Consider the following 57,671-nt stretch of genomic DNA (forward strand, 5'->3'; position numbering starts at 1 on the left):
CAACGCGATCGCGCGATCGCGTTGACCGCGCATCATATCGTTGATGTCGTGGGCGCGCTTCGATGCCATCGTGCATAGAAGGAAACGGTCGTTGTCAGCGTCTTCCAAAAGCACGTCAATGGGCGGCTCGATAATACTCATGCTCTTCTGCCTCAATCCTTCTCAGCTGATCGGTTGACATATGCTGCAAGCTCAGCAGCCGCAACATCCAAGTCGTCATTCACAAGCACTAAATCATACCCCACTTTACGCGAAAGCTCCACCTCTGCCGTGCGCATGCGACTTGCGATGGAGGCCTCCGTGTTGGTCCCGCGCCCGCGCAGGCGCGCTTCGAGCACTTCGAGCGAAGGCGGAGCGATGAACACCAGCTTGCACGCGGGCATGCGTTCGCGCACCTGATCGGCCCCTTGCACCTCGATCTCTAAGATCACCTGTTCGCCTGCATCCACATGCTGGCGCACCGATGCTAGCGGCGTGCCGTAAAGATTGCCGTCATATTCGGCCCACTCCAAAAAGCCACCCTCGGCGATGCGCTGCTCGAACTCTTCGCGCGTGAGGAAGAAATACTCCCTGCCGTCCACCTCGCCTGCGCGTGGTGCGCGCGTGGTGGCCGACACCGATGCCCACGTATCGGGAACCTCAGCGAGCAATCGGCGTACCAGCGTGCCCTTGCCCGCACCTGACGGACCCGATATGACGAACAAGTTTCCCTTGCGTCCCATCGGTCAGCCCTGCTCAAGTTCGGCCGCGATCGCTCGGAACGCTGCGACCGGATCATCGGCTTCGGTGATGGGACGCCCGACCACGATATGCGAAGCGCCCGCAGCGAACGCAGCAGCAGGCGTGGCAACACGACTTTGATCTCCGAGCGCCGCCCCCGCTGGGCGCACGCCAGGACAGACGATATAGGCATCAGGGCCCATTTGGGCGCGCAGGGCCGCTGCTTCTTGAGGCGAGGCCACCACGCCGGATATGCCCGCTTCAGTCGTCAAGCTCGCGAGGCTTAAGACCTGATCCTGCATGGGACGATCGATGCCGCACTGGTGCAGCGTCGTCTCATCCATGGAAGTGAGCACCGTGATGCCAAGGGTCACCGGTGTCTCGGCGCCATGCGCCGCAGCGCCCTCAATCGCGCCTTCTTGCGCCGCTCGCATCATCGGTACGCCGCCCATCGTATGCATGGTCACCATATCGGCACCCGACTCCGCCGCCGAGCGCGCCGCACCGCGCACCTGATGGGGAATGTCGAAGAACTTCAGATCGAGGAACACCTTGTACCCGCGCTTCTTCAACATCTTGACCAGATCGGTGCCATACGCGTAATACAGCGTCATGCCGATCTTGACCCACGCAGCTTCTCCTGCCAATTCATAGGCGATGGCAATGGCTTTGTCAGCCTCGCAATCCAGCGCAACAATGACCCTCTCGCGCAGACGTTCCTCCTGAAACGACGTCAGCACAGCAGACCTCCTACTAGCTCGTTGACATCCTCTACCCCGTGCTCGCGACAATAGCGCTCGATGCCGCGGACAACATGAATGCTCGCATGTGGATTGGTGAAGTTCGCCGTGCCCACGGCCACCGCCGTCGCACCAGCCAACATGAACTCCACCGCATCCTCGGCAGTGGCGATACCGCCCATGCCAAGGATCGGCACCGAGGTGACCTTGTAGCACTCCCACACCATGCGCAACGCCACCGGCTTGATCGCAGGGCCCGACAAGCCTCCCACGACGCGCGCCAACTTCGGACGGCGGGTGTGGGCATCGATAGCCATGCCGAGCAACGTGTTGATCAGCGAGAGCGCATCCGCGCCCGCCGCTACCGCTGCCTTCGCTATCTCGGTGATATCGGTTACGTTCGGCGTGAGCTTCACGATCAGCGGCTTCAAGGTAGCCTGCCGACAGGTCTCCACCACTTTCGACACCAGAGCAGGGTCGCATCCCATCGTCATGCCGCCCGCATCCACGTTCGGACATGACACGTTCACCTCGTACGCATCGGCTGGCGTATCCTCGAGCGCATAGATGACCTCGCGATATTCCTCGATGCTGTGCCCCGACACGTTCACGATGATGCGGGCCCCCTGTTCGGCAAGCCACGGAAGCTCAACATCTTTCAGGTGCGCCACGCCGGGGTTTTGAAGGCCGATGGAATTCAGCATGCCGCTCGCGGTCTCGGCGATGCGCGGAGCGTCGTTTCCCTCCCAGCCGTGTAACGAGACGCCTTTGGTGGTGACCGCCCCTAAATCGCCCACGTTGACGAAATCGGCGAACTCCATTCCCGCCGCGAAGGTGCCCGATGCGGTGGTCACGGGGTTCTTCATGAACAGCCCGCCCAGATTCACGTTCATGTTCACCATGGCAGCTCCCTGATATCGAATACCGGCCCGTCAACACAGGCGCGCTTCTTGCCTTCAACCGTATCGACCACACAGCTCAGGCATGCGCCTATGCCACATGCCATACGGCGCTCAAGCGATACCTCGCATGGGATGCCGTAGAGCTTCGCCAAGCCTGTAGCGATGCGCATCATAGGCTCAGGACCGCAGGCTGCCACATAATCGTAGCGCTTGCCCGTACGCGCAGCCAGCGCCAAGGCGTCCTCGGCAAGCTCGGTGCAAAAGCCCTGCGCACCCGCGCTGCCATCATCGGTGGTATGCAGCACGCGCAGACCCGGTTTGCGCAGATCGAAGTAGCGGTCAAGGCACACCAGGCAATCGGCGGTGGCCGCTCCGAGCACCACGTCAACATCGGCGCCTTTATCGAGCAGCTGGTTGCACAGCATATACAGCGGCGCCGCTCCCACACCGCCTCCTATCAGCAGCGCGCGACGCGCGTTGTAGGGTGGGCTCCATCCGCGACCCACCGGTGCCACCACGGCCGTTCGCGTGCCTGCCTGCCATTTCGTCATCTCGAAGGTGCCGCTGCCCACCACCTGGTACAGCACGTCGATCAGCTCGGTGCGAGCATCGACCGCATACACCGAGAACGGACGCCGCAGCACATGGGCCGGATTCGTGGAGATCATCATGTGCACGAATTGACCGGGCTGAATCTCGAGCGCGCAGCGGGGCGCCTTGAGCGTCATCAGGTACAGACCCGGCCCCAGCTTCTGATTCGCCGTTACGGTCGCTATCTCATCGAAGAGCATCCTGATCCTCCTTCCAATGCGGCATATCTTGCAAGCAGACGGCCTCGAGCGACCCCGCGCGAAGCGCCTCCATGCCCGCCACCATGGCCTGCGCTGCCGCGATGGTGGTCACGCAGGTGACTCCGTGCCGGATCGCGGCCGCACGCAGCTCGTAGCCGTCATCGCGCGTCGCTGAGCCCATGGGCGTGTTCACCAGCAAGGTTATCTCACCGCATGCGATGCGATTCGTAACAGCATCTGACCCTTCGTATATCTTACCCACCTCTTCGCAAACGATGCCGCCCGCGCGCAGCGCACGAGCCGTGCCGCTCGTTGCCACTAAAGAGAAGCCCGATCGCTTGAGGTCGCGCGCGATGGGAAGCACGCTGCGCTTGTCACGGTCGTTCACCGATATGAAGGCACAGCCCCCATCAGGCACCGCGTAATCGATGGCCATCTGGGTCTTCATGTAGGCAGTCGGGAAATCCCGTGCGATGCCCATCACTTCCCCGGTGGACTTCATCTCAGGGCCGAGCACCACATCCGCTCCCGGGAAGCGACCCCACGGCATGACGGCTTCCTTCACGAAGAAATAGCCCTGATCGTGCATCTCGTCGGGCAAGCCCATGTCCGCGAGCTTCTCTCCTGCCATCACGCGCGCCGCTATCTTGGCCAGAGGCACGCCCGTTGCCTTCGACACGAACGGCACCGTGCGACTCGCCCGTGGGTTCGCTTCGATCACATATACGACCCCATCTTTGATGGCGAACTGAATGTTGAGCAACCCTACCACGCCAAGCTCCAGCGCTAGCATACGTGCGATATCGCGCAGACGCTGCTGGATAGCCTCGGGCAGCGCGAACGGCGGGATGCAGCAGGCCGAGTCGCCCGAATGGATGCCCGCCATCTCGATATGCTCGAGGATGCCGCCGATATAGACCGTCTCCCCATCGCAGAGCGCATCGAGGTCAAGCTCCACCGCGCCTTCCAAGAACCGATCGAGATACACCGGATGATGGGGTGATATGCGCGCTGCCTCGCCCATGAAGCGCTCGAGCTGGACGCTGTCGTAGACGATGGCCATGCCGCGTCCGCCCAGCACGTAGCTTGGGCGCACGAGCAATGGAAACCCGATGCGGTCGGCTACCTGCAACGCCTCTTGGTAGGTCTCTGCCATACCCGCAGGCGGATACGAGATAGCGAGCCGGTCGAGCATCGCCGCGAAGCGGTCGCGATCCTCCGCCAAGTCGATCGCCTCAGGTGCGGTGCCCATGATGGGCACCCCGGCTGCCTGCAAGCGTCCCGCAAGCTTCAAAGGCGTCTGGCCACCCAGCGTCACGATGACGCCGCACGGCTGCTCCGCATCAACGATATCCATGACATCTTCGAACGTCAGCGGCTCGAAGTAGAGCTTATCGGAGGTGTCGTAGTCGGTGGAGACCGTCTCAGGGTTACAGTTCACCATGATGGTCTCGAAACCACGCTGGCTGAGCGCATAGCTGGCATGCACGCAGCAATAATCGAACTCGATGCCCTGACCGATGCGGTTAGGCCCAGCGCCCAAGATCATCACACGCGGCGAATCGCTCCGGGTGACCTCGGTGGTGTCAGCATCGTAGGTCTTGTAGAGATAATCGGTATGGCTGGCAAACTCCGCTGCGCAGGTGTCAACGGTCTTGAAGGCCGGGATGACCCCGAGCGCTTTGCGCCGTGCCCGCACCTCAGCTTCCATAGCCCTCGTTGCGCGTGCGATCTCAGCATCGGAGATACCGAAGCGCTTGAGGGTCGCCATCGCATCCACATCCACCTCATCGATGCGCATGCGGGAAAGCGCACTGCCCACCGCTGCCATATCCGCCATCCGAGCAACGAAGAACGGATCGATACCGGTAAGAGCGCATACCTCGTCTTGGCTCAAACCGCATGCGAGCGCCTCCATCACCGCGAATATGCGCTCGGGCGTGGGGCGCGCGATAGCCTGCTTCAGCTCATCGAGCGTAGGTGCCGCTTCCCTCTCTTCTGGCAGTGCGCCAGCACGGCCATCCTCAAGCGAACGGAGCGCCTTGCCAAACGCCTCTTCAAACGTGCGCCCGATCGCCATCACTTCGCCCACCGCCTTCATGCGCGTGGACAAGGTGTCATCAGCACCCTGGAACTTCTCAAACGCGAAGCGCGGCACCTTCACCACGCAGTAATCGATAGCGGGCTCGAAGCAGGCTGGTGTCGCTTGGGTGATGTCATTGGTGATCTCGTCAAGGGTATAACCGACGGCCAGTTTCGCCGCCACCTTCGCAATGGGGAATCCGGTCGCCTTCGATGCCAGCGCCGATGAGCGCGACACGCGCGGGTTCATCTCGATGACGATCATGCGCCCGCTTCTCGGATCGACCGCGAACTGCACATTGGAACCACCGGTCTCAACGCCAATGCGCTCCAAGATGGCAAGAGAGGCCACGCGCATGCGCTGGTACTCGATATCGGAGAGCGTCTGCGCCGGCGCCACCGTGATGGAGTCTCCGGTATGGACGCCCATAGGATCGAGATTTTCGATGGAGCACACGATGATGCCGTTTCCGGCGCTGTCGCGCATCACCTCCATCTCGTATTCCTTCCACCCTTCGATGGACTCTTCCACCAACACCTCGCCTACCGGGGAAAGCTCGATGCCTTGAGCGACGATACGGCGCAGTTCGTCTTCGTCGTGAGCGATGCCACCGCCAGCGCCGCCAAGCGTGAACGAAGGCCGCAGCACCACCGGAAAACCGATCTTACGGGCAAGGGACTCAGCATCAGCCACCGAATAGGCATAGCCGCCACGCGCCGTTTCGATCCCCAGCTCTTCCATGCACTCGTTGAAAGCCTTGCGATCCTCGCCACGCTGGATAGCCGCCAGATCGCAGCCGATCATCTGCACCCCGAAGCGCGCGAGCACGCCCGATTCCGCCAGCTCCACCGCCGCATTGAGCGCCGTTTGCCCTCCGAGCGTGGGCAGAAGCGCATCCGGACGCTCCCGCTCGATCACCCGCGTGATGGATTCGGCCGTAATGGGCTCGATATAGGTACGCGCCGCCAGATTGGGGTCGGTCATGATGGTGGCTGGATTAGAATTCACCAGCACCACACGATATCCATCCTGCGCAAGCGCCTTGCACGCCTGTGCGCCTGAATAATCGAACTCGCACGCCTGTCCGATCACGATCGGACCGCTGCCGATCACCAGGATGGTCTCGATATCATTGCGTCTCGGCATGGACCCTCACCTCTGCTCCGCGAAACGCCAGCCAGCCAAGCGGTCGCAGGCGATATCAATGTTCAAATAGTCCCGATCCCCTGCCATCAGACGCATGAACGCGCTGAACAGATAATGCGCATCCGTCGGCCCGGGCGCTGCCTCAGGATGGTATTGCACGCTGAACGCGGGCACATCCAGAAACGCCATGCCCTCCGGCGTACCATCGTTGAGATTCACATGGGTCAGCTGGATGCGGCCGAAGCGCTCGTTGGCAACGACCGGTGCCACACCGCGGCGCACCCATGCGCGCAGATCGTCCTCATGGGCCGACACGCCACCCGATTCCTCAGCGATCAGCGGCCCCAAGCTTGAGAAAACCGGGCCGAAGCCATGGTTTTGCGCCGTTACCTCCACACGCCCGCTCAGCAGATTCATCACAGGATGATTGCCGCCGCGATGTCCGTATTTCAGCTTCTCGATGCGCGCACCAGCAGCTTTCGAGAGCATCTGGTGCCCGAGACAGATGCCGAAAAGCGGCACGTGCCCGAGCAACTTCTCAGCCTGCGCGGCAGTCTCTGACACCGCATCGGGGTCCCCCGGGCCATTGGAGAGGAACACCCCATCGGGACGACGCGCGAGCACCTCGTCTGCCGAGGTATCCCATGGCACCGTGACCACCTCGCAGCCGCACCGCACCAGATTCTGCAAAATAGCGTCCTTCACACCACAGTCATAGGCAACCACCGTGTGCTTCGACGGCATCGCATCAGCAAGCGCGAAGGCATGACTTTTCGGCAGGTGCCCATGCTGCTTCGACGCCTCGCTCGATACCGTCCGCACTAGATTCGCGCCCACGAGCGCCTCGGCAGCGCACACCTTCGCGAGCAAGCTCGTTTCATCTGTGTCGAGGGTCGAAAGACCCGCGCGCATGGCCCCCGCCTCGCGGATGTGCCGCACGAGGCTTCGAGTGTCCACGCCTTCGATGGCAACGACGCCCGCAGTGCGCAGAAACTCAGACAGGCTCAGCTCGCTGCGCCAGTGGGAAGGGGTCGCGCACAGATCGCGCACCACCAGCCCCCGAAGCGCAGGCGACTCGTGCTGCACATCGTCAAGACACACCCCATAGTTGCCCACTTGCGGATAGGTAAGGGTGACGATCTGCCCTGCGTAGGACGGATCGGTGATGACCTCGAGATATCCTTCCAGAGACGTGTTGAAGCATACCTCGCCGAACACCTCACCTGGTGCCCCGCACGCAAATCCACGAAACACCATGCCATCCTCGAGCGCCAAAAGCGCTGGTGCGCGCTGTGCCTTCGAGGTGCCCGCAAGAAGCGCCTCGCTCGCGCTACTCAACGATCACACCATCCTTGAGCGTCGCGTAGCCTCCCACGTAGACCTCAGTCGCTCTGCCGACAAGCTCGGCACCGATGAAGCCAGAATTGCCAGCCTTGGATAGGAAATCCGCACGTGCGACCGTCCAAGCGGCATCCGGATCGATGACGGTAAGATCAGCGATGCTACCCGCCTCAAGACGCACGGGCTCTTCGCGCAGGATAGCGCGCGGGCGCACCGCCATCAGGTCGACCATGCGGCCGTAATCGATAACGCCCGGCTTCACCAGATTGGTCAGCACCAGCGAAAGCGCGGTCTCCAGCCCGATCATGCCGAAGGGCGCCAGCTCGAATTCGCGATCCTTCTCCCAGTCGGTATGAGGCGCATGGTCGGTGACGATGGCATCGACCGTGCCGTCGGCCACCCCTTCGATCAAGGCGCGCGCATCGGCAGCGGTGCGCAGCGGCGGGTTGACCTTGAGCGCTGTTGGGTAGGTGTCGTCGATGTCGTCCTCGGTCAAGAACAGATGATGCGGTGTGACCTCGCAGGTCACGGGCAGTCCTTCAGCCTTCGCATCCCGCACCAGCTGAAGCCCGCGCGCGGTCGTGATGTGCTGGATATGAAGCGGACAGCCCGTCAGGCGGCACAGCGCAATATCGCGCATGATCTCAAGCTCTTCGCCTTCCGCTGGCCATCCGAACATGCCGAGGCGGGTGGAGCACGTACCCTCATTGACCTGACCCTCGCCCACCAGCGAATCATCCTGGCAGTGCGGCATCACCACGCAGTCGAACTGCGAAGCGTACTCCATCACGCGACGCATCATGCCCGCATCCTGCACGCCGTGGCCATCGTCGGTGAACGCCTTGACGCCATGCGCGTGCATATCACCCATCTCAGCCAGGATCTCGCCTTCGAGCCCCTTGGTGCAAGCACCCGAGACGATGACTCGGCACTTGCCCACCTGAGCCGCGCGGGCCTTCACGTATTCCACACCAACCGCGTTATCGATCACCGGTGCAGTGTTCGGCATCGCGCACACTGCCGTGAAGCCGCCATGCGCCGCCGCACGCGTGCCGCTCGCGATATCTTCCTTCTGCTCATAGCCGGGCTCGCGCAGATGCACATGCATATCCACCAGCCCTGGCACGAGCACCTTGCCCGTCAGATCAACGGTCTCGCCCTTCTCCATGGCAAGATCTTGCCCAACCTCCACGATGCGTCCATCGCGCACCAGCACATCGCACACCGTATCGAGTTCCACCTGCGGGTCGATCACCCGCGCGTTCTTAAGCAGTAATGCCATCTTCAGAACCTCCCAACAGCAGATAGAGCGCAGCCATGCGCACGAGAATGCCAGCATAGACCTGGTCTAGGATGACCGAACGGTCCGGATGATCGGCCATGAAGCTATCGAGCTCCACACCGCGGTTGATCGGGCCCGGATGGCAGATGATCGCGTCTGGCTTCATCAGACGATCGCGCTGCTGGGTCAGACCGAACATCATGTTGTACTCGCGCAGGCTGGGAAAGGGAGCACCTTCCATCCGCTCACGCTGCACGCGCAGCATGTAGACCGCATCAAGATCGGGCAACACGCTGTCGAAGTCGCTCGTCACGCTATCGGCGCCGAGCACCTCCACATTCGCCGGGATGAGCGTCGGCGGCGCGATGACGCAAACGTTGGCGCCCATGATCTTGAGCGCTGGAATGAGCGAGCCGCACACGCGCGAATGGCTGATATCCCCCACAACGCCAACGTTCAATCCTTCAAAGGAACCCTTGTGCTCCCAAATGGAATACAGGTCGAGAAGCGCTTGGGTGGGATGCTGGTGCTTGCCGTCACCCGCGTCGATCACATGCACGCCGGAAAGGTCGGCGATCTTGCGCGGCACGCCCGCATGCTTGTCGCGCACGATGATCATGTCGATCTTGTAGGAGCACAAGGTCTCTACCGTGTCGGAGAGGCTCTCGCCTTTCACGCTCGACGTGCTCGAACCGCCGAAGTTCAGACTATTGGCCGACAGGCGCTTCTCGGCGATCTCGAAGCTCGAGCGCGTGCGCGTGGAAGGCTCGTTGAACATGTTGACGATCGTCGCGCCCTTGAGCGTGGGCACCTGCTTGATGCGCCGCTCATTCACTTCCTTGAAGCTCTCGGCGGTCTTCAGCAACTGCATGATCTCGTCTGCCGAATACTCGCTGATGTCAATGAGATGCTTGTGTGGGAATCCCATCTAGGCCACCCCTTCCTTCGCGCCCAGCGGAGCCGCTCCCGCGCGCTGGCCGGGGTCCATGTCCAGAATCTCAACGGCCGACGCGCCGTCAACGTCCTTCAAAAACAGCCGCACGCTCTCATCGGAGGCGGATGGCACGTTCTTGCCCACATAATCAGCACGAATGGGCAGCTCACGGTGACCGCGATCGACGAGCACTGCGAGCTGCACGGACGCCGGACGCCCGATATCCATCAGCGCATCGAGCGCCGCGCGGATGGTGCGGCCCGTATAGAGCACGTCATCAACGAGCACCACCGTCATGCCGTCGATGTCGAAGGGGATGTCGGTGCCGAGCACCTCAGGCGCGAAATGCGTCATGAAATCGTCGCGATAGAAGCTGATGTCGAGCTTGCCGAGCGGCAGCCGCACGCCCTCTATCTGCTCGATCTTGTCTTGAAGGCGCTTCGCTAGGATATCGCCGCGGGTCACGATGCCCACGAGCGCCAAGCCCTGCGCGCCATGGTTCGCTTCGAGGATCTGATGAGCCATACGCGTGAGCGCACGGTCAATATCCTCTTCATTCATGCAGGTGGTTTTGACGAGAGGTCCGCTCATACACACTCCTTACCGGGTAGTGCGCACAGATGGACCGAGATAAGGTGCTGCAAGCAGCTCGCGTACCTTGTCGGTCTCTCTGTACCGCTTTTAAAGGTCGCTTAGCAGTATGACATGAACCTCTCGTCTACGTAACCCCCTAGATTGGTAAATCTGAGATCGCTTCGTCTTCGCGCGTCCGACGCAGCCACCTGATCGCCGCCGTGCTCGCTGCCGCAGCAGCCATGAGCGCCACGATGCTCATGACCATCACGATGCTCACGTCGTCGTTGGTCTGGGAAAGCTGTCGCCTCGACACGTCAGTGCGAGCACCCTGCGAAGGGCTGCCGCTCTCGATGGTGCGTGACAATGCTTTCATCTGCGTGATGGGCGTTGCGGCAGGGCTGTTCGGCCCAACGACAGGCTTGGTGGGCTTCTGCGCGCCCGCGTCATTCGGATCATCGGATGCATCCGGATCCCGCGAATCGTCAGGGTTTGTTGGTTGTTGCGGATCATCGGGATCCGTTGGCTCGTGCGAATCGTCCGGGGTGTCCGGTTTGTGAGAATCGTCCGGTGTCGGGGTGGTTGTGTCACCCGGTCCGGTGGGCACATCGGGATTCTCAGGCTCATCGGGATTCGTCGGATCCTTCGGGTCGTCCGGCACATCTGGGTTTTCAGTATCACCCGGATCGGTTCCCGGCAATGGCGCGCGCGGCGAGAACGCCATCAGAAGCGTGGTACGGAACACCTCTGGCTCTTGATCGGCGTACTCGAACGAGAACAGGTCATCCTCCATCTCTTTGATGTGGAAGGTGTCGCTCATGCTACCGGTGTTCTCGTTTTTCACGAAGTATTCGAACGTCTCTGCTACCGGCACCTCTTCGAAGGTTGCAAACCCCTCGGATGCTGTTCGGCGTTCGGAGAGTCCTTCGTCGATATAGAGACCGTAATCGTCTTCGTCGGGCACCTCGATCTGGATGTTCACCGTCGGCTCGGTCGGCTCAGGGTCGTCATCGTCAGCACCTGGACCCGACGGCTGATCGGGATCGACCGGATCGGTGGGGTCGGTCGGGTCAGTCGGATCGGTCGGGTCAGTGTCATCACCGTCGTCACCATCTCCACCGCTGATGCCTGGCGGCAGCGGAGAGAGCGGCGGCCAGTCGTCGTCGATGTCGATATCACCGTCACCATCCGGGTAGACCGTCATGCTGTAGTTCGCAACGCCACTGCGACCGAACGGCACCTTATGGAACTCCCCGTTGCCCTGGATGACCTGGTCAGCCACGATCAGCGCGGGTGATGAGCTATCCGGATTGAACGTGCCATGAGGCACCAGGAACGTGCCTTTGATCGTGCGCGAGGTGGCCACGGCGCCTTGGTAGGGCTCCCCGTGCTCATCGACGAAGTTCCAAAGCACTTTGCTCGCGAAGCGATCCCATGTTTGCCCATCGCTGAGATTATGCGAACCGAGCATCAGCGTATCGGGGCTGATCGTGAACCGCGAGGTTGATGCGGGCACGGTCACATTGAGTATCGCGTTGTCGCGGTCGTCATAGTCAATGGAGAGGCGCTTGCCGCCCGCAAGATCGTCAGCGCTCAGATGATAGACCGCATATCCATTACCAGAAGCCGCCTGAGCGAGCCGCTTCGAGAGGCGCGCGGCGTTATCGAGCATCCAATCGATGTCGATGATCTCGTCGAACTCGTCTTCGGTGACCGTCTCCAGCGTCAAGCTGCGGCCAGGATAGGTATCCTCGGTGGTCACGATATGATCGCTGATGGGATTCTTCCCGTTCAGCATCGTACAGGTGATGTGCTTGGCGTAATTGACGTTCTCGGTCGCCATGATAGCTCCAGGCTCCACCCCCAGATCGGGCGTGATGATCTCCGCATCCTCGCCAGCGGTGGAGATGCGATACACATCCGCCGAAGTGAACGCGGTCTTGCTGATCCGGAACACGTATTCCGCACACCCCCACGCATCAGCTTCAAGCTCCACGTGCTCGACCACCTCGCCGGTGTGAGCGTTAGAGAGCGTGAGCATGATAGGGGTGCCTTCTTCCTTATCGGACTCAACGTAGACTTGAATCCCCATCTCGCTGACCGCCTCGGTCACCGCTGAGGTGATGCCGATCTCGCCGTGGCCCGAGAGGTGCTTGGTCGCGATGTTGCCCTCCATGTCTCCTTTAATCTGCAAGGAGTTCGCCACGACCGCGAAATGCGTGGAATCGCCGAGCAGATCAAGAACCTCACCGGTGCCCAAAGGAGCGCTTCCCACAGGTGCGAGCTCAGCGCGATAGCGATCGGCGCCCTGATCGGTCACCATGAAGCGATGCTGGAACCCATAGACGCTGCCCGGCGCTTTTGGCTCGAACCAGTTCTGATCGAAACGGCCTGGATTGTTCTGATGTTCGCTGAGCCCGTTATTCTTGTAGGCGAGCAAGAAGAGATGATATCCGGAAAGGTCCTCGATCGCCTCTCCCGTGGAAAAGACCGTCTTCGGAATGCTGAGGCAGCCACGACCATGCGCATCGCCCACCGCATCGAAAACGGCGGTTGCCGTGTGTCCCTCCATGAACGGTTCCCACGCTGAGGGCTTTGCGAAGACCATCGGCACCGTGGCGCCTGCAAACGATGGCCCGAGATCGTAATCGATCACGATCTCGCTGGCGTCCGTCTCACCGAGCGGATCGGGTGTCTCGGACTCATTGGCTGGAGCGACCCCTGAAGACGCCTCGGTCGATCCTGTCGTCGGAGGGGTATCGACTGGCTCTGTCGCCACAGGTGCGGTCGTAGACGTGTCGGTCGATACGGTAGCCGAAGATGTACTGGTCGATTCGGCGGCCGACGATGCATCCGTCGATGCAGCAGCCGAAGACGTATCGGTCGATACGGCCGTTGAAGACGTACCGGCAGATACAGCAGTTGATAATGCGTGTGCAGGTGTCATCGAAAGCGCCAGAGCGCATGCGAGCACCACTGAGATACCTGTAACGATAGCAGGATGCATCGTCACCCGTTGCTTATTCCTCATAGTATTCATTTGTTCGTCCCGTCTTGTAGGGCAAGGTCTATCCCTATTCATCCTTGCCCAGGTCTGTAAGGCGCAATTTCCCGAAAGCTCGCATCCGGCAAGCTCCCTTGCGCATGCTCGGCACTATCTGAGTGCGAGCGTGTAATAGGTGCTACGTCCACCTCCTTCAGTGGTGATCAGCCCATCGGAGACAAGCGTGGCCACGATGGATTTCGCTTTGGTCGATCCGATCCCTAAGATGCTTTCCACATCAGCGCGGCGAATGCGGCGCTGGGAGCGGAACAGTTCGAGCACTGATCGGCAATCCTCGTCGGCAGCACGCGCAATGGCGGCATCGATCGCCCCGTCATCTTCTCCAAGCTGTCCACGCGGAGCAGCAGCATGATGCGCGCTCTGCGCAGTGACATGTACATCCCTATCCTCACCGCCCAGCGTGGCCGCAAAGAGGCTCACGCTCTGCGGAGTTGGGGTGAGCTCCGACCGATCAACCCGATCGGTATCCGTGAGATGCGCAGGCGCTCCCGCTATCGATGGCGGACTCTCGCCTGAGACATACAGAGACGCATTCGCATGCTCGCGCTGTCCGTCAGATGCGCTCCGTCCTCTTCCCGCGCTCACCGGCGCGCCGTCCCAAAGCGCGCGGCTTGCAGCAAGAGAAACGGTGAGCACTGTCCGATCGGGTTCGCTCTGTTGCGAGATGATCGGCTCAGGGAGGCCCATCTGCACTAGGGTGCGCTTTATGAGCGGAAGCCCCGTACCGGCTGCCTTGCAAACACCGATGAGCGCGAACATCTTCATGAGCGTTGGGTTGCGCGGATCGGCAATGCCGCCGTCAAAGGCAGTCCCGCTTCGTATGCGAAGGCGCCCAGGATTCGCGTACTCGATGCGATCGGAGCGCTGCGTGACGACCACATGCCGTCGACCGGCGTAGTCAGCATGCGCTAACGCGTTCGCCAGCCCTTCGCGCACCGCATCGCCCAAAGCGCAATTCGCGTTCGCTGGAGCGCGGCCCAAGGGCGGCCCGACCCCGTCAGCGTTTGCGACAATTCGATCGGACACGCGCGACCAGAAATCGAATACGCAACCGCTCCACCGTCCATCGTTCGACACGATGCGCGTTTCGGTCTCGCCCGTATCCGTTTCTTTGCGATAATCGAGCACATACCCTGGGAACACCATCGCTATTTCATGTTCATAACCAAACATGAGCAGTCCCGCTCTTGTCGGGTGCAACCGTCCTGTCCCCGGTGACCGAGAGGCGGCGTTCAGTCGGACAAGGAAGTCTTCCTGCGACAAAGCAAGCCAAGGATGGTCCACATTGTGCGCCGCAAACTCATCTCGATAGGCAGCAAGAGCGCTACCGCAGAGCGCATCTAACGAGAGCGCCTCTACAGGAAGAGCATCGCCGAGCATAGGAAGACGAGCTGTTGCAGGTCCGGGGGGACCAGCCGGAGGGCCGGTCGGTGCGCCTCGGTACCGATCGTCTATGACGACCATTTCCATCACCTCTTGTATTCGGCGAACAGGGACAGCCCCTGTTCGCACTGATTGATGGTAAAGACGGTATCACATATCGGTCGTATTCAGTCGCAGAGAATGTAGTATTCAGTCTTAATCGGTCAATAATTCATAGTATTCGGACATTTTCAGTCGTATTCGCGACACTATTCGGTCTTAATCGGTCTATTTCCTTCCCTATTCAGTCCTATTCGGACGCATTATAAATTCCTCATTCGATGCGTTATTTCATTGCAACCATTTCAGGTACCATGAGTTGCACCAACGTACGAACAGGAATACCTATGCAGAATTTCTACACCGCAGATGATTTCGACATCGATGCGCACGTATCAGCAGATGAGGCTTTGGTGCAGCTGCGCACAGGCAACCGCATCTATGTGGAGGCGCTCGACCATAAGCGCGATCTTTCACCTGAGCGCATACGGGAGCTCTTCGAGCGCGGTCAAAAGCCCTTCGCTACGGTGATCACGTGCTCAGATTCGCGGGTAGTGCCCGAACATATCTTCATGGCGGGTCTTGGCGAACTATTCGTGATCCGTGTGGCGGGCAACGTGATCGGCGACCTTGAAGCCGCGAGCGCAGTGTATGCGTGCAAGCACCTGCATACACGCCTGCTCTTGGTGCTCGGTCATACCCATTGTGGCGCGATCAGGGCAGCACTCGATGGCGAAGGAGGCTCGGTCGCTTCCCTCACCGAACGCATCCGTGATGCTATCGGCGCTGTTACCGATCCGTACGAAGCAAGCGTTCTGAACACCCGTACAGCCATGCGAGAGCTCTCTGAACAGCCCGACTTAGCTACGCTATCCGCAAAGGGCGCTCTGACCATCGCGGGTGCCATCTACCACACGCACTGCGGCGTGGTAGATTTCCTCGAGCGCTAGAGACCCCCCAGGGTCAACTGTTGCCCCGGATACGTTTCTGGCAGCACTTCCAAGCGAACCGACGAACGGTCGGCAAGGTTCTGAAAATCGGGGCCGAACCACAGACGTACCTCATTCGGTCGCACAATAAGCGGCATGCGATGATGTATGGGTGCCATATCTACATTCGGTTCGGTCGTTATCATGCTGAATCGGTCGTTCTGCCAAATGCCACCGATCAGCATGCTACCGCCGTCCGAAAGAGTGAACTCATAGTGCTGTTTGATCGGTCGACCGGTTTTCGGACTTGAAACGGTTTCGGTATCGGACGTCTCGAAGAATGACCGGCACGGAATGAGGCAGCGCCGATGAAGCATCGAGTCGCACCAGAGCGGTTTTGTAGCACCATCGAGGCGCGTGTTGAATACGAGTTGCCTCGGTGCCCAAGGAGCCTCGTAGCCCCAGATGAGCTCACGCGCTTCGAGCGAACCTTCGCCTATGCGCTCCGGGCACGCCGTATCAAAACGCGCGGTGATGATGGGGGCTGTGACCCCAGGATGTGCACTGATCGGTCGCGCGGGCCACTCTGGCAACAGATGGTCATGAGGCCCCGCTTCGATCCGATGCACGATATCCAGCACTTCATCGTACATGCATATGATGAACGTTCCACACATAGCAACGATGATACGCCAAACCACACGTAAAGAAGCAGATGCGAACAAGACGGCAAGATACATCCAGATCAACGAGTTGATTTCTGCACTATCGTATCCTGCCAGCGAGCTCAAATTGCTCCACCGATATCTTTAAGGTCGCCAATAAAGGCCTAACGCTTTTGTCGTTCATACAGCGGCAGAATACCCTTTTCAAAGCGCTGCTGGATGAGTCGCTTATGAGATGCTCGAACAGGATCGCTCATAAGAATATGTCCATAGGCTTCTTCCGGAATATCATCAATGATCGCGTTGATCGTTTCCAAGTCCATGGCTTCCGCGATACGGGTTATCGCCGCGGCAAGATCGGGATTATTGGTCGATGCCATGTAATCGAACGAGTTGATAGCATGAGCGCCACCTTCACTATCGATCAGGCGATAGCACGAAACATTGGTACCAAATGCATCCTGCGTTTGAAGTTCGCCATCATCTAAACGCTCAGCGGTCACCGAAGAAGCTCTCTTGCTAAAAAGCGAGCTGCCTAAATCGTACACGGGCGCAAGTTCATACGTCATAGGAGCTGTCATCAAGAAGCCCCAATTCCCGTTGTTGCGATCCGGATTCTTGATGAGAGCGTCAACAACGAACATATCCCAAAACCGCTCTTTAGCATCATTGATACCGAGCATAAAAGGTATCAATTCCACTGTCGCTAAGACATCGCTGAGCAGTATAACCTCTCCGTCAGAGGGAGCCGAAGAAAACCCTTCATCCTCATCGGAAAGAGCATTCTTGATCTCCTTGAACTCGAATAGCCGCTTATCGGGATACGTGAAATCTTTGCAAGCACACACGATCTTGCCGTTGCGATAGCCTAATTGCGTTTCATGAGCAGGAATACCGAGCGACGCATATATGCGCGATCCAATATGCTCCGAGATGGGGCTTGAAGTGTACGAGGGAAGATGGCGTCCTTGAAGATCGCGTGTCGTGCGAGGATACTTGGCGATCCATGGCTCTCCTTCAATAAGAATGCCCTCTTTCTGGCCCGCCCGGCCACCATAGAACAAGCCACTCAAGGGGCAACTCTGCAAATCAATGACCTTATTCATCTTGTATCCCTCCCTCCAAGTAATAGAAATCAAATTCTATCACGGACCTCAAATCAAGCTCGCATACTCCACCGCTACGCTGACAAGCGTTACACTTGTTGAAATGCCTGAAACAGGATAGGAGTACGCCATGAGCAAGAAGATCCTTGTTGTTCATTGCAGCCCACGCACGAATGGGAATTCCAGCATGCTCGCGGATGAATTCATCAAAGGCGCCGCACAGGCGGGCAACCAAGTTGAATGTATCGACGTCGGATGTGCTCACATCGCCGGCTGCATGGCATGTGAATACTGTTTCAAACACGACGGCCGATGCGTACAGCAAGATGACATGCAGCAGTTCTACCCACTGCTACGCGAATACGACGTGCTGGTATGGGCCACCCCTCTGTACTTCTACAACTTCCCGGCGCAGCTGCGCGCATTTCAAGACCGCATGTTCTGCCAGATCGGCAAGCCGTTCACCATCAAGCAAACTGCACTTTTGCTGTGTTTTGAAGATAGTGATATGGCACGCGCTGAGCCTACGGTTGCCAGTTATCGCGTCTGTGCTGACTACTGCAAATTGGAGAACCTCGGTGAGGTACTGGTGAACAACGTATACGAGAAGGGCGCGATCGAAGGCAATCCAGGACTTCAAGCCGCGTTTGATCTTGGTGCAAGCATCTCTTAAGACGTATCGAATAAAAGTCTTTCAATAGCCAGATATGGCTTCATGGCTGACGATACGCCATTGAAGTCTCGCGTGAGTCCCATTCATGGGATACGCAAGAATGCAAATTGCGCTATTCGACTAAAGCGAAAGACGAATAGCGCTCGGATCGTGCTGTACCGCCGCGAAGAGCGCTTCCTCTGGGATTTCTGCGGGCATTTCCGCCTGCCCTGACCGCTCAGCAGGCACAGCAGGCGAACTCGGCGCATCGCTCGGCTCAGAGATGAACCCGCGCAAATCATCATGCAGCAAAAAATCAAGTTCAGGGCTCTCGGGCGAATCAGCGCGCACGAACAAGAATCCATAGCTGCCGATCTTGTTCACATCGAAACGATGGAACCCGCGTACATCGCTGAAGCGTGCTGCGAACCCGTCATAGTCGAACTTTTCCGTACCGTCGGTGCCCACAGGCGGGTTCAACAGCGACATGGTGTACACCGCATCCGTCCCATCCCCCTCATACGCATGCGCATCCGGCAGATCATCTTCAAGATACGCCTGATATGTCTTGAAGCCGAACGCATACTGCGATACATCCGTACCACCAAGCCCCGCGAAGCGAAGCGGATTGAACTCGATAGGACTTACGTGATCCCCATCTACGCGCACCTCCACATGCACCGGGAAATCACGCACCCCGATGATCTCGTTCACCTGGTCAAGCCACGCCTGAAACACCGGTGCCATCGCATGATAGATGGCAGGCCCGCACGTGTACAGACGATCGCTCGTATCTTCTGGCCCCGCAAAATCGTGTTTCAACACGTTCAGCACCTGCGCGTGCCCCTCCGCGTCGAAGAACGCATCGATTGCGTATTCCTGCCCCTCGATATAACCTTCTATGATGAAACGCTGCGCATCCACCACGCTGTCCGGATACATCCGCTGCCATCGCGTGGCATCCTGCGCGATGTCGGCCAGTGCTGCATCCCACTCGGCGCGGCTACCGATCACATAGACCCCCATGCTGCAAAAGCCCACCGTAGGCTTCAACACCACTCGCTCAGGCAGCTCATCGAAATCCACTGCTGCCAGATCGTCGGCGCTCAGCTCACGGAAGAACACGTCTTCATCAAGCGCCGCCAACATGCGCCGCATTTCCAGCTTGTCCTTGAACAGCTCGATGCCGCGTTTCAGCCCCTCAGCCTGCGTGTTATCGGTAAGCCATGCCAGCGCATTCTCGGAGTTCGTGTACACACGTTGGCCGCCATCGACCAGCGCTCGCGCCTCCGCATCATCCACCAGATTCAACGCACGCCCCTCCAGGCTTCGCGCAAAATCGTTCGCCAACACGGGATGCTGCGATTCCTCCAACCACTCAAGCAGCATGTCAGATGCATACGGCGCGTCTACGATGACCATCTTCTACCTCCGCTTTCGTTGTCTCGCGCTCAAGCAAAACCTTGCGATACATACTCTCATGCGGCATCATAAGATGTGCATGCAACATGAAGAACCTGGCACAACTATACGACGCCTCACCGTTCTAGCTGGCGTTGAATCCAAGAGAAGCAGGGCTTAGTAATTCGTCGCACGAATCTCGAAGTGCCCTTGCGGGTGCGCGCATACCGGACACACCTCGGGTGCCTCAGTGCCGATGTGCAGATGCCCGCATACGGTGCAATACCATACCTGTACCTCTTTGCGCCTGAACACCGCACCGTTATTGATGCGATCCATCAATACCTGGAAGCGCTCGCCATGGCTCTTCTCGATAGCTGCAAGCCCCTCGAAAAGATCGGCCACCTCATCAAAACCCTCGTCGCGCGCTACCTTGGCATATGCTGGATAATTGCCATCCCACTCTTCCAGTTCAGACGCAAAGGCGGCTTTCAGATTTTCAAGCGTAGGCGGCACGCCGCCATCATGCAGACGCTTGAACAGCAGTTTGCCATGGTGCAACTCGTTCGCGGCTGTCTCATTGAATATCTCACTAATCTGCGTGTAGCCATCCTTGGCAGCCTGTTGACCGTAATAAGTGTACTCAACATAGGCCAACGCTTCTTGATTGAGCGCCGCTTCCATGTTCTGCCACGTTTGGGATTCCTTGATGTTCATAAGAGGCCTCCTTGTGCGTCTCGCATACAATGGCACGAGTATAGAAAAGGTTTCAGTCTCGAAGAGCAGCAGCACCCATCGGTTGCGCACGTGTTACCCGTACGACCTGCACGAAGGCAGCGAACTATCGGTGCGATACAAGAACTGCCCTTCGCCGCCAAGAATTCCACAGACAAACGCTACACGCTCGCAAGCCGCTGCTGCGCCTTCGCCACCAGCGCGAGCCTGTTTCCATGATCCACCACAAACGCAAGCGAACGACGCTCAGCAGCCGCATCACCCAGCTGATAATAAGCACGCGCCTCAGCCCAGGCCGCCTCCACGCGAATGCGCATCGGATACGCATCGCTCGCGCGAATCGCCTCATCGAGCCGAGCCGCATCCTCAGCATGACCGCTTTCGCGCACCCGCATGATCTTCTCCTGGCTTTCCAGGAATGCCCTCAGCTCAACCGCAACCGGCCCCGCATCTCCAGATACCAACGCCAACCCCTGTCCAACGAGCGCCAACGCCTCTTCGGTGCCGTCCAGCTTATCCGCGAGCGGAATGAGGTTCACCAAAATTCCCGCTTTCTGCTGTGGTTTTTTCACTGCCTGAATGCTTTGGCGCAGCCCCTGCTCGATGAGGCGCGCTTGGTCTACCTTGCCCTCCTCGAGCAGCGCTTGCGCATAGTAAGCCATATACCACGCGCCCGCCGCACGACACGGAAAGGACACCGCTTCGGCCACCTCCTTGCCCTGAGCGATCAGCGCCTCAGGGTCGCACGCGTCGTTATAGAGCGCCAAAAGACCGTTCGTGCGCGTCTCGGCCACCCGCTCCATGATGTTGAAACCCAACACCATGGACACCATGAAAAGCGCGAGCAAAACCGCCAGGCCACCGAGCGTGGACGCCATGATAGAACCCGTTACCATCGGATAGACGGTCGATACCACCACCGAGGGCAACACGCCAATGATGCATGCGATGATCGAGTACTTCTTGAAATACGGCAGCATGGCTCACGCTCCTTGATCTGGGCCACTGCATCGGCGCTCAGCGGGGCCCCTGTCTTGATTCGGAAAGAACCTCACACCACATGCGCTAGTCAACGACCCCGTCGTTGGTACGTATCAGCTTACGCTTGATCTTGCCGCCGATGGTCTTGGGCAGCTCATCTGTGAACTCGACGATACGCGGATACTTGTAGGGTGCCGTGGTGCGCTTCACGTGCTCCTGCAGCTCGCGCACCAACTCATCAGAGGGCTCATATCCTTTCGCCAGCACGATGGTGGCCTTCACCACCTTGCCGCGGATGGGATCGGGCGCCGCCGTGACCGCGCACTCCACCACCGCCGGGTGCTCCACCAGCGCGCTTTCCACCTCGAAGGGCCCGATGCGATAGCCTGAGCACTTGATCACGTCATCATTGCGCCCCACGAAGAAGCAGTAGCCGTCAGAGTCGCGCCACGCCATATCGTGCAGGTTGTAATGGTCGCCGCCGACAGCTTCCTCCGTAGCCTCGTCGTTGCCGTAATAGCCCACGAACAAGCCCGGCGGGTACGCCTCGCGCAAACCTGTCACGCAGATAGCACCCTCTTCGCCTTCAGGCACCTCAGCACCCTCATCATCCAGCAGTTTCACGTTCAGGAGCGGCGATGGCTTGCCCATGCTGCCCGGACGCGGCTCGATCCACGGGAACGTGGCCAAAAGCACCGGACCTTCGGTCTGCCCGAAGCCCTCGCGGATCTTCTTGCCCGTTAGACGCTCCCACGCCAGCGTCACCTCAGCGTTCAACGGCTCGCCCGCTGTGGCGAAGTTCTCGATGCTCGACAGGTCATAGGCCGCTACATCCTCTTGCAGCATGAACCGGTACATCGTGGGCGGTGCGCAGAACGTGGTCAGCGCATGATCCTGCATCACCTGCAACAGCTTCGCGGGTACGAACTTGTCCATGTCGTAGGTGAAGATGCTGGCACCTGCGAGCCACTGGCCGTATATCTTGCCCCAGCCGAACTTGGCCCAACCCGAATCGGTCACGCTCATGTGCAGCTTGTCCTCGCGGACCTGCTGCCAATACTTCGCGGTGATGATGTGCCCGAGCGGATGCGCGAAATTGTGCATGACCGCTTTAGGGTTGCCCGTAGTGCCGCTCGTGAAATAGATGAGCATGATATCGTCGCTCTTCACACCATCCTCACCGGTCGGTCGCGCGAATTCATCGGATTCGCCCGCGATCAGCTCGTCAAACGGCAGCCATCCATCGCGCTCGCCCGCCACGATGATCGTATCCTTGATGGAGGGCGCATCGGGTAGCGCTTCTTCCACCTGGCCGAGAACGTACTCGTCAGCTACGCACACCATTGCCTTCACATCGGCGCTGTTGGCGCGATACACGATGTCCTTCTTAGTGAGCTGCAGCGATGCCGGGATGATGGTCGCACCCAGCTTCGCCAGCGCCACCGCCACCACCCAGTACTCCCAGCGGCGGCGCAGGATGCACATGACCACATCCCCCTTGCCGATGCCCAAACGCCGCAGCGCGTTCGCTGTCTGATTCGAGAGCTTCGCAATGTCTGTGAAGGTGAACGTGCGCTCTTCGCCCGCATCGTCGATCCAGAGCATCGCGCGTTTTCCCGGCTCCACGCGCGCCCACTCGTCCACCACGTCAAATCCGAAGTTGAACGCCTCGGGCACGTCGATTCGGAAGTTATCGCGAAAATCCTCGTACGAGTCGAATTCGATGCGAGGAAGGTACTTCTTCAGAATATGGTCCATCGTTGTTCGCTCTTATCCCTATTCAGCTATGATCGTTATGAATTTCGCGGTCGCATCGCCATGACAGCGCTGTCCGTGCGGTATCTCCGGGTTGAAGTAGATGCTGTCCCATTGGTTGAGCACGAACTCCTTATCGCCCACGGTGATCGCCACCGACCCCTCGATGACGAAGTTGAACTCCTGACCCTTATGGCTGATCAGCTCTACCGTCTCATCGCCCGGCTCAAGGATCACCACCAGCGGCTGCATCATCTTGTTGCGATAGCGCCAAGCCATATCCTCGAAGTGGTACCCCGGGTGGCGGTCGACCACCTTGCCCTCGCCACGCCGCACCACATGATACGTATCAAGCTTGGCGGACGTACCAGTCAGCACCTCGCTCATATCCACACCGAAGCGATGCGCCATGTGATAGATCGCCGAAATGGGAACATCATCGGCTACCGTCTCCCACTGCTCGTAGGTCTCCACCGGCACGCCCAGGTCGCTCGCCATGTCCTCGACCGATACATCGCACGCCTCCCGCAAGCCCCTGATGCGCTCGGCAAGCTCTTTCAGATCGGTATCTGCCATCGTACCTGTCATACCATCGCTCATGCGCTCATTCCCATCTCTAGCGCTTGTTTATTGCTCTCTACCAGGTGCGGCTTCGTGGGCGGCACGCATTTGCGAATGGCCTCGTCGAGCGTAGCGCGCTCGCAAAAGCCGGTCTTATCCCACAGCTTCCCCAAAAGCACGATATTGGCCAGTTTGCCCAATTCGGCATCTTGGGCGATCTTCGATGCGGGGATGCCCACCTTCTCAAGGTCTGCGCGCCCATCGGTCGGCGCGATCAGGTCGCTGTCGTAGACGATGACCGCTCCCGGACGCGCCTCCATGACGAAGCGGTCATACGAGGGTTGGTTCATGGCGATCACTGCCGTGGGATCGGTCACCAGTGGACTGCCGATCGGCTCATCTGACACGGTCACCGAACAGTTCGCCGTGCCGCCGCGCATCTCTGGACCATACGAGGGAAACCACGACACCTCCCGGTCCTCCAGAAGCCCCGCATACGCGATCACCTTGCCCGCGAAAAGCGTGCCCTGACCGCCAAAGCCAGCGAGCACCGCCTGTATCTCCTTCTGCATGCGCTATGCCTCCTCTGCGTAGCCAGACACCATCGGGCACGCCGCCGCTCGCGCCGCAGCTGCCTCGGCCACATTCGCGAATCCGTCAGCCTGCACATCCTTGTACACGCCCAGCGGATAATAGGGCAGCATGTTCTCGCGCATCCACGCGAACGACTCCTCGGGCGTCATGCCCCAGTTGGTCGGACACGTGCTCACCACCTCGATCAGCGAATAGCCCACCTTATCCACCTGATTCTGGAAGCCGCGCTTGATGGCCTTCTTCGCCTTGCGCACGTTCTTCGGTGAATCCACCGTCACGCGCTCGAGGTAGGCCACGCCATCAAGCGAGCTCAGAAGCTCGCACACGCGGATGGGATAGCCCGCATACGCAGGGTTGCGCCCGTACGGCGAGGTCTGCGTCACCTGATGCGGCAGGCTGGTCGGCGCCATCTGGCCGCCGGTCATGCCGTAGATGGCGTTGTTGATGAAGATGACCGTGATGTTCTCACCGCGCGTGGCCGCATGGATGGTTTCGGCCATGCCGATGGAGGCCAAGTCCCCATCGCCCTGGTAGGCGAATACCAGATAGTCCGGGAAGACGCGCTTCACCGCAGTGGCCACCGCCGGTGCGCGACCATGCGCCGCCTCTATCATATCGCAACCAAAGAAATCATAGGCCATGACCGAGCAACCCACGGGCACCACGCCCACGGTCTCACCCTCCCGGTCGAACTCGTCGATGCACTCTGCCACCAAGCGCTCCACGATGCCATGGGTGCAACCAGGGCAGTAGTTCGTCACTACGGGCAGCAGCGACTTCGGTCGCTCGAACACGCATTCCATCTCCGCCATGCTAGTCCCCCAACCTCTCGTTCAGCGCCTCTATCTGGGCAAGCACCTCATCGGGACGCGGAATGACCCCGCCAGCGCGCCCGAAGAACTCCACCGGCGCCGCACCGTTCACCGCCAGCTGCACATCCTCGACCATCTGGCCCATGTTCATCTCCACCACCAAGAACGCCTGCGCGTTGCATGCAGCGATGGCTTCCTTGGGATAAGGCCACAAGGTGATGGGGCGAATGAGGCCCACCTTGATGCCCTTGGCCCGCGCATCGTTTATCGCGCTGCGGGCGATGCGCGCCGCCGCACCGAACGCCACCACGACGATATCCGCATCGTCAACGAGGTATTCCTCCACGCGCACCTCGTTGCGCTCGATCTGCGCATAGCGCTCGAAGCGCTCTCTGTTCTTCGCATTGAGCGCGTCGGCATCCAAGAACAGCGAGTTCACCACATTATGCGGACGCTTGCCATGCGTACCGTCGGTCGCCCACGACTTTGCGGGCAGGTCGTCCAACGCGCGCTCGGCAGGCATCACCACCGGCTCCATCATCTGACCCAGCATGCCGTCAGCCAAGATGACCACCGGCGTGCGATACGTATCGGCCACGTCAAACGCCGCATAGGCCAGATCGGCCATCTCTTGCACGGTCGAAGGCGCATACACCGGCAAGAAGAAGTCACCGTGCCCCATGGCGCGCGTGGCCTGCCAGTAATCGCTCTGCGAAGGCTGGATGCTGCCCAAGCCCGGACCACCGCGTTGCACGTTGATGATGACAGCGGGCAGATCGGCGCCCGCCAGATACGAGATGCCCTCGGTCTTGAGCGAGATGCCCGGGCTTGAAGACGAGGTCATCGTGCGCTTGCCGCACGCAGCAGCGCCGTAGACCATGTTGATGGCCGCCACTTCGCTCTCGGCTTGCAGATAGACGCCCTCGCGCTTCGGCATATGCTTGCTCATGTACGCCGCCAGCTCGGTCTGCGGCGTGATGGGGTATCCGAAGAAGAAGCGGCAGCCCGCGAGCATGGCAGCTTCCGCCAGCGCTTCGTTGCCCTTCATCAATACTTTCTCGCTCATGCGCGCACCTCCCGGTACACCGTAATGGCCACATCAGGGCACATCAGGGCGCAGGTCGCGCAGCCCGTGCATGCATCCTCGTCAATGCATGTTGCCGGATGGTACCCCTTTGGCGTGATCGTATCCATATCGAGCTTCAGAATAGACTGCGGGCACACCCCTACGCAGATGCCGCACCCCTTGCAGAAGCCCTCGTCTATGACAACTCTTCCTTGCATAGATGAACCTCTCATCTTAATGAAAGCGAGCCGCGCATCCTTGCTGCGGCCCGCTCATGCTGGCTTGCTTCTGTCCCGATTATACCAACCCCTCCGGGACCACTTGCTGTTTATCGGCCTCCCGAATGGCAACGCGTCGTATCTTGCCGTTGACGGTGCGAGGAAGCTCGTCAACATATTCCACGATGCGCGGATACTTGTAGGGTGCCGTTTGATCCTTCACCCACGCCTGCAACTCGCGCGTCAACTCGTCGGAGCCTGCGAACCCATCCGCGAGCACCACGGTAGCCTTCACCGCCATGCCGCGCAGCTCATCGGGCACCCCCGTCACCGCCACCTCGCGCACCGCCGGGTGCTCCAGCATCACGCTCTCGATCTCGAACGGCCCGATGCGATATCCGCTCGACTTGATCACATCGTCGTTGCGGCCCACATACCAGTAATAGCCATCCTCATCTTCCCAAGCGGTATCTCCGGTGTGATACCACCCATCATGCATGGTGGCCGCTGTCTTTTCAGGGTCGCGGTAGTATTCCATCATGATGCCGGCCGGATGCGGATCGATATGGATGCACACCTCGCCGGTCTCGCCGGTCGCGCACGCGGTGCCGTCCTCGCGCAAAATGGCTACGGTATACAGCGGCACTGGCTTGCCCATCGAGCCGGGACGCGGAGTGGAATTCGTCAGGTTCCCGATCGTCAGTGGCGTCTCCGTCTGGCCGAATCCCTCGAAGATGGTCAGTCCTGTGTTCTCCTTCCAAAAATCGAACAGATCGGGGTTGAGCGCTTCGCCAGCCGTGGTGGAATATTCAAGACTTGACAGGTCATAGGCGCCCAAGTCCTCCTGCATCATCATGCGATACATCGTCGGGGGCGCGCAGAACGTGGTCACCCCATAGCGGCCGATCAGGTCGAGTATCTCGCTGGCATGAAAGCGGTCGAAATCATACGTGAGCACCGCGGCCTCCATGAGCCACTGTCCGTAGAACTTGCCCCACACCGCTTTGCCCCATCCGGTATCGGCAATGGTGAAATGCAACCCATCGGGGCGCACGTTGTGCCAATGCTTGGCGGTGATCAGATGCCCGAGCGAATAGAGGCTGTTATGGAGGACCATCTTGGGATTGCCCGAGGTGCCCGACGAGAAGTACAGCAGCATAGGTTCATCGGCCAGCGTTTCGCGGCGCTCGAAGACCTCTGATGCGGCGCGCACCTCGGTGTTGAAATCAATCCAACCAGCACGCTCGGCTGGCAACGCGCAGATGCCCGCCTCACCCGACAGCGCAGACCCGAAACCGCGCCCACCGTCAAGGAGCGCGCCATGCTCATCGCGCTCGGTCAGCCCAGCGCCCGCCGGGTTCACCAAGATCAGCTTCTCCACGCTCGGGCATTCCTTGACGACCGCATCGACAACATCAGCTACCTCGCCAGCGCTCGTAGCGATAACAGCCTTGATGCCCGCCCCATTCAAGCGATAGGTCATATCGTGCTCTTTGAGCATGAACGTAGCAGGCACCATGACGGCACCCAGCTTCGCCAGCGCCAGCGCCACGAACCAGAACTGGTAATGGCGTCTGAGCACGACGAGCACCTTGTCACCGCGCCCGATGCCTTGATCGGCCAGGAAATTCGCGGTCTTGTCCGACCACCGCTTCATATCTGCGAACGTGAAGACATGCTCTTCGCCTTCCGGGTTGCACCACACCATGGCGCGACGATTGGCATCGTGCATCGCGATATCATCCACCACGTCGTAGGCGAAGTTGTACTGCGGCTCGTTATGTAACTCGAACTTCGTCAGAAGCCCATTCTCGTCGTATTCCTCATTCACATACCGTAGATGTATGTTCCTCATCTCAAAAACCTCCATCAACTCAGAATCAACCGGCAACTCAGGTTTTAGGTGCAACGCTCGCTGCGGAACGCGCACCTACCTAATGCAGTGATCCTGCGGTTTCAAGACGACGGCCAGGAAGGTGCACGGCTCGCCTTCGATGGCGATCATGCCATGACCGCGGCCCGAATCGTACATGAGCAGATCGCCCGGACCAACCTCTTCGATGTGATCCTCATACGCGAAGCGAAGGTGCCCCGAGATAACGAAATCGATCTCTTGCCCTTCGTGGTACGACAGGTGAATGGGCTCATCTTGTGCATCGGCAAGATAGGGCGCGGTCACCAGGAACGGCTCGGCCAGCTTATGGCGAAAATGCGGCGCCTTGTGCAGGTATTCGAAGCCCGCGCGACGCTTGATGACCAGCCCCTCGCGTTCTGGCATGAGCGAATAGCCGGTCAAGTGCGGGTTTTCGCCGGTCAGAAGCTCGATCACATCCACGCCCAGCTTGTCTGCGCATTTATATAAGAACGTGAACGAGAGATCCTGCGTGCCGGATTCCTGCGCAGCGTATTCCTCTGCGCTCCGCCCGGTTGCTGCGGCCATCTCTTCAACGGTGTAGCCCATATCCTCACGAAGCGCCCGTATGCGATTCGCGACCTCTTTGATGTTCGGTTCCATGATCATCTGCTCCTCAGTCGCTGGAACGTCTGATTGTAGAACAACAGGCGCTCTCTTGCTCAGACCCGTTTCGTCATTACGGCGCAAAAATGCGCGTCGCATCCGCCAGAGGTCAACGGCGGCGCGAAGAGGGACGCACCGGCAATCGGTTGCAACTGATAAGAAGCGCCGCATCTTGAGGCGAGGAACTGCTCGATCGCGCAGACATTCTCAGCGGGTGCGATGGTGCAGGTGGCATAGACAAGCGTTCCACCTGGCGCCACCTGAGCGGCAGCGCTTTCGAGCAAACGGCTGTCCAGCTCGGCTGCCGCTTCGAGTTCGTCCGGTGTGATGCGCCAGCGGATCTCAGGATGGCGACGTAGCGTGCCGAGCCCGGTACAGGGCGCATCAACGAGCACCGTGTCGAATAGCTCATCGCCCAACGAGGCGGAAAGGTCGGTCGCGTCTCCTATAAGCACGGCACTGATATGCGCACCGCATGCTCGTGCGTGGTCTTCGAGCGGTGCCTGCTTGGATGCGACCGCATCGAGCGTGCAGAGGTGCTCCACTTGACGGCCACACCTGCGCATCGCATCGCTTTGGATGAGCAACGCCTTTGTGCCACGCCCCGCGCACGCATCTAACAGGGAGGTCTGCGCATGATCGGCCGCAAGAGCGGCGACGGCCTGCGCTGCCGCATCTGCCACGATCACCGCGCCCGATGCGATCAGTTCGGTGAACGCAGGGTGTGCGACCGCGGCCGCATCCTCTAATCTGATGCATCCAGGCGTCGGGACAAAGCCGTCACCATCTGTGGAAACGAAGTCTGCGCCGCGCTCGCCGAACGGATGCGAGACCAAGACCCGACGGTCTTCTTCGGCGTCTTCCGACCCCGCTCGAGGCAGGACTATCCCCTCAAGGCGCGCAAAGCCAATGCCAGCGGCCTCAAGCGCCACGACCACGTCCCTCTCAGCTGCACGCAGCGCATTGATGGAGGCGAACACCGGAGGTTGCTCGTTGCTGACCTCCATGAATCGACGCGCCTGCGCTGGCCCACGCCACATCTCCAGACGCTGCGCGAGCCAAACGGGAAACCCATGCGCCCGCGCTGCCGCTGCGATATCCGACCGCGGATCGCCGAACGGAAAATCCTCAGCAAGACGCGCGACCTTGCGCAGCACCGCGTTGGCAAGCCCGCGCGCCTTCGGCGCTACCCAGCCTGCGAGCTCAACACCCTGATCGACGGCCGCATAGTGGTCCTTGTCCAAGAAGAGCATCTCGTAGGTGCTCACCCGCAAGGCATCCCGCACGCGAGGTTTCGCATCGCGCGGGGTGCGCATCGCGCGATCGAGCATCTCATCAAGCGTTCCTTGCGTCTGGACGCATCCGATGGCCAGACGCGTCGCGAAGGCACGATCGCTCTCGCTGAGGTGGTAGCGTGCCAGCACGCGCGGCAGAACATCGCGCACGAACGCCGCACGCGTTCGCACGAGCATCAGCGCTTCATACGCCGCCCTCCGGGCAGCGCTCGCCTTCGTCATGCGTCCCAGCGCGCGTGCCCCGCGCGCACCTCGGCGTTACCTGCTGCGAAATCGCGCGCTGCCATGCGTCGCTTCCCATCAGGGCGCAACTCGACAACCTCGAGCGCTCCCCCGGCGCATCCCAAAAAGAGCGCTTTCCGATCGAAGAGCACTTCACCCGGCGCAACCGCAACCATGTCCTTGGCTGGAACAGCAGCCATCACGCGCACGCCCTTTCTCTCTATCGTGCAACGCGCCGGATGCGCATCATCGGAGGCTAGCACGCGCCGTGCGTTCTTCACCGCGTCAACATGGGGATCGAGCGCAAGCTCGGCCTTTTCGATCTTATCCGCATACGTGACGAGCGATTCATCCTGCTCAACCCAGGCCACGCTTCCGGCCTGTACCTGCTCGAGCGCTGTCAAGAGCGCACGGGCGCCCAGATCGGCCAGCTCCGCCGTCAGCGCATCAGCATTCATGCCGCAAATGGGAATGCGACGCGAAACGCAGTACGCGCCGGTATCGAGCCCTTCTTCCATGCGCATGATGCAAACGCCCGCTTCCTCATCTCCTGCAAGGATCGCGCGCTGAATGGGTGCGGCACCGCGCCAGCGCGGCAACAGCGACGCATGCACGTTAAGACAGCCCTCAGGTGGGATATCCAGCACCTCTTTTGGCAGAATGGCGCCATAAGCCGCAACGCAGATCACATCGGGGCGCAACTCCGCCAAGGCGCGCTGCGCATCCGCATCGCGCAGCGTCCGAGGCGTGCGCACCTCAATGCCCAGCTTCTCGGCGCGCTCTTTTACCGGAGAGGGCACCAGATCGCGCCCGCGTTTGCGCACCGCATCGGGACGCGTATACACGCAAACCACGTGATGGGCCTGCGCGAGCTCTTCAAGAATGGTGGCGGCAAGCATCGGTGTGCCCATGAAGACGATGCGCATCTATGCTTCCACTTCGATCATGGATTGCCCTGGCTGCGCACCTAGCTCCCGCGCACGCTCGTAGGCCTGAATGGCCTTGATGCGCACGTTCGGCTCGCACGCTTCAAACAGCGTCCTGCCATTCAGATGATCCAGCTCATGCTGGAGGCAGCGGCCGAGCAGCTCATCCCCTTCGATCTCCCACTCTTCGCCATCCAGATCGAAGTAGCCCACGCGCGCCCATGGCTGACGGCTTATCGGCACGCTGATGCCCGGGCACGACAGACACGCCTCCATATCGGTCACTGGATCGCCCTTGAGCTCTTTGATCTCGGGATTCACTAGAAAGATGGGGTTGCGCGTGCTCTTGTCCTCGCCATCCCAATCAACATCTATCACCACGAGGCGAATGTTTCTTCCCACTTGCGGCGCGGCAATGCCGCACCCGTTGTTCTCATACATCATCTTGGCCATTTGCCGCGCCAGCTTCAACAGTTCCTTATCGCCAGGCGTGCACGGCTCGCACACCTCGCGCAGCCCCGGATCGGGCGCTTGAACGATCTTCAAACCCATGGATGCTCCTATCGTCTCTTTGGTGCACATGGTATTCACAAGGGCCGTCGTGCACGGCGCAACTCGGTTAATCTGCGCTGCATCTCCACAAGCTCACCGAAAGCATCATCGCTTTGGGCAGCATCACCTGCCGCCATGCGCGCTTTCAGCTCGGACACTGCATCTTCTGCATCTCCGATCGCAAGTTCGCGCGCCAGATACGTCAGCGTGTCCTCAGGCGAGCGCTCGGCATGAGAGGACGCCGCGGTCAGAATGGAAGCCGCATGCCGACTGACGCCACCCGCCTTCGACACCAGATCGGCCGCGCTCATGGCAGGGTCTTCCATCAACGCGGCCAGAAGCGCATCGGCGATGACGCCATGCTCATGATCGTGCCAGCGCGTTTTGGCCATGGTATCAGCAACGGTGATGGCCAAGAGCGGGTGCTGTGCGGCTATGCTCAAGAACTCGCGCTCGAAGCGCAGGCGGTTGACCTCGGATTCAGGAAGGGTCCGCACCAGCGGCGTCGCATGCGCAGCAGCTTCGGATGCCTGCGGTGCTGCGGGCGCGCTCGCAGGCTTGAGCGCAGCCAGACGGCTGAGAGCATCCTCTTCCCGCACATGCACCATCCCCGCGATCTGGGCGGCATAATCCTTCGCCAAGATGGAATCTTTGATGGGCGCGAGCACCGAGAGCGCATCCACCAGTGCCGCACTGCGCCCTTCGGCGGTAGCGATATCGTGCGCAGCGATGCGACGCTCGATGCCGTAGACGAGCAGTGGTTTTGCCTGCACCAACAGCTCGGTCAGCGCCGCTGAGCCACCCTCCTGCGCCACGAATTCCGCCGGGTCAAGCCCACCTGGCAGCGTAACCGCGCAGATTTCCATCTTGGTCTTGCCCGCCTCGGGCGTCATGGCGTAATCGATGAACTGCAATGCCCGATCGGCAGCGCGCTGACCTGCCTCATCGCCGTCGAATAGATACACGATGCGACGACTGGCATGGCGCGAGAGTATGCGAATGTGCTGCATGGTGAGCGCCGTTCCCAGCGTAGCGACCGCGTTGCGTACTCCCGCCTCATGCAGGGCGATCACATCCGTATAGCCTTCCACCACCACCGCAACGCCGCTTGCCGCCATCGGGCCCTTCGCCTTCTCAAGCCCGTAGAGCACCTGCGATTTACGGAAGATGGGCGTCTCCTGCGAATTGAGGTACTTGGGGTTTCCCTCTCCTATCACGCGCCCCCCGAAGGCGATGCAGGACCCAGCACCATCGCGAATGGGGAACATCACACGGTCGAAGAACCGGTCACGCACGCGCCCGGTACGGTCGCGCACGGCCACATTCGCCTCCACCATCTCATCCGCACTGAACCCCAACCTCGTAAGATGGGCGATCAACGTGCCCGACCCGGGCGCAAATCCCAACATCCATTCCTTAGGCACCGCTCCCCCGAAGCCGCGCCCCGCCAGATACGCGCGCGCCGCACCGGCACCGGGCGATTTGCCCCGCATCAGCTGATGATGAAAGAAGTCAGCAGCTGCCGCGCACACCTCGCGCAGACGCTGCTTTTTGCTTTGTGGGACCCCTGCCCCACCGCTTTCCGCAATATCGATATGAGCGCGATCGGCCAGATAATGAACTGCCTCGGCAAACGACATATCCTCGGACTTCATCACATAGCTGAAGACATCGCCCCCCTCGCCGCATCCGAAACAATGCCACAGCTGCGTGGTCGGGTCCACCTTGCACGAGGGCGTGCGCTCGTTATGGAACGGACAACAGCACCAGAAATCGCGCCCGCGTTGGCGCAGGAGCACGCGTTCGCCGAACAAAGCTACGATATCGGTAGCCTCGCGCACCTTCTGTATGTCGTCATCACTGAGCAAGCGCATCCCTTCGGCGTATGGCGGAATCATGGGCGCGATACCCGCGCACATCTGTTGAATGCTATTATCTCTGAAAACTGGTGCATGCGGAAAGTGAGACCGATGGCTGGCAGCGAACAAGAACTACCGTACCTCCAACTCGATCCCGATATCGAGGCATCCATCAGAGAGGATAGACGATGCGGGCGCACGCATCCCCATCGTTTCTCCGATGAAGACGTCGTGCGGCGCGACACCAAGGAGCACGACGCGGCAACGCTAACGCGTCCAGCGTTCATGCGCGATGTGGAAAAGATCGTGAATCTGCCGGCATACAATCGCTACTCCGGCAAGACGCAGGTGTTCAGCCTCGTGGAGAATGACGATATCTCGCGCCGTATGCTGCATGTGCAGCTGGTGAATCGGGTGGCCCAGGGCATCGGCGCGCTGCTCGGTCTCAACGCGCACCTCATCGAGGCCATCGCACTGGGGCACGATATCGGGCATACCCCTTTCGGACACGCTGGCGAGCGCTATCTCTCGGAAAGCTACCACAAGCGCACCGGTCAGTACTTCCACCACAACGTGCATTCCGTGCGCGTGCTCGACCAGCTCTACCCCCGCAACCTCTCCCTTCAAACGCTTGACGGGGTCATCACTCACAACGGCGAGTTCGCAGCGCAGGTGCTCAAGCGCGGGACCACCTCCACCTTCAAAGAGCTCGATGCCATGGTGGAGGCCTGCAACTCAGACGAACAGGTGATTGGCACGCTACGCCCCTCTACGCTGGAAGGCTGCGTGGTGCGCGTGAGCGACATGATCGCGTATCTGGGCAAAGACCGCCAAGATGCCATGGAGATGGGCGTCATCGACTCGCTCGATTGCTTCGATTCGGACATCATCGGACGCGACAACGCGCGCATCATCAACAACGTCACCGTTGATATCGTGAATAACAGTTACGGCACCGACTGCATCCAGATGGGCGAAGCGGTCTTCAACGACCTGAAACGGGCGAAGCGCCAGAACTACCAGGTGATCTACACGCAGGAGGGCATCCTCGACAAGCCCTTCAACGTGGTGGAGACGATGTTCGAGCAGCTCTACGAGCGGCTCCTTGATGACCTGGTTCACGACCGACGCGACAGCCCCCTGTTCCGCCATCATGTGAAGTCGCTTCTGAAAACCTCGCATTCGCTGACCGAAGAGGGATATCTCGCGCAAGAGCCCAACCGGATCGTGGTGGACTACATCGCTTCGATGACCGACAACTACTTCATGAACATCTACGCGCGTCTCTTCCCCGAAAGCCACGACCGCATCCAGCGCGATTACTACGACGCTCGCTGACGACGCCCGCGAGCGCTACAGATCCATGACCGCCTGATCGAGCCCTTCGTAGCCCACATCCACGGCAAGCTCGTCAGAATCGGCCGCCTCGGTCGCCAATCGGTCGCATTCCTCGTTGAGCTCAACGCCCGCATGCCCGCGTACCCATTCAAAGCTCACCCGATGCTGACCTAGCGCCAACAGCAAGCGCTTCCATAGATCGACGTTCTTCACCGGCTCGCTCTTCGTCTTCTTCCAGCCGCGCTGCTGCCATTTATCGATCCACCCTTGCGTGAACGCGTTGCAGACATACTGCGAATCGGTATGCACGACCACCTCGCAGGGCTCCTTGAGCGCCTCGAGCGCAACGATGACTCCCAAAAGCTCCATGCGATTGTTCGTGGTCAGCCGAAAGCCCTGGGAGAGCCGCATCTCATGCATCGTGCCATCGGCTGCCGTATAGCGCAGGAGCGCGCCGTAACCGCCGTTGCCGGGGTTACGGCGCGCGCTCCCGTCGGTATAGATGACGACGCTCTTCAAACCGAACGACTAGAACAGCACCTGGATGGTGATGAACAGCGGACTGAACGTCAGAGCCACGATCGTCATCAGATTGATCAGGATGTTCATGGATGGGCCGGAGGTATCCTTGAAAGGGTCACCCACCGTGTCGCCCACCACGGCAGCCTTGTGAGCCTCAGAGCCCTTGCCGCCGAAATGACCCTGCTCGATGTATTTCTTCGCGTTATCCCAAGCACCGCCGGAGTTCGACATGAAGATAGCCATCAGCATGCCCGTAGCTACCGCACCAGCAAGGAACCCGCCCAACATGGCCGGATCGATGCAGCCGATGATGATGGGCACCACGATAGCGATGATGCCCGGCATCATCATCTCGTGCAGAGCCGACGTGGTGGAGATACCAACGCACTTATCGTATTCGGGCTCCGCTTTGTATTCCATGATGCCGGGAATCTCGCGGAACTGGCGGCGAACTTCCTCCACCATAGCATGCGCCGCACGCGACACCGCGCCCATGGTGAGCGCCGCGAACATGAACGGCATCATGGCGCCGATGAAGATGCCAGCCACGATCAGCGGGTCGGTCAGCGTCAGCTCGAACTCGGGCAGATAGTTGTGCATGGTTGCCTGGTAGGACACAAACAGCGAAATGGCCGACAGGCCAGCGCTCGAGATGGCAAAGCCCTTCGCGATAGCTGCCGTGGTGTTGCCCACCGCATCAAGGGCATCGGTGCGATCGCGCACCTCTTCGGGCAGGCCCGCCATCTCAGCGATGCCGCCCGCATTGTCAGCCACCGGGCCATATGCGTCCACGCCAATGGTGATGGCGGTGTTGGACAGCATGCCGGTAGCCGCAAGGCCCACGCCGTAGAGACCCACTGCGATAGCGTTGCCCGCAGCTGCCTCCGGGAAAGCCATGTTACCGCACAGGAATGCGCCGATAATGGCAAGCGCCACCAGCACGATCGGTGCGATGGTGGACAGCATGCCGGTGGACAGACCCTCGATGATGACGGTAGCCGGACCCGTCTCGGCGGCTTCAGCCAGCTTGTGCACCGGCTTGTAATGGTCAGAGCAGAAGTATTCGGTGATCTTGCCGATAGCCAAACCCGCTACCAGACCGCAGATAACCGAACCGAACAGCCATACCGGTTGCGCGGCAGCTGCCTGGCTGTTCCAGATAAGGAAGATGCACAAGATCACGACCACTTCGATGACCGCAGCCAGATACGTGCCGCGATTCAAAGCCTTGTGCAGATCTGCCCCTTCTTTCGTGCGAACCGCGAACAGCCCGATGATGGAGGTGATGATGCCACACGCCGCGATGACCACCGGAACCACGATGGCCCAGATGAGGTCGCCCCCGATGAAATAACCGCCGAGCGCACCGAACGTGACCGCCAGGATGGTCGGTGCCAGGATGGAGCCGGTGTAGCTCTCGAAGAGGTCTGCGCCCATGCCGGCCACATCGCCCACGTTGTCTCCCACGTTGTCGGCGATGGTGGCGGGGTTGCGCGGATCGTCCTCGGGAATGCCTGCCTCTACCTTGCCCACCAGATCAGCGCCAACATCGGCAGCTTTGGTGTAGATGCCGCCGCCCACGCGCGCGAACAGCGCTACCGCAGAGGCGCCCGTAGCGAAGCCCTCCACCATGCCGATGTGCTCGTGCGCGATATCCATGGTGAACTGATAGGCCAACTCCAGATCGAACATGTTGATGCCGTTGAACACCAGCAGGATCAACCACAAGGACAGTCCCATCAATGCGAACGATGCAACGCACAGACCCATCGTGAGGCCCGAGCGGAAGCTCACCGTGAGCGCTTTGGCCACTGAGGTCTCAGCCGCATACGCGGTGCGCGTGTTCGCGCGCGTGGCCACATGCATGCCCACATATCCTGCCGCAGCCGAGAGCACGCCGCCGGTAATGAACGCGAGCGCTGTGACCCATGACAGCGCGAACGCCATCACCAGAGCCACGACCACCATGAAGATGATCAGCAGCTTGTACTCGCTCATCAAGAACGCCTTCGCGCCTTGTTGGATCTTGATGGAGATGCCGTTCATCTTGTCCGAGCCGGGCTCCTGCTTGAGCACCCAGCTTCCCAGATAGGCTGCCACCAAAATGCCCACCAAGGCGCATACTGGTGCCAACCAGGCTATTGCTGTTGTCACGTATTCCTCCTCAACACTTCACACTATCGCCTGTTGCCGTCTTATCCCCGGTCACACAGGTTTCGGCGATAAGGCGACAACCATCTCATTCTATCCGTTTCGACGCCTCAATACCGAGAAGAATCCGCCTATCCGATCAGATATTTCTTCATACGCCCAGCGACGCGCATGGCAAACGGCATACGCTCGCCCTCAGAGATGCTCGCGCACCCAAGCGATATCGCCGTTGATGGCGGCGATCAGAGAATCGGTATCGTCAAAACGCTGCATATCGCGCAAGCGATGCACGAACGCGAGCGTGATGCGCTTCCCATAGAGATCGCCCTCGAAATCAAGCACGTGCGCCTCCATGTTCGCCTCTGCCTCGTCAACGAACGTGGGCGGCAGTCCCACCGAAACGGCAGCTTTATAGCGCTTGTCCTCTATCAGCGCCACCGCTGCATACACACCATCGGCGAGCACCTGCAAACGTTCGGGAAGGAACAGGTTCGCTGTGCGAATGCCCATGGCACGACCCGCCTCTCTCCCATGTACCACCGTGCCTTCGACAGTATAGGGATGTCCGAGCAGCGCCTCAGCATCCTCGATGCGACCCTGCCCGAGCAAAGCGCGAATGCGCGTGGACGTTACTGGCGCGCCAGCCTGCTCCATGAGATCATGGGCGAAAAGCACCGCTCCATGCTCTGAGGCCCACGCGGCAAGATCGGCCACCGTCCCTGCTGCTTGAGCGCCAAAACGAAAATCGCTTCCCACATGGATAGAGGTGGGCATCTCCCGCTCAAGCACATCGCGCAGGAACGCCTCGGGCGGCAGCGCGGCGAACGCCTCGGTGAACGGCAGCACGCGCACCGCATCAACACCGCTGTCCTCAAGCACTTCCAAACGCTGCTCGTTCGACATGATCTTGCGCAGTCGACCGGCTGCGAAGAGTTCATCGGGATCGATGCTGAAGGTAACGATCTCCACCGGCACGCCACGCGCACGAGCATCCGATCTTGCTTGGTCGATGATGAATCGATGCCCGCGATGGACGCCATCGAAAACACCGATCACGCAAACCGGCCTTCGCACGCACGTCATATCTTCACAGCCCGCGTCCACGGCTCACCCCATTCTGAAAGACCACCTCAGGCACGAGCGCGCGCCGTACCGCGTCAACACGGTACAGAGCATAGAGCCTATCGCCCGAAACGATGCTGACCATCTCGCCTTCCGCAGGCGCGCTCGTCTCGCGCACACCTGAGGTGCAGGCGCAGCTCTCGCAAAAGCTTCGATCGTAGGCATGAAACGCACGGCGCAAGGTCAGCTTCATGCCATTGCGCACCTTGACGATCTCGTCATCCCCGCAAAAGCATATCGTGTATCCCAACGCGCGCACCGGATCGAGCGCCGCCCGCACGCCCACCTCGGAGAGCGTATCGAGCGTCACGCACTCGTCAAGACCCACCGATCCCGAAGCGCTCCGACGCAACGCGCCCAAATGTGCCTCTGTGCCGCTCGCTCGTCCGATATCGCGCGCGAGCGAGCGGATGTAGGTGCCTTTCGAGACCACGAAGAACACATCCCAAAACGTACCCTGCTCATCGGTGCCGATACCCACCATGCGCGCATCGTGAACAACGATGTCGCGCGGCTCCAGTTCGATGATGTTGCCTCGGCGCGCTTCATCGCAGGCCTTGCGTCCAGCGCGCTTCAAAGCCGAATACACCGGCGGCAACTGCTTCTGAGGACCGCTGAAACGCGCAAGGACCGAACGGGCGAACCCTTCATCGGCAACCTCATCGGGAACAGTGGCGCTGCGAATGACCTGACCGGCGGCGTCATCGGTATCGGTAGCGCATCCGAACGAGATGCGTGCCACATACGCCTTGCGCTGCCCGCTCAGATACCCATTGAGGCGCGTGGCGGATCCCACCAGTACGAGCAATACCCCCGTGGCAAGAGGATCGAGCGTGCCCGCGTGCCCGACGCGTCGCTCGCCGAAGATGCGCCGACACGCTCCGACCACGTCATGTGAGGTCATTCCTTCGGGCTTATCCACCGCCACGACCAGGCTCAGCCCCGAACTGCCGCGCTTCAACGCAGCGCCTCATCGGACACGGCGGCGCACACCACCTTGCGCACCTGGCGAAGCGCACGCTCGAGCGGCTCGTGCAACGTGAATCCCGCAGCAGCGCGATGGCCACCGCCCCCAAAACGACGCGCGAGCGTCGCAACGTCGGTGGTATCCTTCGCGCGAAAGCTACCGCGCACCTGAGTGCCCTCGTCGCGCAGCATGGCTGCCACGCGCACGCCCTTGATGGAGCGCAACACATCAACCAATTGCTCGCAATCAGATTTCACCGCTCCCAGCGATGCCATATCCTCAAAGGTGATGTAGCTGAGCGCTGCTTGTCCGTCGCAGAGCAACTCCATATGCTCGATGCAGCGCGCCTCAAGCTGGATGGATGCCAACGTGCGCTGTTGGAAGAACGCTGCTGCGAGCGCAGCCGGATCAGCGCCAGCATCAACCATCTCGCAGGCAGCCCGAAACACGGCCGCATCGGTGTTGCTGTGCTGGAAACGTCCCGTATCGGTCATGAGCCCCGCATAGGCGCAAGTGGCTATCGCATAATCGCGATCGACGCCGAGATGGGCCGCCAATCGCCAGATGAGCAAAGCCGTCGCAGCCGCATCAGGGTCGGTATAGCTCAGATCGCTTTGGCGCTCGGGCACCGCGTGGTGGTCGATGGTGATCGTCTTGGATGCCGCTGCGCGCACCTTCGCCGCATCCTCGCCAATGCGCCTGACATCGGGCGCATCTACCTGCACGAACACTGCACAAGGAGCCGCGAGATCCTTTGCAGGCACCAGCTGATCGGCCCCAGGCAGCGATCTCAGCCCCGCATCGATCGGATCATCGCTTGCCAGGAGCACTGTGGCGCGCTTGCCAAGCTGCACGAGTGCCGCCCGCAAGGCAAGCTGCGAGCCGATGCAGTCCCCATCAGGGCTCACATGCCCGCATATGCAGATATCGTCGCTCTTCAGAAGCGTCTCGGCGATCTCTTCCAACGTGGTGTTGGTCTGCGGGGTCACCGCCATCGTCTATCAGCCCCGATCCTCGTCGGTACCCTGCTGAAGCGCCTCCTGACGCGCACGCTCTTCGCTCAAATACGCGCCCAGCTTTTCCGCCGCATCCACCGTTTCATCCAGATGGAAGCGCAGCTCGGGCGCCTGTTTCCAGTGCAACTGCTTGGCCATGAGCGATCTGATGTGGCCGCGTGCCGCCGAGAACGCCGCCTCTACCGCAGCGTAGCGCTCAGGCTCGGCCGTGTAGTGCACATCGGCATAGGCCCGATCGAAGCTCACGTTCACGCCGGTGATGGTAACCATGCGCAGACGCGGATCGGATACATCGAACAGCAGGATGTTCGAGATGACCTCGCGCGCTTGCTCGTCTACTTTGCGGTTTCCTTCTTTCATCCTGCCTCAATTCGTTCAGTTTCGCCTCTGGTGGGCCCGCACCGATACTATTCGGTGCGCTCGACCTCTTTTACGGTGTACCCCTCGATGGTGTCACCCACCTTGATATCCTGATACCCGGCAATGCCGATGCCGCACTCGAAGCCGTGCGCAACGTTCTTCACATCGTCCTTGAAGCGGCGCAGGCTCTCGATCTCGCCTTCGTAGATGACCGTGCCATCGCGCACCACGCGCACCTTATCGTCGCGGTTGATCTCGCCTTCAATGACGTAGCAGCCAGCGACCGTGCCGATCTTGGGCACCTTGAAGGTCTCGCGCACCTCAGCGATACCGGTGTCCTCTTCCACGATATCGGGAGAAAGCAAGCCCACGCGCGCCTGATTGATATCCTCGATGGCCTGGTAGATGACGCGATACAGGCGGATATCCACCTTCTCCTTCTCGGCTTGGCTGCGGCTTTTGCCCGTGGGGCGCACATTGAAGCCGATGATGATGGCATCGGATGCCGCTGCCAGCGTGACGTCGGTCTCAGTGATGCCGCCAACCGCCGAATGCACGATATTGATGCGCACCTCCGACTGATCCATCTTGTCGAAGGCATCGCGCAGCGCCTCGATGGAGCCCTGCACGTCGGCCTTGACGATCAGATTCAAGTCGGTCTGCTTGCCCTCTTCGATGCGGCTGAACAGGTCATCCAGGCTCATGTGCGAGGTATGCTGCTGCTCGGCCAAGCGCTCGCGCAGCGCGCGCTCTTCGGCCAGCTTGCGCGCATCGCGTTCGTCCTCGAATACGCGGAACTCATCACCTGCCACCGGCACGCTGTTCAAGCCCAGTATCTCCACCGGGTCAGCCGGCAGAGCGGCGTCCACATGCGCGCCATGCGGGTCAACCAACGCACGCACATGGCCATACGACGTACCGGCCACCACGGCATCCCCCGGATGCAGCGTACCGCGCTCGACCAGCACCGTGGCCACCGGACCGCGCCCCTTGTCCAGGTTCGCCTCGATGACGAAACCGGACGCGAGCGCATCAGGATTCGCCTTCAGCTCCAAAACGTCAGCTTGCAAGATGATGGTCTCCAACAGATCGTCGATATGCAGGCCCTTCTTCGCCGATACCTCGACGAACATGTTCTGGCCGCCCCATTCCTCGGGGATGACCTCGTATTCGGTGAGCTCTTGACGTACTCGGTCAGGGTTCGCGCCGTCCTTGTCGATCTTGTTGACCGCCACCACGATGGGAACGTCGGCCGCCTTCGCATGGTTGATGGCCTCGATGGTCTGCGGCATCACGCCGTCATCGGCTGCCACCACCAACACGATGATATCGGTCACCTGAGCACCGCGCGCACGCATGGCTGTGAATGCCTCGTGGCCCGGCGTATCGATGAAGGTGATCTGACGACCGTTGATATCCACCACCGACGCACCGATATGCTGCGTGATGCCGCCCGCTTCGCTGGCGACCACGCCGGTGTCGCGAATGGCATCCAGAAGCGAGGTCTTGCCGTGGTCAACGTGGCCCATGACGGTAACCACGGGTGGCCGGGGCTTGAGGTCCTCTGCGGTGTCGTTGTAGACGACCGCGAACTCTTCTTCGGGCGAGACGACGCGCACCTTGCGATCCATATCGTCTGCCACGATGTCGATCAGATCCTCGCTCATGGACTGGGTGACGGTAAGCACCTGGCCCAGCATGAACAAGCGCTTGATGATGTCGTTGGGCTGCACGTTCAGCAGCTCTGCCAGCTTGCCCACCGTAGCGCCTTGCGGAACCTCGACCACTGAATCATCCAACACCAGATCGGGGTCGATACCGCGCTCGATGGCCTCTTCGGCAGCGCGTGCACGAGCCTCGGCCTCGCGCTTCTCCTTGCGCTTCTTGCGGCGCCCTTCGCCCTCGTGGGTGTTCGCTGCTTCCACCGCCGCGCGCGCCTCGGCCAGCACCTTGTCGCGTTGGAGCTTTTCGGCTTGCACGGCCATTTGCGCATAGCGGTCTTCCTGTGGCGCGTCCGCACCCTCAAGCTCGGGCACGTATTGGGCCTTGCCCTTGCCGCGCTTGCCCTTGCCAGCACCACCGCCGCGCTTGCCCGTATCCGCCTTCGCAGGCGCTGCAGCCTGCTTTTGCGTCTGGATGCGCTGCGCCTCTGACTCGATCTGGGACAGAAGCGAGCTGAACGCGTTCGTCGTGCTCGGAGCGGGGGCTGCTGCGCGTGCAGGCTCTTTGGGCTGCTCGTGCTTGGGGGCGGATTTCTTGCCGCGGTTGCGCAGCGCCTCTTCCACCGCCTGCTTCTTGGCCACATCGCGGCGCGCCTTCTCGGCGCGCTCGCGGGCGCGCGCTTCCTCGCGTTCGCGAGCCACCCGTTCTTTTTCGGATTCGATCTGGCTCGCAAGGTTCTCGAAAGCGGCTGAACGCGTCTCTATCTTGCGAACCTTGGGCTGCTCGGATGCCGCCGCCTCAGGCTCGGCTGTTGGCTCGATCTCGCGCGCTGCACGCGCCGCCTCGCGCGCTGCACGCTCGGCTTCCACCGCCGCACGACGCGCCGCCTCTTCCTCGGCCTTTTGCTTCTCGGCCTCGGCTTGCTCCTTCTCGAGCGCTTTCTTCGCCTTCGCGTCCAACTCGCCGGCGCGCTGGAGAAGCTCAGGCTCCATGTTGGAGCGCACCTTGCCCACATCCTCGTCGCTCAGCACGCTGGCGTGAGACTTCGCTGATATCTTCAATTCGCGCAGCTTAGCAAGCATATCCTTGCTGGATATGTCGAACTCTTTCGCCAACTCATGTACGCGCATGCCGGCCATAAATCACTCCATCCACATCGTGCTCGCCCAAGGTGTCACGCACCTCGATACGTTTCTCCTGCTCAGTCGAGATCCGTCTCTTCGGCGTCTGAATGCACGCCGCAATACTTGCTGCCCGGTCGAGCATGGTTACGGCAGCGCGTGCCGTCCTCGCTCACGTAGGCGCAGAAATCGTCCTCGGGCTCTTCTTCCACATCGATCAGCACGTTCTCGCCTACCAGCGATTCATTGGCCATGCTCGAAGAGCGAATATCAATATGCCACCCGGTCAGACGCGCCGCAAGTCGCGCGTTCTGCCCCTCTTTGCCAATAGCCAGCGACAGCTGGTCGTCCGGCACGATCACGGTGGCGTAGTGGTTCTCAGGGTCGATCTGAACGGTCTGCACCTTCGCGGGTGACAGAGCGTTGGCCACGTACACGCGCGGGTCATCGCTCCACTGGATCACATCGACCCGCTCGTTGCGCAGCTCTTCGACCACCATGCGCACACGGCTGCCCTTCGGACCAACGCATGCGCCCACCGGATCGAGGTTGCTCTCATGGCTGTACACCGCCACCTTGCTGCGAGCGCCCGGTTCGCGCGCGATGGACTTGATCTCGACCACGCCCTCATAGATCTCTGGCACCTCTATCTCGAACAGGCGCCTGATCAGATCGGGATGCGTACGGCTGACCACGATGGAGGGGCGCGCCTGCTCACCGCGCGAGCGCGGCGCATCGGATGAGGGGTCGCGCACCTCGATGATGAGCACCTTCAGCCGCTGGTTGTGACGGTAGTGCTCGTTGCTCGGGCGCTCGTTGCGCTCGCTGGGATTGCGCTTCACGTCGTAATGCGGCAGCTCGGCTTCCACGCCATCGCGGATCTTCACGATGGTGAAATCGGGTGTGCCTTGCAGCACCGTGCCCGTGATGAGGTCGCCCACGCGATCCTTGAATTCCTCGTAGATGGTTTGACGCGTCGCGTCGCGCACGATGGCGGCGATGACGCTCTTGGCGTTCTGCGCTGCGATGCGGCTGACGTTGTCCGGCGTCACATCGCGCTCCTCGAAGTCGTGGTAGACCAGCTCAACCTCGCCGGTCTCCTCGTCCACCACCTCGTCTGGCTCCCCGATCGGCACCAGCTCGTACACGTAGATCTTGCCGGTCTGGCGGTCAATGGTCACGCGCGCATCGTATTCAAGGTCCAAGATGCGCTCATAGCTTTTCGCCAGGCTCTCTTCCAGCCGCTCGATGATGTAGAACTCGTCGATCTTGCGCTCATGAGCGAGCAACTGCAACGCTTCTATCAATGAGCCTTCTGCCTCTGCCACGATCTTCTCCTTCGTCAGAACTCTATCTCGCCGATCAGGTTTGCCTTCTTCACGGTAGAAAACGGAATGCGGAAGGTCTCGCCACCATCCTCGATCTGGAGGACGTCGCCTTCCACGGACAGCACTCCCTTGAAGTTCGCCCGTCCGTCTACCGGCTCGCAGGTTCGGATGCGCACCGTGCTGCCCGCGAACCGCTGGAAATGCTGCAACGTTCGCAGGGGCCGATCGATTCCTGGCGAGGATACCTCCATGGTATAGGCCCCCGGGAAGGGGTCGACCTCGTCAAGAAGATCGCCGATCCAAGCCTGAGCGCTCGACAGCACGTCGAAGCTGACGCCGTCAGGGGTGTCGACGAACACCCGGATGGTCGGCGCCTTCTTAGCCCCGACTATCTCGATGTCCACGATCTCGACGCCCTCCTGCACCGCGCGCGGCTCAAGAGCATCCAGCAGCATCTTCTCTTTCGCTGTCAGCACATCCGTCCTTTCCATATTCGGCCCTTACAACAAAAGAAAGCGGGACAAGCCCACTTTCCAAAGGTTCGAAAAGTTGTAAGCGCCGAGCGCTTGCGTCATGGTACCACAGGATGCGCGCCGCTTCCAGCACAACATCCAAAAAACGGCCCGCATCGCAGCTGGTGCGGCGGGCCGCATGTGGCAGCGATCTTGCTCAGAGGCTCTTCGAGAGCAGACGATTGAGCGCGTTGAGGTAGGCCTTCGTGGCCGAGACGATGATGTCCCCATCGGCGCCACGGCCGGTGTAGACCTCACCGTTGACCGCCTTCACGCGCACCGTTACCTCGCCGAGCGCGTCAATGCCGCGCGTGACCGACTGCACGCTGAATTCGGAAAGGTCGGCATCGAGCCCCACGATGGCATCGACCGCCTTGTAAGCCGCATCTACCGGACCGGTGCCCCACACGCACTGCGTGACCGATGCGCCCTGAGGATCCTTGATGGTGACCGTTGCCGTGGGTTTGAGCGGGAAGCCGCAGCTCACCTGCACCGCCTCGAGCGAGTAGAGCGCCGTCTCTTCGCGATCGCGCTCGTTGACGAGGCTCTCGAGATCCTCGTCGTAGACTTCCTTCTTCTTGTCAGCCAGGTTCAGGAACGCCTCGTAGAGCTCGTCGAGCTTCTCGGCGTTGAACTCATAGCCCAGCTCTTCGAGCCGGTGCTTCAGTGCGGCATGGCCGCTGCGCGCCGTCAGCACGATCTGGCTCTCCCCGGCACCCACATCGGCCGGATCGATGATCTCGTAGGTGTCGCGCTTCTTCAACACGCCATCTTGGTGGATGCCGGAGGAATGGGCGAAGGCGTTCGCGCCCACGATGGCCTTGTTCGCCTGCACGTTCATGCCGGTGATCGTGGAGACCAGGCGACTCGCCTTCGTGAACTCGCGCGTGTTGATGTCGGTATGCGCATCCAGCTCGCGCTCGTGCATGCGGATGGCCATAACCACCTCTTCCATGGCCGTGTTGCCCGCGCGCTCACCAAGGCCGTTGATGGTGCATTCGATCTGGCGCGCGCCATTGGCAACGCCTGCCATGGCGAGCGCGGTAGCCATACCGAGGTCGTTGTGGCAGTGCACGGCGATGGTCACATCATCGATGCCCTGCACGTTATCGACCAGATACTTGATGCGCCGCCCGAACTCGTCCGGCAACGAATAGCCGGTGGTATCGGGAATGTTGACCACGGTAGCGCCCGCATCCACCACCGCTTGGATCATACGCACCAAGAAGTCGTAATCGCTGCGCCCCGCATCCTCTGCATAGAACTGCACGTCGTCCACGTAGCTTTTCGCGCACTTCACCGCAGCCACGGCGCGCTCGATCGCCTCGTCAGGCGTCAGGCGCAGCTTGTCGCGCATATGGCTCTCGGAAACGCCGATGCCGGTGTGGATGCGCGGACGCTTCGCGAACTTCAACGCGTCAGCCGCGCTCACGATGTCCTTCTCGACCGCACGCGTCAGCGCCGCAACCGTGGCATCGTATCCGGCGAGCTGCGATATCTTGCGAACGCTCTCGAAGTCGCCCGGGCTCGATATGGGAAAGCCCGCCTCGATCACATCCACGTTCAAACGCAGCAGCTGCCGCGCAATGACCAGCTTCTCCTCGGTGTTCATGGAGGCGCCCGGCGATTGTTCGCCATCGCGCAGCGTGGTGTCGAAGATGTCGATCTTACGAGTCATGTTTGCCTCTTCCCTTCATCGTTAGAAGAATGTTGGGCCGCGCATGCAGCTCTTCGCATCATAGCAGGAATGCGCCCGCATACCAGCGCTCACTTCACATCTTGTCTAGAGCTTAATGTGCCAGAGATTGCGCAGTTCAAGAGCCGAGCGCAGCTGTGCGAGCACCTCTTCGGTCACCTCGCCCTCAACGTTCATATACACGAGCGCGCACTTGTCCTCGGGCTTGGTGCCGATCTGCATGGTGGTGATGTTCACACCAGCCTCGCCGAGCACCGTACCGATGGTGCCGATGCGCCCCGGCGCATCCACGTATTCAAAGATGAGCGACTGCGCAGCAGGGGCAATGTCGATCTTGTATCCCATCATGGACACGATGCGCGGAAGCATATCGACCCCATAGAGAGTGGAGGCGATCTCGACCTCATCGGCGCGCACGCGAACATCAGAGGCGTATTCCTGTGCGTCCTCGACCGTCTTGGTCACCACCGTCATGCCATGACGCTCGGCAACCGAGCGCGCCGTATCGGGCACCGATGCGCCCACGTGCTTATACGACAGGATGCCGTCGACCACGCCAGCCACCAGCAGGTCAGGATCGGCATCGGCTATGGCTCCTTCGGGTTGCACGGTCAGCTTCTGCGGAATGCCGCCGCAAAGCTCGGCCACCACGCGCCCCATCATGCGGCACGCGGGCAAGTACGGTCGCACCGCGTCCATCACCTCGGGCGGCAAGCCGCTCGCGTGAATGGCGGTCGGCACGATGGACCCCTCAAGGCCCGCCCACACGTACTCGGCGATTTGCTCCCCTGCTCGCACTTGCGCCTCACGCGTGACCGCATTCACGTGCGGGGTCAGGATCGCCCCCTCAAGCTCATGAAGGGGGCCTTGCGTGCACGGTTCCTCTTCAAAGACGTCAAGAGCCGCCGCCCCCACTTTGCCCGCCGCAACGAAATCAGCCAGCGCATCCACCTCGAAGATGCCTGCACGCGCACAGTTCACCACCACAACACCCGTCTTCATGGCGGCGAACTGCTCTGGCCCGAACATGCCGATGGTCTCGTCGGTCTTGGGCAGATGCACGGTGATGAAATCCGCCTTCGGCAGCACGTCTTCCACGCTGTCGTAGAGCGTTACGTCCAGCTGCGCTGCTTTGTCGGGGCTACAATACGGATCGTACGCGATCAGCTCCATGCCGAACGCTTTCGCGCGCTCGGCCACCAGGCTCCCCACGCGACCCAGACCGAAGATCGCAAGCGTCTTACCGTAGAGTTCGCTACCCATGAAATCACGGCGATCCCACTTGCCCGCATGCATCGAGGCATTGGCCTGCGGAATACGACGTGCCGCAGCCAGGAGCATGGCCAGCGCGTATTCGGCCGCCGAAATGATGTTCGAGGTAGGAGCGTTGCAGACGATGATCCCGCGTTCGTCAGCCGCTTCGATATCGATGTTGTCCACCGTCACGCCCGCGCGCCCGATAATCTTGAGATTGACCGCCGCATCGAGCAGCGCCGCATCGACCACCGTGCCCGACCGCACGATCAAAGCATCGTAGGGCTCGATGACCTCGCGCAGCTGATCCGGCGCGAGATCCGCCATCACATCGACCTGATAGCCGCGCGCCCGCAGCGCTTCGATTCCCTCAGGCGCTATCTCTTCGGTGATGAGAACCTTGCTCTGAGACATCGTGCCTCCCTCTGCTCAACAAGACGCCATATACCTTGCATTGTTCCTGCCACCACTATAGAGCAAGCGAAGCGCAACAGACCGCACGTCGTTGACATGCGGTCTGAAAACAGCGGCTCTTTCAACGATGCGAAAAGCGCTAACACCCCGGCGGCCGATACGCTGGCAAAAGGTCAGGTGTCTCGCTCAACTGTTCCTGGAAGAGATCGGCCATGATGCGGTTGCGCGTGTTCCAGGTAGCACCGGTCACCGCGTCCACCACATGCTCAACGGCATCAGCATCGGCAACGTAGAGCTTCTGCGCCTCGGCTGCCCGCTCTCTCACGCAGGTTCCCCCGCCTCGGCTCTCACCGCGCCTGCGCGCTCCTTCGTGATGGCTCCCGCCAAACCGCCCGCAGCAGGGTCGCACAGAAACGCCACGACGACGATGGTCGGCCAGAACTGCATGCACAGAGCAACGAAGCGATCGAAAAGATTGACCGCCATCATCTCGCCGGTCAGAGCCGACATCGTCTGCGTTTCCCCGACACCGGTCATGAAGGCGGTCATCACCACGCCCAAGAACAGCATGATGAGCGTGCTGAAGAACACGTTCTGAATGAGTCGGAACGCCACCGTCCCCGGGTTGGCATCAAAATAGACTGCGCACGCAGCCGATATCTTCCCCAGCGGTATGACAGCTGTCACCACAAACGAGGTCACGAAGGCAACCAGGAAGCTCAAGCCGAAAAACGCGGGATCGATATGGGGCATACCTTGCGAGATGGTGAGACACAAGCAGAGCACTGCTGCCACGAACAACGAGAAGAACAATCCATATACGAGGTAGTATTTCTTGCTATGCATGAGCGAGGCTCCTCTCAAAATGGCGGGCCACACACGCGTGCAGCCCGCTGCGAGCACGATGCTATCCGACGACAAACAAGGTCTGCTGCTTCTCGTTCATCCGCTCAGCCAACTCATCAATAGGGCCGAACTCGATGCAGCGCGACTGGCAGTGCTGCACGCACGTGGGAACCTTCCCCGCTCCGCGGCGCGCCGCACAGGTGTCGCATTGCTTCGTGGGTATGGGCAGATAGGAGAACTGCCAATCCTCTTCGGCCTCATCCCCGATGGGCCACGGACCCACCTTGACCACCTTCACGCCGGTCTCGCCGACCGGCAACCCATGCTCCATCTGGCACGCTATCTCGCAGCTGTGGCAGCCCGAGCACCACTGAGCATCGATCAACAGTCCGTACTTCGCCATGGTTAGTCCTCCTCGACCTTGTAAATCTTGCAGATGGAGCTCTTGTAGTTCGAGCCGAAACCGCTCTTGCCTGGAACCCAGGGCAGCGTGTTGTTGATGTTGAGGTCGAACACGTCGTAGAACTTCTCCGGATCGCCCTCAGGGAACCACCAGCCGTGGTCGCATGACACCATGCGGCGGTCCATCACCGGCGTCAGCTTCGCCTTGCGCTTGGCTCGTCCGAGCGGACCTTCCATCCACACCCAGTCGCCATCGCGAATGCCGTACTTTTCGGCCGTGTCGGGATGGATCTCCATGAGCGGCCAGGGGCGGTAGTGCCGCATGCGCTCGATCTGCCGATGCTCGGAGTGGAACATGCCCCAGAAACGCGCACCGGAGGTCATTACCAGCGGATACTCATCCATCAGGTCGGGCGTAGAGCCAGGACCGGGCTCGGGCTCTTCAAAGTAGGGCAGCGGATCGAGACCGGCACGGCTATAGAAGTTGCTCCACAACTCGATGCGGCCCGTGGGCGTATTGAAACCGGGTTGCCCGTCGGGGCGCAGCATGCCCTTCTCGTAGCGGTAATACTCGATGGGCTGATAGGCCGGTGCCACCTTCTGGAGTTCCTCGAACGTCATATCGGTCGGCTTGAGCATATCGGTGAACATGTCATCGACGTTATCCCACGGCCATGCCTCCGGGTTCCAGCGGCGTCCCAGCTCCAGGTTGATCTCCATGTCGGATTTCGTCTCGCCCACCGAGGTGACCTTGTTGATGGTGGAGCCACGCTGAGCGCCAGAGACGAACGCGATGCCGTTGCGCTCGGCAAAGGTCTGCGCGGGCAGCACCACATCGGCGAGCGCGGCGATCGTAGGCGTCTTGAACAAGTCGACCACCACGATGAAATCAAGCTTGTTCAGCGCTTTGTAGAGCCGTTGCGGATCGGCGCCCATGCATGCGATGGGATTGGTCGTCTGCAACCATGCGCCATGGATCTCGTAGGGCTCGCCGGTCTCGATGGTCTTCACCGTCTCGTCGGGCTGAGACACCGCGAAGCCGAAGTTGTACAACGGGTAATCCTGGATGCCGATGCGCTTGGCTTCCTGCTCGGGACCGAGCACTTCACGTCCCCAGCCGCCCGCAACGGACAGGATCTCGGGCGCCACGATCATGCCGCCAGGACGCTCCATGTTGCCAGTGATCTCCCACAGGGCGAGGATGGCCTGACCCGCAGGCATCGCCTCACGCGTCATATCCACCGCCACACCCCATTGCAAGGTGGAGTTCTTGGCATTGCCCAGAAGGCGTGCCGCCGCGACGATCTTGTCTTCGGGCACCCACGTGATCTCGGACACGCGCTCCACCGGGAACTCCGCCGCACGAGCGCGCAGCTCGTCGAAGCCGTAACACCACTTGTCCACGAACTCATGATCGTAGAGATCCTCGTTGATGATGATGTTGATCATGCCGAGCGCTAGTGCCGCGTCGGTACCAGGACGCACCCGCAGATGCAGCTCGGATTTGGTTGCCAGCCACGTGACTTTCGGGTCGACCGTAACGATCTTCATCCCGCGCTTCATCAGATCGATCACCCAGTGACCATAGAAGCCCTCGATGTTTGACTTCAGCGGATAGTTGCCCCAGATGAACATGACCTCGGGCACCTCATAGTCGGGGTGATCGTAGCGCTCGGGGAACTGCTGGGCCGCGTCAGGGATCCACGGCGCACCGGTGGTAGCAGCCATACCGGCGATACGCGGCAGATAGCATGCCTGACCCGACAGCAGACCAGTGTAGTTAGGCGAGCCGAACGACCAAGCCAAGCGCGTGATATACGCCGCGATATCGCGTCCTGTTCCCTGAGCGAAGATGACGGATTCGGGGCCGTATTCCTCCTTGATCGCCATGAACTTCTCGGTGATCAGGTCGTAGGCCTCATCCCAGCTGATGCGTTCCCACGTGTCCTTGCCGCGGTCCTCCCGCGCACGCTTCATGGGGTACAGCAGGCGCTCCTTGTGATTGGTCACCTCGGGCGCATCCAAACAGCGCATGCACAGACGCCCTTCCGTCCAGGGGTCCTCCGGGTCGCCCTCGCATTTGACGAAGTTGCCCTCTTGGTCGGTGTACATGATGACACCGCAGCCCAGATGGCAACCCGGGCCTGTCCATGCGCAGCCACGCGTCACATGATAGTCGCCCTCGTCGTACTTGAATGGCTTTTCGTGCTCAACAGTCCGATACTTTTCGCTCATTCCCTTTTCTCCATTCTCTCGAACAGAAGCAGCTGGCTTCATTTCCCTCTCTTGCGCAGAAGCGAAACCATCCGCTAACCTTGGTCAGAAGCTACCCGCCCGGCGACCTACGCGCCATCGGCTCAAACGCTGAAACAGTGGAATCCGACTCGGCTTTTTCGGTTAGGAGTACACAGATGACGGCTATGGAAAAATGTATGAGCGATCCTGTTGAGCCAGTTCAGGGCCTCAATTCTCCCTTGGTGTTCACCACGGTGTGCGGGTTTTCGCTCTACTGGGCGTGCTTGTTCACCATGCTCATGCGGAATTCGTTCATGGACGGTGGCATCGAAGTTCTGTGGTATCACTTCTTCTTGCGGATCGCATTTCTGGTCGGATGCGTGGCAATGTGCGCCGCAATGGCCTTCGCAACCGACTTTTTATCCACGCAGCGCGGCGTGCGCATGCAGCGTGGCGGCGTTTTCATGTTCTCGTTCGTCGCCATCACATCGTCACTGATCTACCACTCGACCGGGATGCCCATGCCGCTCGCCTTCGATTGTGTTGCGTGGGGCTTGGCTGGCGTGGGACTCACCTGTCTGTTCATGCCATGGGTGGAACTGATGGGATCGATAACGCGCAGGGAAATGGTGCTTGCGCTTGCCGGATCAATCGCCCTGGGTGCGTGTTTGTATCTCATGATGAACATGCTCCCCTTTCCCTTCAACATCGCGCTGCTCTGCATCGGTCCGCTGTGCAGTTTGGCCATTGTCGTCATGCTCGAACACAGCGACGAGGTGGTGCCAGCGCCATTCATCCCACGCGAACGATCGCGCGAAAACATCAAGCTCACGCTCCCGTTCAGAGCGATGACGATCGCCTACGGGGTGGTGCTGGGATTGGGCATTGGGCTGACCACGCAGATCCAAGGAGATGCCGCGCTCTATAGCGGCATTGCGGGGGCTACCGTGTTCGGTGTCGTAGCCGCGGTAGCGTGCCTGCGCTTCATGCCCGAGCGCGTCCAGCAAAACGGCGCCTTCCAGATCTTGTTCCCGGTGCTCATCATCGCGCTCTTACCGATGTCGTTTTTGCAGGGAGCACCGGCAACCGTTTGCAATATGCTCGTGTTCGCCTGCTTTGCCATTTTCGAGATCGCTGGTATATACCTCATGCTGTTCTTATCAGAGCGCCATAAAGCCTCGCGACTCCAGCTTGCATGCAGCTTGCAGGCATGCCTGTTCGCCGGTGTCTTGATCGGCCACCTGATCGGTGTGGTAGCCACCTCGTCGGGCGTCATGGACTACCCCATGCTGTCAGCCGCCGCGCTTGCGTTGGTGGTGGTGCTGGCGATCATGGTGACGTTGTTCGGTGTTGGACCGGTCGATCGCAGTGGGGCCCTTGCGAAGCGCAAGGACATTGAACCCAACGTCGAGCACGGGCGCTGGCGCGCACGCTGCGAGGCGGTGGCGCGCGAGCATGGGCTGTCCGCTCGCGAGACCGAGGTGTTCATGCTGCTGGCGAAAGGCCGTGGGATCGAGCACATCCAAGGCAAACTGTGCATTTCAGGACACACGGTCAAAAGCCACGTGTACAACATCTACCGCAAGATGGATATCAACTCGCGCGAAGAGCTCCTTGATGCTGTTGAGCTGTATGAGATCGCAGCCGCCCGCCCTCTGCCGACCGAAGACACCTCGCACCGCGACTGATACGACAGAACCCCCGCAACGCATCACGGGGGTTCTGCAATGAGCGTTTGTGCTTCTTGCGCAGCAGGTCAGCTGTTCTCGCGCTCGAACTGCGCCATGAAATCGACCAGCGCCTGCACGCCAGCCTGCGGCATGGCGTTGTAGATGCTCGCGCGCATGCCGCCAACGCTGCGGTGACCCTTGATGGATTCGATGTTGTGGTTCTTGCACTCGGCGATGAACTTCGCATCCAAGTCGGCATCGCCGGTGATGAACGGCACGTTCATCAGGCTGCGGCAATCCTTGCGCGCGGTGCCGCGGAACAGCTTGCTCTGATCGAGGAAGTCGTAGAGCAGCGCCGCTTTCTCCTCATTCTTCTGCTGCATGACGGAAAGGCCGCCCATGTTCTTCAGCCATTTGAACACCAGCCCGCAGATGTAGATGCCCCAGCATGGCGGAGTATTCGACAAGCTCTTGGCATCCACCTGCGTCAGGTAGCGCATGATGGTCGGGGTGGCAGGATTCACATCCTCGCGCACCAGGTCCTCCCGCACGATCACGATGACCACGCCAGCCGGGCCCACGTTCTTCTGCACGCCGCCGTAGATCAGGCCATAATCGGACACGTTCACCGGCTCGGAGAGGAACATGGAGGATACATCGGAGACCAGCGGGATGCCGCCAGTCTGCGGCAGTTTCGCATAGCGCGTGCCGTAGATGGTCTCGTTCTGGCAGATGTAGACATAGTCGGCATCGGGCGAGAAGGTCAAGCCATCAACCTCGGGAACATACGAGAAGTTCTCGTCCTCAGAGGATGCGATGCAGCGCGCGTCGCCGTAGAGGTTGGCTTCCTTCCATGCCTTCTTCGACCATGAACCGGATACGATGTAGTCGGCCACGTTGTTGCGCATGAGGTTCATAGGGATGGCGGCGAACTGTTGGGTGGCGCCGCCCTGCAGGAACAGCACGTGGTAGTTGTCGGGGATCGCCATCAGCTCGCGCAGGTCGGCTTCGGCCGTTTCGATGATATCGGCGAACGCTTTCGAGCGGTGGCTCATCTCCATCACCGACATGCCCGTTCCCTTGTAATCGAGCATATCAGCCTGCGCCTCGCGCAGCACCTCTTCGGGCAATACCGCCGGTCCTGCCGAGAAATTGTAAACACGTGCCATGTACCAGCCGCTCCTTCGCATCGGTTTTGTTCGGAATGGCGCTATTGTATCGCTCATTCGCGCTGCGCGGACGACGTATCGGTCTGCGTGCGCGACCGATGGCCCTCTTGCGGCATGAAGGGACGCGCAGGGAACGACGTCAGCTGACCCCTGGAGGTTTGATGCCCAGATCGGTCAGCACCGATGCCATATCATCAAGCCCCAGATCGCGGCAAGCAGAAGCGACACCTGGCGTTGCGCCGGTCGCAGCATCGCAGGAAGGCGCCCCAGGAGGCGCAGGGCATTCCGGCACATCCCCTGCCTGACCGCAGTCCATCGCCTTGAAGGCGCTCGCCCAATCGGTGGCGCCGCTGACCGCATCCACCTCGCCATCCTCTGGTGCCACGAGCCCCCATGCCTGCGCGCACACGCCGCAGCCCACGCAGATCGCACATCGCGCGCCCGACCAACGATTCCCTGTCGTTTCGTCCTGAAAACACTTCCCGCAGCCAACGCAAACCGCGCAACGCTTTCCCATGCGCTCAGTCATGACCAGAAGCCTTGCCGCCTGGCTTGATGAAGAACGACAGCACGAGCGCGATCACCGATAACGGGATGACGGTCGCCCATGCCGATCCCATCCACCCCAGGCCCGCATCAAGACACGCTCCATACACCGGCGCCAGCATCTGACCAAAGCATTGCGTGAATTGCATGACCGCCATGCCAAGCGTGGCCGCCATGGCCGAGCTGGACAGGATGGTGGGCGCGAGCGGACGACTGCCACCCCCGCCGAATGCCGCTGAGAACCCCATGAGCACGATGAACGCCCAGATGCCCGCAAGCCCTAAGCCCGACGCCTCCGAGGGAAACCCAACCAGAAAGCCGATGATGCTCGTCACGGCGAACAGTGTGACCAAAATGTACTTCCGATTGATGGAAAGCCGGTCTGACCATGCACCTGATAAGGGGTTCATGATGAAGCCGATCAGCGTGATCACTGACGTCATGAATCCCGCCGTTGCCATATCAAACCCCACAGAGCCCAGATACGTTGGATAATAGGTGTTCACGACCCCACCCTGGATGAAGTTGAACACGAGAAACGTCAACCCCAGGATCCAGATATAGCGGTTCTTGAGGTAGGTGAAGCAATCGCGAAAGCTGCCCTCCACACCGTAGTTGGGAATGGAGCTTTGCCCCACCGGAACGCGGTAGAGCGCCACGAACAGCACGAGCGCCACGATCGTAACGGCCACGACGCCATAGAACACCGACTGCCATCCAAACGTCGCAGCCAAGGCAGGAGCCACGTTGAAATCGATGGTGATGGCCATGGGCACCCACGTGCACCACGCTCCAAGCGCGAGACCGCGCGTTTTGTTTGGGAACCACAGCGAAATGATGGTGGGCGCTGCAACACCGATGAGCCCAAGGCCCACGCCCTCGGCAAATCGCCCCAGATATAAAAGCACGACGGAATTGGTAGCGACCTCCACCAGACCGCCCGCGATGATGCAGCCGAGCGCGATGGCGCAGGTCGCGCGCAAACCAATGCGGCGACAGATGAACGCAGCTGGAAAGGCAAGAATCGCGCCGATAATGGCAAGACAGGTCATGAGCATACCGAACTCGGCATAGCCAAGCCCGTAGGTGCCGATGATCTCACCGGCAATAGCGGTGATCTTGAACTGACCAAGCGGAGCACAGATGCTCGCAAGATAGGTCACGGCCAGGATGACCCATGCATAGCGTGGGGTCTTCTGGATGGGATCGGAAGCAATTCCAAGGTGGATCGCATTCTCGGTCATGGACATGGTGTCCCCTCTTCTCCTTTGCCGATCGCCCATGAGCGTCGGCTACGGTCATTGACGCAGCAGAGCACCCGATCGTTCACCTCTGAGGCGCACGCTCAGGCTCCTGCTCCACCTCCCATTCCTCCAAAATGACGTTGCCGCGGTACTTATACAGACCATAGATACCGAAGAAGCGGTAGTCAGCTACCGTGAACCGACCCGCGATCGAGGTGACGAAATCGGCAGCTTGGCGATTGAACGCACCG

52 protein-coding genes (1 of these 52 running past the window's edge) are annotated in these 57,671 nt (G+C 60.4%); 4 read left to right on the forward strand and 48 right to left on the reverse strand.

Features of this window, described 5'->3' with window-relative positions:
- From NFR19_RS02745 to NFR19_RS02800, 12 genes are all read right to left on the reverse strand, one after another.
- The coding region (locus NFR19_RS02745) for a DNA-directed RNA polymerase subunit omega (RefSeq protein WP_251212344.1) at nucleotides 1-141 on the reverse strand (141 nt) is incomplete at its 3' end.
- Between the two features lie 11 nt (nucleotides 142-152).
- A complete protein-coding gene (gene gmk / locus NFR19_RS02750) occupies nucleotides 153-722 on the reverse strand; it encodes a guanylate kinase (protein ID WP_251212253.1) in 570 nt (189 codons plus the stop codon).
- 3 nt (nucleotides 723-725) lie between these two features.
- Nucleotides 726-1,460 carry an orotidine-5'-phosphate decarboxylase gene (pyrF, locus tag NFR19_RS02755; RefSeq protein WP_251212254.1) on the reverse strand — a complete coding sequence of 245 codons (735 nt, stop codon included), beginning with the start codon at nucleotides 1,458-1,460 and terminating at the stop codon, nucleotides 726-728.
- Entirely contained in the window at nucleotides 1,454-2,362 is a 909-nt protein-coding gene (locus NFR19_RS02760; protein WP_251212255.1) for a dihydroorotate dehydrogenase, read from the reverse strand. Before NFR19_RS02760 ends, pyrF begins: the two co-directional genes overlap by 7 nt.
- On the reverse strand, nucleotides 2,356-3,153 hold the full coding sequence (locus tag NFR19_RS02765; protein WP_251212256.1) for a dihydroorotate dehydrogenase electron transfer subunit: 798 nt from the start codon (nucleotides 3,151-3,153) through the stop codon (nucleotides 2,356-2,358). Before NFR19_RS02765 ends, NFR19_RS02760 begins: the two co-directional genes overlap by 7 nt.
- The gene (gene carB, locus NFR19_RS02770; RefSeq protein WP_251212257.1) at nucleotides 3,140-6,382 is read right to left on the reverse strand and encodes a carbamoyl-phosphate synthase large subunit; all 3,243 of its coding nucleotides are present in this window, start codon (nucleotides 6,380-6,382) and stop codon (nucleotides 3,140-3,142) included. The genes NFR19_RS02765 and carB overlap by 14 nt, the downstream gene beginning before the upstream one ends.
- Nucleotides 6,383-6,388: 6 nt before the next feature.
- Nucleotides 6,389-7,720: a glutamine-hydrolyzing carbamoyl-phosphate synthase small subunit gene (gene carA / locus NFR19_RS02775; RefSeq protein WP_251212258.1), complete on the reverse strand. Its 1,332-nt coding sequence runs from the start codon at nucleotides 7,718-7,720 to the stop codon at nucleotides 6,389-6,391.
- Nucleotides 7,713-9,005 (reverse strand): dihydroorotase, encoded by a 1,293-nt coding sequence (locus tag NFR19_RS02780; protein ID WP_251212259.1) that lies wholly within the window; start codon nucleotides 9,003-9,005, stop codon nucleotides 7,713-7,715. Before NFR19_RS02780 ends, carA begins: the two co-directional genes overlap by 8 nt.
- On the reverse strand, nucleotides 8,989-9,933 hold the full coding sequence (locus tag NFR19_RS02785) for an aspartate carbamoyltransferase catalytic subunit (protein WP_251212260.1): 945 nt from the start codon (nucleotides 9,931-9,933) through the stop codon (nucleotides 8,989-8,991). Before NFR19_RS02785 ends, NFR19_RS02780 begins: the two co-directional genes overlap by 17 nt.
- On the reverse strand, nucleotides 9,934-10,530 hold the full coding sequence (gene pyrR / locus NFR19_RS02790) for a bifunctional pyr operon transcriptional regulator/uracil phosphoribosyltransferase PyrR (protein WP_251212261.1): 597 nt from the start codon (nucleotides 10,528-10,530) through the stop codon (nucleotides 9,934-9,936).
- A gap of 139 nt (nucleotides 10,531-10,669) precedes the next feature.
- Complete coding sequence (locus NFR19_RS02795; RefSeq protein WP_251212262.1) at nucleotides 10,670-13,543, reverse strand: hypothetical protein; 2,874 nt, start codon at nucleotides 13,541-13,543, stop codon at nucleotides 10,670-10,672.
- Nucleotides 13,544-13,666: 123 nt separating this feature from the next.
- A complete protein-coding gene (locus tag NFR19_RS02800) occupies nucleotides 13,667-15,040 on the reverse strand; it encodes a DUF8451 domain-containing protein (protein WP_251212263.1) in 1,374 nt (457 codons plus the stop codon).
- Nucleotides 15,041-15,345: 305 nt separating this feature from the next.
- Between NFR19_RS02800 and NFR19_RS02805 the strand changes: the two genes are divergently transcribed.
- Nucleotides 15,346-15,948, forward strand: a complete 603-nt coding sequence (locus NFR19_RS02805) for a carbonic anhydrase (protein ID WP_251212264.1) — start codon at nucleotides 15,346-15,348, stop codon at nucleotides 15,946-15,948.
- Here NFR19_RS02805 and NFR19_RS02810 read toward each other — a convergent pair.
- Entirely contained in the window at nucleotides 15,945-16,667 is a 723-nt protein-coding gene (locus NFR19_RS02810) for an SOS response-associated peptidase family protein (protein WP_349665502.1), read from the reverse strand. The genes NFR19_RS02805 and NFR19_RS02810 overlap by 4 nt on opposite strands.
- An 89-nt stretch (nucleotides 16,668-16,756) precedes the next feature.
- Nucleotides 16,757-17,698, reverse strand: a complete 942-nt coding sequence (locus tag NFR19_RS02815; protein ID WP_251212266.1) for a HipA domain-containing protein — start codon at nucleotides 17,696-17,698, stop codon at nucleotides 16,757-16,759.
- Nucleotides 17,699-17,828: 130 nt separating this feature from the next.
- Here NFR19_RS02815 and NFR19_RS02820 point away from each other — a divergent pair, with 130 nt between their 5' ends.
- The gene (locus NFR19_RS02820; RefSeq protein WP_251212267.1) at nucleotides 17,829-18,371 is read left to right on the forward strand and encodes a flavodoxin family protein; all 543 of its coding nucleotides are present in this window, start codon (nucleotides 17,829-17,831) and stop codon (nucleotides 18,369-18,371) included.
- Nucleotides 18,372-18,491: 120 nt separating this feature from the next.
- Here NFR19_RS02820 and NFR19_RS02825 read toward each other — a convergent pair whose 3' ends face one another.
- The 15 genes from NFR19_RS02825 to dnaG form a co-directional block, all read right to left on the reverse strand.
- Nucleotides 18,492-19,772 (reverse strand): ATP-grasp domain-containing protein, encoded by a 1,281-nt coding sequence (locus NFR19_RS02825; RefSeq protein WP_251212268.1) that lies wholly within the window; start codon nucleotides 19,770-19,772, stop codon nucleotides 18,492-18,494.
- A gap of 156 nt (nucleotides 19,773-19,928) precedes the next feature.
- A complete protein-coding gene (locus NFR19_RS02830) occupies nucleotides 19,929-20,468 on the reverse strand; it encodes a rubrerythrin family protein (protein ID WP_251212269.1) in 540 nt (179 codons plus the stop codon).
- 179 nt (nucleotides 20,469-20,647) lie between these two features.
- Nucleotides 20,648-21,466: a hypothetical protein gene (locus NFR19_RS02835; RefSeq protein WP_251212270.1), complete on the reverse strand. Its 819-nt coding sequence runs from the start codon at nucleotides 21,464-21,466 to the stop codon at nucleotides 20,648-20,650.
- Nucleotides 21,467-21,551: 85 nt separating this feature from the next.
- Entirely contained in the window at nucleotides 21,552-23,225 is a 1,674-nt protein-coding gene (locus NFR19_RS02840) for an AMP-binding protein (RefSeq protein WP_251212271.1), read from the reverse strand.
- 18 nt (nucleotides 23,226-23,243) lie between these two features.
- Entirely contained in the window at nucleotides 23,244-23,822 is a 579-nt protein-coding gene (locus tag NFR19_RS02845; RefSeq protein ID WP_251212272.1) for a helix-turn-helix domain-containing protein, read from the reverse strand.
- On the reverse strand, nucleotides 23,819-24,355 hold the full coding sequence (locus NFR19_RS02850) for a 2-oxoacid:ferredoxin oxidoreductase subunit gamma family protein (protein ID WP_251212273.1): 537 nt from the start codon (nucleotides 24,353-24,355) through the stop codon (nucleotides 23,819-23,821). The genes NFR19_RS02845 and NFR19_RS02850 overlap by 4 nt, the downstream gene beginning before the upstream one ends.
- A 3-nt stretch (nucleotides 24,356-24,358) precedes the next feature.
- The gene (locus NFR19_RS02855) at nucleotides 24,359-25,189 is read right to left on the reverse strand and encodes a thiamine pyrophosphate-dependent enzyme (protein ID WP_251212274.1); all 831 of its coding nucleotides are present in this window, start codon (nucleotides 25,187-25,189) and stop codon (nucleotides 24,359-24,361) included.
- 1 nt (nucleotide 25,190) lies between these two features.
- Nucleotides 25,191-26,255: a 3-methyl-2-oxobutanoate dehydrogenase subunit VorB gene (gene vorB / locus NFR19_RS02860; protein WP_251212275.1), complete on the reverse strand. Its 1,065-nt coding sequence runs from the start codon at nucleotides 26,253-26,255 to the stop codon at nucleotides 25,191-25,193.
- Nucleotides 26,252-26,473: a ferredoxin family protein gene (locus tag NFR19_RS02865; protein ID WP_251212276.1), complete on the reverse strand. Its 222-nt coding sequence runs from the start codon at nucleotides 26,471-26,473 to the stop codon at nucleotides 26,252-26,254. The genes vorB and NFR19_RS02865 overlap by 4 nt, the downstream gene beginning before the upstream one ends.
- 79 nt (nucleotides 26,474-26,552) lie before the next feature.
- Nucleotides 26,553-28,328, reverse strand: a complete 1,776-nt coding sequence (locus NFR19_RS02870) for an AMP-binding protein (protein WP_251212277.1) — start codon at nucleotides 28,326-28,328, stop codon at nucleotides 26,553-26,555.
- A 75-nt stretch (nucleotides 28,329-28,403) separates the two neighbouring features.
- A complete protein-coding gene (locus NFR19_RS02875) occupies nucleotides 28,404-28,988 on the reverse strand; it encodes a helix-turn-helix domain-containing protein (RefSeq protein ID WP_251212278.1) in 585 nt (194 codons plus the stop codon).
- 59 nt (nucleotides 28,989-29,047) lie between these two features.
- Nucleotides 29,048-30,508 carry a transcription antitermination factor NusB gene (locus NFR19_RS02880; RefSeq protein WP_285813437.1) on the reverse strand — a complete coding sequence of 487 codons (1,461 nt, stop codon included), beginning with the start codon at nucleotides 30,506-30,508 and terminating at the stop codon, nucleotides 29,048-29,050.
- Nucleotides 30,505-31,434 carry a methionyl-tRNA formyltransferase gene (gene fmt, locus NFR19_RS02885; protein ID WP_251212280.1) on the reverse strand — a complete coding sequence of 310 codons (930 nt, stop codon included), beginning with the start codon at nucleotides 31,432-31,434 and terminating at the stop codon, nucleotides 30,505-30,507. The genes NFR19_RS02880 and fmt overlap by 4 nt, the downstream gene beginning before the upstream one ends.
- On the reverse strand, nucleotides 31,435-31,986 hold the full coding sequence (def, locus tag NFR19_RS02890; protein ID WP_251212281.1) for a peptide deformylase: 552 nt from the start codon (nucleotides 31,984-31,986) through the stop codon (nucleotides 31,435-31,437). It lies immediately after the preceding gene.
- Nucleotides 31,987-32,021: 35 nt separating this feature from the next.
- The gene (dnaG, locus tag NFR19_RS02895; protein ID WP_251212345.1) at nucleotides 32,022-33,860 is read right to left on the reverse strand and encodes a DNA primase; all 1,839 of its coding nucleotides are present in this window, start codon (nucleotides 33,858-33,860) and stop codon (nucleotides 32,022-32,024) included.
- A 96-nt stretch (nucleotides 33,861-33,956) separates the two neighbouring features.
- On the opposite strand from dnaG, the gene NFR19_RS02900 reads away from it, so the two are divergent.
- Nucleotides 33,957-35,183 carry a deoxyguanosinetriphosphate triphosphohydrolase family protein gene (locus tag NFR19_RS02900; RefSeq protein WP_251212282.1) on the forward strand — a complete coding sequence of 409 codons (1,227 nt, stop codon included), beginning with the start codon at nucleotides 33,957-33,959 and terminating at the stop codon, nucleotides 35,181-35,183.
- Between the two features lie 15 nt (nucleotides 35,184-35,198).
- On the opposite strand, the gene rnhA is transcribed toward NFR19_RS02900, so the two are convergent.
- The 15 genes from rnhA to NFR19_RS02975 form a co-directional block, all read right to left on the reverse strand.
- Complete coding sequence (gene rnhA, locus NFR19_RS02905; protein ID WP_251212283.1) at nucleotides 35,199-35,702, reverse strand: ribonuclease HI; 504 nt, start codon at nucleotides 35,700-35,702, stop codon at nucleotides 35,199-35,201.
- 9 nt (nucleotides 35,703-35,711) lie between these two features.
- Nucleotides 35,712-37,859, reverse strand: a complete 2,148-nt coding sequence (locus NFR19_RS02910; RefSeq protein ID WP_251212284.1) for a sodium-translocating pyrophosphatase — start codon at nucleotides 37,857-37,859, stop codon at nucleotides 35,712-35,714.
- Between the two features lie 192 nt (nucleotides 37,860-38,051).
- Nucleotides 38,052-38,939: a riboflavin biosynthesis protein RibF gene (gene ribF / locus NFR19_RS02915; protein WP_285813440.1), complete on the reverse strand. Its 888-nt coding sequence runs from the start codon at nucleotides 38,937-38,939 to the stop codon at nucleotides 38,052-38,054.
- 4 nt (nucleotides 38,940-38,943) lie between these two features.
- Nucleotides 38,944-39,939, reverse strand: coding sequence for a tRNA pseudouridine(55) synthase TruB (gene truB / locus NFR19_RS02920; RefSeq protein ID WP_251212286.1), 996 nt, complete (start codon nucleotides 39,937-39,939; stop codon nucleotides 38,944-38,946).
- Nucleotides 39,936-40,940 carry a DHH family phosphoesterase gene (locus tag NFR19_RS02925; protein ID WP_251212287.1) on the reverse strand — a complete coding sequence of 335 codons (1,005 nt, stop codon included), beginning with the start codon at nucleotides 40,938-40,940 and terminating at the stop codon, nucleotides 39,936-39,938. The genes truB and NFR19_RS02925 overlap by 4 nt, the downstream gene beginning before the upstream one ends.
- A 6-nt stretch (nucleotides 40,941-40,946) precedes the next feature.
- Entirely contained in the window at nucleotides 40,947-41,321 is a 375-nt protein-coding gene (rbfA, locus tag NFR19_RS02930; RefSeq protein WP_251212288.1) for a 30S ribosome-binding factor RbfA, read from the reverse strand.
- Between the two features lie 47 nt (nucleotides 41,322-41,368).
- Entirely contained in the window at nucleotides 41,369-44,122 is a 2,754-nt protein-coding gene (gene infB, locus NFR19_RS02935) for a translation initiation factor IF-2 (protein WP_251212289.1), read from the reverse strand.
- A 62-nt stretch (nucleotides 44,123-44,184) separates the two neighbouring features.
- The gene (gene nusA / locus NFR19_RS02940; protein WP_251212290.1) at nucleotides 44,185-45,432 is read right to left on the reverse strand and encodes a transcription termination factor NusA; all 1,248 of its coding nucleotides are present in this window, start codon (nucleotides 45,430-45,432) and stop codon (nucleotides 44,185-44,187) included.
- 14 nt (nucleotides 45,433-45,446) lie between these two features.
- The gene (rimP, locus tag NFR19_RS02945) at nucleotides 45,447-45,923 is read right to left on the reverse strand and encodes a ribosome maturation factor RimP (protein ID WP_349665500.1); all 477 of its coding nucleotides are present in this window, start codon (nucleotides 45,921-45,923) and stop codon (nucleotides 45,447-45,449) included.
- Nucleotides 45,924-46,101: 178 nt separating this feature from the next.
- Entirely contained in the window at nucleotides 46,102-47,622 is a 1,521-nt protein-coding gene (locus tag NFR19_RS02950; protein WP_251212291.1) for a 2-isopropylmalate synthase, read from the reverse strand.
- Between the two features lie 105 nt (nucleotides 47,623-47,727).
- Nucleotides 47,728-49,308 carry a phosphoglycerate dehydrogenase gene (serA, locus tag NFR19_RS02955; protein ID WP_251212292.1) on the reverse strand — a complete coding sequence of 527 codons (1,581 nt, stop codon included), beginning with the start codon at nucleotides 49,306-49,308 and terminating at the stop codon, nucleotides 47,728-47,730.
- A 139-nt stretch (nucleotides 49,309-49,447) separates the two neighbouring features.
- Complete coding sequence (locus tag NFR19_RS02960; RefSeq protein ID WP_251212293.1) at nucleotides 49,448-49,633, reverse strand: hypothetical protein; 186 nt, start codon at nucleotides 49,631-49,633, stop codon at nucleotides 49,448-49,450.
- Nucleotides 49,630-50,154 (reverse strand): hypothetical protein, encoded by a 525-nt coding sequence (locus NFR19_RS02965; RefSeq protein WP_251212294.1) that lies wholly within the window; start codon nucleotides 50,152-50,154, stop codon nucleotides 49,630-49,632. Before NFR19_RS02965 ends, NFR19_RS02960 begins: the two co-directional genes overlap by 4 nt.
- Before the next feature lie 61 nt (nucleotides 50,155-50,215).
- Nucleotides 50,216-50,557: a 4Fe-4S dicluster domain-containing protein gene (locus NFR19_RS02970; protein ID WP_251212295.1), complete on the reverse strand. Its 342-nt coding sequence runs from the start codon at nucleotides 50,555-50,557 to the stop codon at nucleotides 50,216-50,218.
- 2 nt (nucleotides 50,558-50,559) lie between these two features.
- Nucleotides 50,560-52,791, reverse strand: a complete 2,232-nt coding sequence (locus tag NFR19_RS02975; RefSeq protein WP_251212296.1) for a molybdopterin-dependent oxidoreductase — start codon at nucleotides 52,789-52,791, stop codon at nucleotides 50,560-50,562.
- 197 nt (nucleotides 52,792-52,988) lie between these two features.
- On the opposite strand from NFR19_RS02975, the gene NFR19_RS02980 reads away from it, so the two are divergent.
- Nucleotides 52,989-54,479 carry a helix-turn-helix transcriptional regulator gene (locus tag NFR19_RS02980; RefSeq protein WP_251212297.1) on the forward strand — a complete coding sequence of 497 codons (1,491 nt, stop codon included), beginning with the start codon at nucleotides 52,989-52,991 and terminating at the stop codon, nucleotides 54,477-54,479.
- 68 nt (nucleotides 54,480-54,547) lie between these two features.
- On the opposite strand, the gene serC is transcribed toward NFR19_RS02980, so the two are convergent.
- From serC to NFR19_RS03000, 4 genes are all read right to left on the reverse strand, one after another.
- Nucleotides 54,548-55,630: a 3-phosphoserine/phosphohydroxythreonine transaminase gene (serC, locus tag NFR19_RS02985; RefSeq protein ID WP_251212298.1), complete on the reverse strand. Its 1,083-nt coding sequence runs from the start codon at nucleotides 55,628-55,630 to the stop codon at nucleotides 54,548-54,550.
- 139 nt (nucleotides 55,631-55,769) lie between these two features.
- Nucleotides 55,770-56,159 (reverse strand): hypothetical protein, encoded by a 390-nt coding sequence (locus NFR19_RS02990; RefSeq protein ID WP_251212299.1) that lies wholly within the window; start codon nucleotides 56,157-56,159, stop codon nucleotides 55,770-55,772.
- Complete coding sequence (locus tag NFR19_RS02995; RefSeq protein WP_251212300.1) at nucleotides 56,152-57,426, reverse strand: MFS transporter; 1,275 nt, start codon at nucleotides 57,424-57,426, stop codon at nucleotides 56,152-56,154. Before NFR19_RS02995 ends, NFR19_RS02990 begins: the two co-directional genes overlap by 8 nt.
- A 76-nt stretch (nucleotides 57,427-57,502) precedes the next feature.
- Nucleotides 57,503-57,671 carry the end of a hypothetical protein gene (locus NFR19_RS03000; protein ID WP_251212301.1) on the reverse strand. 374 nt of this gene lie beyond the right edge of the window, so only the last 169 of its 543 coding nucleotides appear in the window; the start codon falls outside the window, past its right edge; the stop codon is at nucleotides 57,503-57,505.

This window comes from Adlercreutzia murintestinalis (genome assembly GCF_943192905.1).
Lineage (GTDB): Bacteria > Actinomycetota > Coriobacteriia > Coriobacteriales > Eggerthellaceae > Adlercreutzia_A > Adlercreutzia_A murintestinalis.

Excerpts from the sequence above, each read along its gene's own strand:
- ribF (WP_285813440.1), bottom strand. The coding sequence starts at position 38,939 with ATGACGTGCGTGCGAAGGCCGGTTTGCGTGATCGGTGTTTTCGATGGC.
- rimP (WP_349665500.1), bottom strand. The coding sequence starts at position 45,923 with ATGGAAAGGACGGATGTGCTGACAGCGAAAGAGAAGATGCTGCTGGAT.
- NFR19_RS02815 (WP_251212266.1), bottom strand. The coding sequence starts at position 17,698 with ATGAATAAGGTCATTGATTTGCAGAGTTGCCCCTTGAGTGGCTTGTTC.
- NFR19_RS02800 (WP_251212263.1), bottom strand. The coding sequence starts at position 15,040 with ATGGTCGTCATAGACGATCGGTACCGAGGCGCACCGACCGGCCCTCCG.
- NFR19_RS02765 (WP_251212256.1), bottom strand. The coding sequence starts at position 3,153 with ATGCTCTTCGATGAGATAGCGACCGTAACGGCGAATCAGAAGCTGGGG.
- NFR19_RS02950 (WP_251212291.1), bottom strand. The coding sequence starts at position 47,622 with ATGACTCGTAAGATCGACATCTTCGACACCACGCTGCGCGATGGCGAA.
- NFR19_RS02870 (WP_251212277.1), bottom strand. The coding sequence starts at position 28,328 with ATGAGGAACATACATCTACGGTATGTGAATGAGGAATACGACGAGAAT.
- gmk (WP_251212253.1), bottom strand. The coding sequence starts at position 722 with ATGGGACGCAAGGGAAACTTGTTCGTCATATCGGGTCCGTCAGGTGCG.
- NFR19_RS02980 (WP_251212297.1), top strand. The coding sequence starts at position 52,989 with ATGAGCGATCCTGTTGAGCCAGTTCAGGGCCTCAATTCTCCCTTGGTG.
- NFR19_RS02840 (WP_251212271.1), bottom strand. The coding sequence starts at position 23,225 with ATGGACCATATTCTGAAGAAGTACCTTCCTCGCATCGAATTCGACTCG.
- NFR19_RS02795 (WP_251212262.1), bottom strand. The coding sequence starts at position 13,543 with ATGAGGAATAAGCAACGGGTGACGATGCATCCTGCTATCGTTACAGGT.
- def (WP_251212281.1), bottom strand. The coding sequence starts at position 31,986 with ATGGGTTTGAAGATCGTTCAAGCGCCCGATCCGGGGCTGCGCGAGGTG.
- NFR19_RS02825 (WP_251212268.1), bottom strand. The coding sequence starts at position 19,772 with ATGGTCATCGTAGACGCGCCGTATGCATCTGACATGCTGCTTGAGTGG.
- NFR19_RS02830 (WP_251212269.1), bottom strand. The coding sequence starts at position 20,468 with ATGAACATCAAGGAATCCCAAACGTGGCAGAACATGGAAGCGGCGCTC.
- NFR19_RS02990 (WP_251212299.1), bottom strand. The coding sequence starts at position 56,159 with ATGACTGAGCGCATGGGAAAGCGTTGCGCGGTTTGCGTTGGCTGCGGG.
- pyrR (WP_251212261.1), bottom strand. The coding sequence starts at position 10,530 with ATGAGCGGACCTCTCGTCAAAACCACCTGCATGAATGAAGAGGATATT.
- NFR19_RS02975 (WP_251212296.1), bottom strand. The coding sequence starts at position 52,791 with ATGAGCGAAAAGTATCGGACTGTTGAGCACGAAAAGCCATTCAAGTAC.
- NFR19_RS02810 (WP_349665502.1), bottom strand. The coding sequence starts at position 16,667 with ATGTATCTTGCCGTCTTGTTCGCATCTGCTTCTTTACGTGTGGTTTGG.
- NFR19_RS02820 (WP_251212267.1), top strand. The coding sequence starts at position 17,829 with ATGAGCAAGAAGATCCTTGTTGTTCATTGCAGCCCACGCACGAATGGG.
- NFR19_RS02865 (WP_251212276.1), bottom strand. The coding sequence starts at position 26,473 with ATGCAAGGAAGAGTTGTCATAGACGAGGGCTTCTGCAAGGGGTGCGGC.
- rbfA (WP_251212288.1), bottom strand. The coding sequence starts at position 41,321 with ATGAAAGAAGGAAACCGCAAAGTAGACGAGCAAGCGCGCGAGGTCATC.
- infB (WP_251212289.1), bottom strand. The coding sequence starts at position 44,122 with ATGGCCGGCATGCGCGTACATGAGTTGGCGAAAGAGTTCGACATATCC.
- NFR19_RS02805 (WP_251212264.1), top strand. The coding sequence starts at position 15,346 with ATGCAGAATTTCTACACCGCAGATGATTTCGACATCGATGCGCACGTA.
- NFR19_RS02845 (WP_251212272.1), bottom strand. The coding sequence starts at position 23,822 with ATGAGCGATGGTATGACAGGTACGATGGCAGATACCGATCTGAAAGAG.
- serA (WP_251212292.1), bottom strand. The coding sequence starts at position 49,308 with ATGTCTCAGAGCAAGGTTCTCATCACCGAAGAGATAGCGCCTGAGGGA.
- NFR19_RS02855 (WP_251212274.1), bottom strand. The coding sequence starts at position 25,189 with ATGGCGGAGATGGAATGCGTGTTCGAGCGACCGAAGTCGCTGCTGCCC.
- carB (WP_251212257.1), bottom strand. The coding sequence starts at position 6,382 with ATGCCGAGACGCAATGATATCGAGACCATCCTGGTGATCGGCAGCGGT.
- NFR19_RS02835 (WP_251212270.1), bottom strand. The coding sequence starts at position 21,466 with ATGCTGCCGTATTTCAAGAAGTACTCGATCATCGCATGCATCATTGGC.
- dnaG (WP_251212345.1), bottom strand. The coding sequence starts at position 33,860 with ATGCGCTTGCTCAGTGATGACGACATACAGAAGGTGCGCGAGGCTACC.
- vorB (WP_251212275.1), bottom strand. The coding sequence starts at position 26,255 with ATGAGCGAGAAAGTATTGATGAAGGGCAACGAAGCGCTGGCGGAAGCT.
- serC (WP_251212298.1), bottom strand. The coding sequence starts at position 55,630 with ATGGCACGTGTTTACAATTTCTCGGCAGGACCGGCGGTATTGCCCGAA.
- fmt (WP_251212280.1), bottom strand. The coding sequence starts at position 31,434 with ATGCGCATCGTCTTCATGGGCACACCGATGCTTGCCGCCACCATTCTT.
- NFR19_RS02925 (WP_251212287.1), bottom strand. The coding sequence starts at position 40,940 with ATGGCGGTGACCCCGCAGACCAACACCACGTTGGAAGAGATCGCCGAG.
- NFR19_RS02965 (WP_251212294.1), bottom strand. The coding sequence starts at position 50,154 with ATGCATAGCAAGAAATACTACCTCGTATATGGATTGTTCTTCTCGTTG.
- NFR19_RS02785 (WP_251212260.1), bottom strand. The coding sequence starts at position 9,933 with ATGGGATTCCCACACAAGCATCTCATTGACATCAGCGAGTATTCGGCA.
- NFR19_RS02880 (WP_285813437.1), bottom strand. The coding sequence starts at position 30,508 with ATGACGAAGGCGAGCGCTGCCCGGAGGGCGGCGTATGAAGCGCTGATG.
- NFR19_RS02900 (WP_251212282.1), top strand. The coding sequence starts at position 33,957 with ATGGCTGGCAGCGAACAAGAACTACCGTACCTCCAACTCGATCCCGAT.
- NFR19_RS02780 (WP_251212259.1), bottom strand. The coding sequence starts at position 9,005 with ATGGCATTACTGCTTAAGAACGCGCGGGTGATCGACCCGCAGGTGGAA.
- NFR19_RS02995 (WP_251212300.1), bottom strand. The coding sequence starts at position 57,426 with ATGTCCATGACCGAGAATGCGATCCACCTTGGAATTGCTTCCGATCCC.
- NFR19_RS02875 (WP_251212278.1), bottom strand. The coding sequence starts at position 28,988 with ATGGAACCGAACATCAAAGAGGTCGCGAATCGCATACGGGCGCTTCGT.
- NFR19_RS02970 (WP_251212295.1), bottom strand. The coding sequence starts at position 50,557 with ATGGCGAAGTACGGACTGTTGATCGATGCTCAGTGGTGCTCGGGCTGC.
- NFR19_RS02760 (WP_251212255.1), bottom strand. The coding sequence starts at position 2,362 with ATGGTGAACATGAACGTGAATCTGGGCGGGCTGTTCATGAAGAACCCC.
- NFR19_RS02850 (WP_251212273.1), bottom strand. The coding sequence starts at position 24,355 with ATGCAGAAGGAGATACAGGCGGTGCTCGCTGGCTTTGGCGGTCAGGGC.